The organism is Pseudomonas sp. RIT357, from assembly GCF_000632245.1.
GTDB classification, from domain to species: Bacteria; Pseudomonadota; Gammaproteobacteria; order Pseudomonadales; family Pseudomonadaceae; genus Aquipseudomonas; species Aquipseudomonas sivasensis.
Genome location: NZ_JFYX01000049.1, coordinates 171,619 through 228,427 on the forward strand (window position 1 = coordinate 171,619; position 56,809 = coordinate 228,427).

The 56,809-nt window shown below is 57.8% G+C and carries 55 protein-coding genes and 1 pseudogene (1 of these 56 cut by a window edge); 35 read left to right on the plus strand and 21 right to left on the minus strand.

Translation table 11 applies throughout. The features are described 5' to 3' along the window. Nucleotides 1-49: 49 nt before the first annotated feature. A pseudogene (locus tag BW43_RS29720) lies at nt 50-169 on the plus strand (hypothetical protein); the annotation flags it as partial. Nucleotides 170-872: 703 nt separating this feature from the next. Next, nucleotides 873-2,498, plus strand: coding sequence for a glucan biosynthesis protein D (locus BW43_RS00485; protein WP_032891741.1), 1,626 nt, complete (start codon nt 873-875; stop codon nt 2,496-2,498). A 51-nt stretch (nt 2,499-2,549) separates the two neighbouring features. Here the strand turns inward: BW43_RS00485 and BW43_RS00480 are convergent, their stop codons facing one another. The 3 genes from BW43_RS00480 to BW43_RS00470 form a co-directional block, all read right to left on the minus strand. After that, a complete protein-coding gene (locus BW43_RS00480; RefSeq protein ID WP_032891743.1) occupies nt 2,550-2,735 on the minus strand; it encodes a hypothetical protein in 186 nt (61 codons plus the stop codon). A 271-nt stretch (nt 2,736-3,006) separates the two neighbouring features. Then, the gene (locus BW43_RS00475) at nt 3,007-4,113 is read right to left on the minus strand and encodes an NADH:flavin oxidoreductase/NADH oxidase (RefSeq protein ID WP_032891746.1); all 1,107 of its coding nucleotides are present in this window, start codon (nt 4,111-4,113) and stop codon (nt 3,007-3,009) included. Nucleotides 4,114-4,238: 125 nt separating this feature from the next. Next, complete coding sequence (locus BW43_RS00470; RefSeq protein ID WP_032891749.1) at nt 4,239-6,140, minus strand: potassium transporter Kup; 1,902 nt, start codon at nt 6,138-6,140, stop codon at nt 4,239-4,241. A 356-nt stretch (nt 6,141-6,496) separates the two neighbouring features. Here BW43_RS00470 and BW43_RS28675 point away from each other — a divergent pair, with 356 nt between their 5' ends. The 6 genes from BW43_RS28675 to tsaA all read left to right on the plus strand — a co-directional run bounded on the left by BW43_RS28675 (nt 6,497) and on the right by tsaA (nt 10,997). Further along, on the plus strand, nt 6,497-6,874 hold the full coding sequence (locus BW43_RS28675; protein ID WP_081797909.1) for a cytochrome c: 378 nt from the start codon (nt 6,497-6,499) through the stop codon (nt 6,872-6,874). A gap of 195 nt (nt 6,875-7,069) precedes the next feature. Next, on the plus strand, nt 7,070-8,410 hold the full coding sequence (gene rimO / locus BW43_RS00465; RefSeq protein ID WP_032891752.1) for a 30S ribosomal protein S12 methylthiotransferase RimO: 1,341 nt from the start codon (nt 7,070-7,072) through the stop codon (nt 8,408-8,410). Between the two features lie 103 nt (nt 8,411-8,513). Beyond that, the gene (locus BW43_RS00460; protein WP_032891753.1) at nt 8,514-8,987 is read left to right on the plus strand and encodes a GNAT family N-acetyltransferase; all 474 of its coding nucleotides are present in this window, start codon (nt 8,514-8,516) and stop codon (nt 8,985-8,987) included. A 71-nt stretch (nt 8,988-9,058) separates the two neighbouring features. Then, nucleotides 9,059-9,769 carry an rRNA pseudouridine synthase gene (locus BW43_RS00455; protein ID WP_032891755.1) on the plus strand — a complete coding sequence of 237 codons (711 nt, stop codon included), beginning with the start codon at nt 9,059-9,061 and terminating at the stop codon, nt 9,767-9,769. A gap of 67 nt (nt 9,770-9,836) precedes the next feature. Continuing rightward, nucleotides 9,837-10,298 (plus strand): DUF1456 family protein, encoded by a 462-nt coding sequence (locus BW43_RS00450; protein ID WP_032891756.1) that lies wholly within the window; start codon nt 9,837-9,839, stop codon nt 10,296-10,298. Nucleotides 10,299-10,301: 3 nt separating this feature from the next. Next, nucleotides 10,302-10,997: a tRNA (N6-threonylcarbamoyladenosine(37)-N6)-methyltransferase TrmO gene (tsaA, locus tag BW43_RS00445; protein WP_032891757.1), complete on the plus strand. Its 696-nt coding sequence runs from the start codon at nt 10,302-10,304 to the stop codon at nt 10,995-10,997. Nucleotides 10,998-11,147: 150 nt separating this feature from the next. On the opposite strand, the gene fpr is transcribed toward tsaA, so the two are convergent. Next, nucleotides 11,148-11,927 carry a ferredoxin-NADP reductase gene (fpr, locus tag BW43_RS00440; protein WP_003189055.1) on the minus strand — a complete coding sequence of 260 codons (780 nt, stop codon included), beginning with the start codon at nt 11,925-11,927 and terminating at the stop codon, nt 11,148-11,150. Nucleotides 11,928-12,050: 123 nt separating this feature from the next. On the opposite strand from fpr, the gene BW43_RS00435 reads away from it, so the two are divergent. Continuing rightward, a complete protein-coding gene (locus BW43_RS00435; RefSeq protein ID WP_026013711.1) occupies nt 12,051-12,977 on the plus strand; it encodes a LysR family transcriptional regulator in 927 nt (308 codons plus the stop codon). Between the two features lie 3 nt (nt 12,978-12,980). On the opposite strand, the gene BW43_RS00430 is transcribed toward BW43_RS00435, so the two are convergent. The 3 genes from BW43_RS00430 to BW43_RS00420 all read right to left on the minus strand — a co-directional run bounded on the left by BW43_RS00430 (nt 12,981) and on the right by BW43_RS00420 (nt 15,041). After that, on the minus strand, nt 12,981-13,343 hold the full coding sequence (locus BW43_RS00430) for a diacylglycerol kinase (protein ID WP_032891758.1): 363 nt from the start codon (nt 13,341-13,343) through the stop codon (nt 12,981-12,983). A 75-nt stretch (nt 13,344-13,418) separates the two neighbouring features. After that, on the minus strand, nt 13,419-14,069 hold the full coding sequence (gene erdR, locus BW43_RS00425; protein ID WP_032891760.1) for a response regulator transcription factor ErdR: 651 nt from the start codon (nt 14,067-14,069) through the stop codon (nt 13,419-13,421). Nucleotides 14,070-14,321: 252 nt separating this feature from the next. After that, a complete protein-coding gene (locus BW43_RS00420) occupies nt 14,322-15,041 on the minus strand; it encodes a tRNA-uridine aminocarboxypropyltransferase (RefSeq protein ID WP_032891762.1) in 720 nt (239 codons plus the stop codon). Nucleotides 15,042-15,220: 179 nt separating this feature from the next. Between BW43_RS00420 and BW43_RS00415 the strand changes: the two genes are divergently transcribed. Beyond that, nucleotides 15,221-15,655 carry a PA3611 family quorum-sensing-regulated virulence factor gene (locus BW43_RS00415; RefSeq protein WP_032891764.1) on the plus strand — a complete coding sequence of 145 codons (435 nt, stop codon included), beginning with the start codon at nt 15,221-15,223 and terminating at the stop codon, nt 15,653-15,655. A gap of 291 nt (nt 15,656-15,946) precedes the next feature. Then, on the plus strand, nt 15,947-17,059 hold the full coding sequence (locus BW43_RS00410) for a TIGR00730 family Rossman fold protein (RefSeq protein WP_032891765.1): 1,113 nt from the start codon (nt 15,947-15,949) through the stop codon (nt 17,057-17,059). 210 nt (nt 17,060-17,269) lie between these two features. Here the strand turns inward: BW43_RS00410 and recX are convergent, their stop codons facing one another. From recX to BW43_RS00380, 6 genes are all read right to left on the minus strand, one after another. After that, nucleotides 17,270-17,737 carry a recombination regulator RecX gene (gene recX, locus BW43_RS00405; protein ID WP_032891766.1) on the minus strand — a complete coding sequence of 156 codons (468 nt, stop codon included), beginning with the start codon at nt 17,735-17,737 and terminating at the stop codon, nt 17,270-17,272. Between the two features lie 8 nt (nt 17,738-17,745). After that, on the minus strand, nt 17,746-18,804 hold the full coding sequence (gene recA, locus BW43_RS00400; RefSeq protein ID WP_032891767.1) for a recombinase RecA: 1,059 nt from the start codon (nt 18,802-18,804) through the stop codon (nt 17,746-17,748). A gap of 84 nt (nt 18,805-18,888) precedes the next feature. After that, nucleotides 18,889-19,389: a CinA family protein gene (locus BW43_RS00395; RefSeq protein WP_032891768.1), complete on the minus strand. Its 501-nt coding sequence runs from the start codon at nt 19,387-19,389 to the stop codon at nt 18,889-18,891. 188 nt (nt 19,390-19,577) lie between these two features. Further along, a complete protein-coding gene (locus tag BW43_RS00390) occupies nt 19,578-20,024 on the minus strand; it encodes a hypothetical protein (protein WP_241089441.1) in 447 nt (148 codons plus the stop codon). 21 nt (nt 20,025-20,045) lie between these two features. Beyond that, a complete protein-coding gene (locus BW43_RS00385) occupies nt 20,046-20,390 on the minus strand; it encodes a phage holin family protein (RefSeq protein WP_032891769.1) in 345 nt (114 codons plus the stop codon). 593 nt (nt 20,391-20,983) lie between these two features. Next, nucleotides 20,984-21,718, minus strand: coding sequence for an XRE family transcriptional regulator (locus tag BW43_RS00380; protein WP_081797916.1), 735 nt, complete (start codon nt 21,716-21,718; stop codon nt 20,984-20,986). Between the two features lie 239 nt (nt 21,719-21,957). On the opposite strand from BW43_RS00380, the gene BW43_RS0127885 reads away from it, so the two are divergent. From BW43_RS0127885 to fdxA, 4 genes are all read left to right on the plus strand, one after another. Then, nucleotides 21,958-22,872, plus strand: coding sequence for an FkbM family methyltransferase (locus tag BW43_RS0127885; protein ID WP_081797911.1), 915 nt, complete (start codon nt 21,958-21,960; stop codon nt 22,870-22,872). 466 nt (nt 22,873-23,338) lie between these two features. Next, nucleotides 23,339-23,665, plus strand: coding sequence for a DUF2388 domain-containing protein (locus BW43_RS00375; protein WP_032891774.1), 327 nt, complete (start codon nt 23,339-23,341; stop codon nt 23,663-23,665). A 207-nt stretch (nt 23,666-23,872) separates the two neighbouring features. Beyond that, nucleotides 23,873-26,464: a DNA mismatch repair protein MutS gene (mutS, locus tag BW43_RS00370; RefSeq protein ID WP_032891775.1), complete on the plus strand. Its 2,592-nt coding sequence runs from the start codon at nt 23,873-23,875 to the stop codon at nt 26,462-26,464. Nucleotides 26,465-26,606: 142 nt separating this feature from the next. After that, the gene (gene fdxA, locus BW43_RS00365; RefSeq protein WP_032891777.1) at nt 26,607-26,930 is read left to right on the plus strand and encodes a ferredoxin FdxA; all 324 of its coding nucleotides are present in this window, start codon (nt 26,607-26,609) and stop codon (nt 26,928-26,930) included. A gap of 497 nt (nt 26,931-27,427) precedes the next feature. On the opposite strand, the gene apbC is transcribed toward fdxA, so the two are convergent. Next, nucleotides 27,428-28,522: an iron-sulfur cluster carrier protein ApbC gene (gene apbC / locus BW43_RS00360; protein ID WP_032891778.1), complete on the minus strand. Its 1,095-nt coding sequence runs from the start codon at nt 28,520-28,522 to the stop codon at nt 27,428-27,430. A gap of 172 nt (nt 28,523-28,694) precedes the next feature. Between apbC and metG the strand changes: the two genes are divergently transcribed. From metG to BW43_RS00340, 5 genes are all read left to right on the plus strand, one after another. Continuing rightward, on the plus strand, nt 28,695-30,746 hold the full coding sequence (gene metG / locus BW43_RS00355; protein ID WP_032891779.1) for a methionine--tRNA ligase: 2,052 nt from the start codon (nt 28,695-28,697) through the stop codon (nt 30,744-30,746). Between the two features lie 117 nt (nt 30,747-30,863). After that, a complete protein-coding gene (locus tag BW43_RS28680) occupies nt 30,864-31,034 on the plus strand; it encodes a hypothetical protein (protein WP_178075180.1) in 171 nt (56 codons plus the stop codon). Then, a complete protein-coding gene (gene rsxB, locus BW43_RS00350) occupies nt 31,031-31,987 on the plus strand; it encodes an electron transport complex subunit RsxB (protein ID WP_032891780.1) in 957 nt (318 codons plus the stop codon). The genes BW43_RS28680 and rsxB overlap by 4 nt, the downstream gene beginning before the upstream one ends. Nucleotides 31,988-32,137: 150 nt before the next feature. Further along, complete coding sequence (nth, locus tag BW43_RS00345) at nt 32,138-32,776, plus strand: endonuclease III (RefSeq protein WP_032891781.1); 639 nt, start codon at nt 32,138-32,140, stop codon at nt 32,774-32,776. Between the two features lie 107 nt (nt 32,777-32,883). Beyond that, the gene (locus BW43_RS00340; protein ID WP_032891782.1) at nt 32,884-33,066 is read left to right on the plus strand and encodes a PA3496 family putative envelope integrity protein; all 183 of its coding nucleotides are present in this window, start codon (nt 32,884-32,886) and stop codon (nt 33,064-33,066) included. An 83-nt stretch (nt 33,067-33,149) separates the two neighbouring features. Here BW43_RS00340 and BW43_RS00335 read toward each other — a convergent pair whose 3' ends face one another. From BW43_RS00335 to BW43_RS00325, 3 genes are all read right to left on the minus strand, one after another. Further along, nucleotides 33,150-33,782 carry a response regulator transcription factor gene (locus BW43_RS00335; RefSeq protein ID WP_032891784.1) on the minus strand — a complete coding sequence of 211 codons (633 nt, stop codon included), beginning with the start codon at nt 33,780-33,782 and terminating at the stop codon, nt 33,150-33,152. A 626-nt stretch (nt 33,783-34,408) separates the two neighbouring features. After that, nucleotides 34,409-35,626: an argininosuccinate synthase gene (locus BW43_RS00330; RefSeq protein WP_012722490.1), complete on the minus strand. Its 1,218-nt coding sequence runs from the start codon at nt 35,624-35,626 to the stop codon at nt 34,409-34,411. 129 nt (nt 35,627-35,755) lie between these two features. Beyond that, nucleotides 35,756-36,664, minus strand: coding sequence for an OmpA family protein (locus BW43_RS00325; RefSeq protein WP_032891785.1), 909 nt, complete (start codon nt 36,662-36,664; stop codon nt 35,756-35,758). Between the two features lie 156 nt (nt 36,665-36,820). On the opposite strand from BW43_RS00325, the gene pyrC reads away from it, so the two are divergent. After that, on the plus strand, nt 36,821-37,867 hold the full coding sequence (gene pyrC, locus BW43_RS00320; protein ID WP_032891786.1) for a dihydroorotase: 1,047 nt from the start codon (nt 36,821-36,823) through the stop codon (nt 37,865-37,867). Beyond that, nucleotides 37,864-38,535: a ribonuclease T gene (rnt, locus tag BW43_RS00315; RefSeq protein ID WP_032891788.1), complete on the plus strand. Its 672-nt coding sequence runs from the start codon at nt 37,864-37,866 to the stop codon at nt 38,533-38,535. The genes pyrC and rnt overlap by 4 nt, the downstream gene beginning before the upstream one ends. Before the next feature lie 66 nt (nt 38,536-38,601). Here rnt and BW43_RS00310 read toward each other — a convergent pair whose 3' ends face one another. Next, entirely contained in the window at nt 38,602-39,204 is a 603-nt protein-coding gene (locus tag BW43_RS00310; protein ID WP_003172097.1) for a peroxiredoxin, read from the minus strand. 243 nt (nt 39,205-39,447) lie between these two features. Here BW43_RS00310 and BW43_RS28685 point away from each other — a divergent pair, with 243 nt between their 5' ends. After that, the gene (locus tag BW43_RS28685; protein WP_010564137.1) at nt 39,448-39,666 is read left to right on the plus strand and encodes a bacterioferritin-associated ferredoxin; all 219 of its coding nucleotides are present in this window, start codon (nt 39,448-39,450) and stop codon (nt 39,664-39,666) included. A gap of 201 nt (nt 39,667-39,867) precedes the next feature. Then, on the plus strand, nt 39,868-40,338 hold the full coding sequence (gene bfr, locus BW43_RS00305; RefSeq protein ID WP_017526353.1) for a bacterioferritin: 471 nt from the start codon (nt 39,868-39,870) through the stop codon (nt 40,336-40,338). Between the two features lie 79 nt (nt 40,339-40,417). Here bfr and grxD read toward each other — a convergent pair whose 3' ends face one another. Both grxD and BW43_RS00295 read right to left on the minus strand, forming a co-directional pair. Beyond that, nucleotides 40,418-40,756 (minus strand): Grx4 family monothiol glutaredoxin, encoded by a 339-nt coding sequence (gene grxD, locus BW43_RS00300; protein ID WP_032891789.1) that lies wholly within the window; start codon nt 40,754-40,756, stop codon nt 40,418-40,420. A gap of 77 nt (nt 40,757-40,833) precedes the next feature. Continuing rightward, on the minus strand, nt 40,834-42,942 hold the full coding sequence (locus BW43_RS00295; RefSeq protein ID WP_032891791.1) for a molybdopterin oxidoreductase family protein: 2,109 nt from the start codon (nt 42,940-42,942) through the stop codon (nt 40,834-40,836). Nucleotides 42,943-43,375: 433 nt separating this feature from the next. Here BW43_RS00295 and argF point away from each other — a divergent pair, with 433 nt between their 5' ends. Further along, nucleotides 43,376-44,296, plus strand: a complete 921-nt coding sequence (argF, locus tag BW43_RS00290) for an ornithine carbamoyltransferase (protein WP_032891794.1) — start codon at nt 43,376-43,378, stop codon at nt 44,294-44,296. After that, on the plus strand, nt 44,293-45,402 hold the full coding sequence (locus tag BW43_RS00285) for an ABC transporter ATP-binding protein (RefSeq protein WP_032891797.1): 1,110 nt from the start codon (nt 44,293-44,295) through the stop codon (nt 45,400-45,402). The genes argF and BW43_RS00285 overlap by 4 nt, the downstream gene beginning before the upstream one ends. A 135-nt stretch (nt 45,403-45,537) precedes the next feature. Here the strand turns inward: BW43_RS00285 and ybaK are convergent, their stop codons facing one another. Beyond that, complete coding sequence (ybaK, locus tag BW43_RS00280) at nt 45,538-46,008, minus strand: Cys-tRNA(Pro) deacylase (protein ID WP_032891799.1); 471 nt, start codon at nt 46,006-46,008, stop codon at nt 45,538-45,540. A gap of 327 nt (nt 46,009-46,335) precedes the next feature. Here ybaK and BW43_RS00275 point away from each other — a divergent pair, with 327 nt between their 5' ends. The 9 genes from BW43_RS00275 to BW43_RS00235 form a co-directional block, all read left to right on the plus strand. Continuing rightward, nucleotides 46,336-47,190: an MIP/aquaporin family protein gene (locus BW43_RS00275; RefSeq protein WP_032891800.1), complete on the plus strand. Its 855-nt coding sequence runs from the start codon at nt 46,336-46,338 to the stop codon at nt 47,188-47,190. A gap of 81 nt (nt 47,191-47,271) precedes the next feature. Continuing rightward, nucleotides 47,272-48,777: a glycerol kinase GlpK gene (gene glpK / locus BW43_RS00270; RefSeq protein ID WP_032891801.1), complete on the plus strand. Its 1,506-nt coding sequence runs from the start codon at nt 47,272-47,274 to the stop codon at nt 48,775-48,777. A gap of 83 nt (nt 48,778-48,860) precedes the next feature. Then, nucleotides 48,861-49,616 carry a DeoR/GlpR family transcriptional regulator gene (locus tag BW43_RS00265; RefSeq protein ID WP_032891803.1) on the plus strand — a complete coding sequence of 252 codons (756 nt, stop codon included), beginning with the start codon at nt 48,861-48,863 and terminating at the stop codon, nt 49,614-49,616. Nucleotides 49,617-49,893: 277 nt separating this feature from the next. Further along, nucleotides 49,894-51,432: a glycerol-3-phosphate dehydrogenase gene (gene glpD / locus BW43_RS00260; RefSeq protein ID WP_032891805.1), complete on the plus strand. Its 1,539-nt coding sequence runs from the start codon at nt 49,894-49,896 to the stop codon at nt 51,430-51,432. Nucleotides 51,433-51,746: 314 nt separating this feature from the next. Beyond that, nucleotides 51,747-52,673 (plus strand): glutamate/aspartate ABC transporter substrate-binding protein, encoded by a 927-nt coding sequence (locus BW43_RS00255; RefSeq protein WP_032891807.1) that lies wholly within the window; start codon nt 51,747-51,749, stop codon nt 52,671-52,673. Nucleotides 52,674-52,866: 193 nt separating this feature from the next. After that, nucleotides 52,867-53,613 carry an amino acid ABC transporter permease gene (locus tag BW43_RS00250; RefSeq protein ID WP_032891809.1) on the plus strand — a complete coding sequence of 249 codons (747 nt, stop codon included), beginning with the start codon at nt 52,867-52,869 and terminating at the stop codon, nt 53,611-53,613. Further along, complete coding sequence (locus BW43_RS00245; protein ID WP_032891811.1) at nt 53,613-54,284, plus strand: amino acid ABC transporter permease; 672 nt, start codon at nt 53,613-53,615, stop codon at nt 54,282-54,284. The genes BW43_RS00250 and BW43_RS00245 overlap by 1 nt, the downstream gene beginning before the upstream one ends. Further along, nucleotides 54,281-55,015 (plus strand): amino acid ABC transporter ATP-binding protein, encoded by a 735-nt coding sequence (locus BW43_RS00240; protein WP_032891813.1) that lies wholly within the window; start codon nt 54,281-54,283, stop codon nt 55,013-55,015. Before BW43_RS00245 ends, BW43_RS00240 begins: the two co-directional genes overlap by 4 nt. A gap of 168 nt (nt 55,016-55,183) precedes the next feature. After that, nucleotides 55,184-56,809: the 5' portion of an ATP-binding protein gene (locus tag BW43_RS00235; RefSeq protein ID WP_032891816.1), read on the plus strand. The gene runs 276 nt beyond the window's last position; 1,626 of the gene's 1,902 nt are visible here — the first part of the coding sequence; it begins with the start codon at nt 55,184-55,186; the stop codon falls past the right edge of the window.

Sequence of the window (56,809 nt, forward strand, 5' to 3'; positions counted from 1 at the left end):
AACAGCGTGCAACTCACTGACGACACAACTTGCTTCATATGAAGCGTTGATGAATCTGGCGCGCAAACCTGTAGGGCCTGTGAGCATCGCCAACTCGGATGCGGCGTGGAGTGCGTACGCCCATGCGGCGATTGATGAGGCTTTTCGGGCAGTGAAAGAGGTGGGCTAAGTCGAAATAGTCTGGCTAAACGAAGTCTTGTGGTGAGCGGGCTTGCCCCGCGCTGGGCTGCGAAGCGGCCCTGAAGCCAAACGCCGCACGTTTTCAGACGGCCTGTGTGGTTTTCATGGGGGCCGCTTCGCGCCCCAGCGCGGGGCAAGCCCGCTCACTACAACAGCGTGCAACTCACTGACGACACAACTTGCTTCATATGAAACGTTGATGAATCTGGCGCGCAAATCTGTAGGGCCTGTGAGCATCGCCAACTCGGATGCGGCATGGAGTGCGTACGCCCATGCGGCGATTGATGAGGCTTTTCGGGCAGTGAGAGAGGTGGGCTAAGTCGAAATAGTGTGGCTAAACGAAGTCTTGTGGTGAGCGGGCTTGCCCCGCGCTGGGCTGCAAAGCGGCCCTGAAGCCAAATGCCGCACGTTTTCAGACGGCCTGTGTGGTTTTCATGGGGGCCGCTTCGCGCCCCGGCGCGGGGCAAGCCCGCTCACTACAAAAGTACGCAACTCACCTGACGACACAACTTGTTTCATATGCAACGCCATCACACAGCCATCAATCATTTTTCCTACACCATCGAACCGCTTAAGCTATCCGGCGTCTGTTTAATGTCCGTTGCGTTTGGCCGAAGGCATGTCCGAACCGTTATTTCTGATCCAGCACGTGCCAGGAACGGCGCGGGATTTGCTCACGACAGGTTGTCTCTATGCACCGCAGGAATTTGCTCAAAGCGTCCATGGCCATTGCGGCTTACACCGGTTTGTCGGCCAGCGGCCTACTGGCCGCGCAGGCCTGGGCCGGGAACCGTGCCGCCGACGGCAAGGCCGTGGCGTTCGATTTCGACGCACTGAAAGCCCAGGCCAAGCAACTCGCCGGAACCGCGTATAAAGACACCAAACAGGTGCTGCCGCCGACCCTGGCGACCATGACCCCACAGAATTTCAACGCCATTGGCTACGACGGCAAGCATTCGCTGTGGAAAGAGTTGAACGGCCAGTTGGACGTGCAGTTTTTCCACGTCGGCATGGGTTTCAAGACACCGGTGCGCATGCACAGCGTTGATCCGAAAACCCGTGAAGCCCGTGAAGTGCACTTCCGCCCTTCGCTGTTCAACTATGAAAAAACCACCGTCGACACCAAACAGCTGACCGGCGACCTTGGTTTCTCCGGCTTCAAGCTGTTCAAGGCACCGGAGCTGGACCGCCATGACGTGCTGTCGTTTCTCGGCGCCAGCTACTTCCGCGCGGTGGATTCCACCGGCCAATACGGCCTGTCGGCCCGAGGCCTGGCCATCGACACCTACGCCAAAAAACGCGAAGAATTCCCTGATTTCACCCAGTTCTGGTTCGAAACTCCAGACAAGGACGCCACGCGTTTTGTGGTCTACGCCCTGCTTGACTCGCCAAGCGCCACCGGCGCCTACCGCTTCGATATCGACTGCCAGGCCAACCAGGTGGTGATGGCGATCGACGCCCATATCAATGCGCGTACTGCCATCGAACAACTGGGCATTGCCCCTATGACCAGCATGTTCAGCTGCGGCACCCACGAGCGCCGGATGTGCGACACCATCCACCCGCAAATCCACGACTCGGACCGCCTGGCGATGTGGCGCGGCAACGGCGAGTGGATCTGCCGCCCGCTGAACAACCCCGCCAAGTTGCAATTCAATGCATTCGCCGACAAAGACCCGAAAGGCTTTGGCCTGGTGCAGACCGACCATGAGTTCGCCAGCTATCAGGACACTGTGGACTGGTACAGCAAGCGCCCAAGCCTGTGGGTCGAACCGACCACCGCCTGGGGCGAAGGCTCAATCGACCTGTTGGAGATCCCCACCACCGGCGAGACCCTGGACAACATCGTGGCCTTCTGGACCCCGAAGAAGCCGGTGGCGGCGGGTGAATCGCTGAACTATGGCTACAAACTGTACTGGAGCGCCTTGCCACCGGTGAGCACACCATTGGCCCAGGTCGACGCGACCCGTTCCGGCATGGGCGGTTTTACTGAAGGTTGGGCGCCGGGTGAACATTACCCGGACGTGTGGGCGCGCCGTTTTGCCGTGGACTTCAAGGGCGGTGGCTTGGACCGTTTACCGCCAGGCACAGGGATTGAGCCCGTGGTGACTTGCTCCCATGGTGAAGTGAAAGACTTCAGCGTGCTGGTGCTCGATAACATCAAGGGCTACCGCATCCTGTTCGACTGGTACCCGACCAGCGACAGCGTGGAACCGGTGGAGCTGCGCCTGTTTATCCGAACCCAGGACCGCACCTTGAGTGAAACCTGGCTGTATCAGTACTTCCCGCCGGCACCGGACCAGCGCAAGTACACCTGATTCAACTGTGGGAGGGGGCTTGCTCCCTCCCACACGCGTTCCACGTCGACTCTAAAACCGCGACACGCTCTTCATCGCCCCAATCAGATAACGCATCGCCACCTGATCGCTCTCGTTCAGAGCGCGATACTGCGCCAGCAACTCGACCTCATCCAAACTCAACCGGCGGCTACGCAAGGACACCCTGCGGGTCAAAAAAGACGCCACCAAACCTGCTACTCCATAGGACTTGGCCATGGACTGTTTCTCCTGATATCAATCAAATACTCCCGGCGCCCATCAACCATCTCCCGTGAAGCGCAATGCCTCCGTGGACAAACAGACTGACTCCCTGGGCCAGAAATCGGTCTTACCCTAAGCGTAGAAACAATCTCGTTACGTGTGGGATTTTTTTAGAGTATTCACTTAAAAAATTACTTCGGTAACAAATACCTACAGCGCCATCCCACAGCAACAGGCAAAAAAAACCCACCGGCTCAGGGTGGGTTTAGATGGAGCCAGCGAAGGATCAATCCCTCAAGTCAGACTCATGAATCGGTTGATCCCGATGGGTCGCGCGTTGGTACTGAGCCGGCCAGATTGCTTTGCGCCCGCCCAAGTCATCGTCGGCGTGCAACGGCCAGTACGGATCGCGCAGCAGTTCACGAGCCAGGAAGATGATATCGGCCTGGCAAGTGCGCAGGATGTGCTCGGCCTGAGCCGGTTCGGTGATCATGCCCACGGTCCCCGTGGCGATGCCCGACTCCTTGCGCACGCGTTCGGCGAAGCGCGTCTGGTAGCCCGGCCCGGTGGGGATCTCGGCATTGGCGGCGGTGCCACCGGAGGATACGTCGATCAGGTCCACGCCCAGGTCTTTGAGGCGGCGTGCCAGTTCCACGGTTTCATCGGGGTTCCAGCCGTCCTCCACCCAGTCGGTGGCCGACACCCGTACGAACAGCGGCAACTCCTGGGGCCAGACTTCACGCACGGCCTTGGTCACCTGAAGCACCAGCCGGATACGGTTTTCAAAGGAGCCGCCGTATTGGTCCTGCCGCTGATTGCTGATGGGTGACAGGAATTGGTGCAACAGATAACCGTGAGCCGCGTGAATTTCCACCACCTCGAAACCCGCGGTGAGCGCACGTTTGGCAGCGGCGACGAAGTCAGCGATCACTTGCTGGATCTGCGCTTCGTCCAGTTGTCGCGGTTGGGTGTGTTGAGGGTCAAAGGCAATCGGCGATGGACCTACCGGTACCCAACCACCGTCCTCCGGCTTGACGCTGCCATGCTTGCCGATCCACGGCCGATGGGTGCTGGCCTTGCGCCCGGCATGGGCCAGTTGGATGCCAGCCACCGCGCCCTGGGCGGCGATAAAACGGGTGATGCGTTGCAGCGGTTCGATCTGTTGGTCGTTCCACAAGCCCAAGTCCTGTGCCGTGATGCGGCCATCGGCAGTCACGGCGGTGGCCTCGGTAAAAATCAGCCCGGCGCCGCCGACGGCACGACTGCCGAGGTGCACCAGATGCCAGTCATTGGCCAGTCCATCGTCACTGGAGTATTGGCACATCGGCGAGACGGCAATGCGGTTCAGGAGGGTCAATTGGCGCAGGGTATAGGGTTCGAGCAGCTGACTCATGGCGCACCTCTTCTGGGTTCTATGGGCACTGTTCAACAGTGCTTAGAGCCTAGTCGACAACGATCGATTGCACAGGGTTCAGACGGAAAGCGGGAGCCGATTGCCGGCTCCCGTGCTGCAGATACTTACATCTCGACCTGGGTGCCCAGCTCGATCACCCGGTTTACCGGAAGTTTGAAGAAGCGCAGGTTGCCGTTGGCATTCTTCAACATGAATGCAAACAAGGCTTCGCGCCAGCGCGCCATGCCTTCGATTTTCGAGGCAATCACCGTCTCGCGGCTGAGGAAGTAGGTGGTGCGCATTGGGCTGAAATCCAGATCATCCAAGTGGCACAACTTCAGCGCTTCGGGCACATCCGGCTCGTCGGTGAAGCCGAAGTGCAGGATCACGCGGAAGAACCCTTCCCCGTAGGAATCCACCTCGAAACGCCGCGATGCCGGGACGCGCGGGATGTCTTCATAGACCACCGTCAGCAGCACCACTTGCTCGTGCAATACCTGGTTATGCAGCAGGTTGTGCAACAGCGCATGGGGCACGGCATCGGGCCGCGCGGTCAGGAACACCGCCGTGCCTTGAACCCGATGGGGCGGCTGCACGCGAATACTGCTGATAAAGATCGGCAGCGGCAGGCCGCCTTCGTCGAGACGTTCCACCAGTAATTGCTTGCCGCGCTTCCAGGTGGTCATCAACACGAACAGCACGATCCCCGCGATCACCGGGAAGGCGCCGCCCTGGATGATTTTCGGTACGTTGGCCGCGAAATACAGCCCATCCACCAACAGGCAGCAGAGCAGTACCGGCACGGCCAGCACTGGGGGCCATTTCCACAGCAGCAACATCACCGCCGAGACGAGGATGGTGGTCATCAACATGGTGCCCGTCACCGCCACGCCGTAGGCCGAGGCCAGTGCGTTTGAGGACTCGAAGCCCAGCACCAGCAGAATCACGCCGACCATCAGCGACCAGTTCACCGCGCCGATATAGATCTGGCCCTGTTCGGCACTGGAGGTGTGTTGAATGTGCATGCGCGGGATGTAACCCAGTTGGATCGCCTGGCGAGTCAAGGAGAACGCGCCGGAAATCACCGCCTGGGAAGCAATCACCGTCGCCAGGGTCGACAGAACCACCAGCGGGATCAGCGCCCAGCTCGGCGCCAGCAGATAGAACGGGTTGCGCGCGGCTTCAGGATCGCCCAGCAGCATGGCGCCCTGGCCGAAATAGTTGAGCACCAGCGCCGGCAACACCAGGATGAACCAGGCGCGGGCAATGGGCTTGCGGCCGAAATGGCCCATGTCGGCGTACAGCGCTTCGGCGCCCGTCAGTGCCAGCACCACGGCACCCAGGATGGCCACGCCAATGCCTGGATGAGCCTCGAAGAAACGCACGGCCCACATCGGGTTCAATGCCTTGAGCACTTCGGGATGCTGGCTGATGCCATAGATACCCAGTCCGCCCAGCACCAGGAACCAGGTCACCATCACCGGCCCGAACAGCTTGCCGATGCGATCGGTACCGTGTTTCTGGATCAGAAACAGCGCCACCAGCACCACCAACGCAATCGGCACAACCCATTTTTCCAGGCCGTCGAACGCCAGCTCCAGGCCTTCTACTGCTGACAACACCGAAATCGCCGGGGTGATCATGCTGTCACCGTAGAACAGCGCCGCCCCGCACAGGCCACACACGACCAGGAAACTGCGCAGCTTTTTACGTTCCCCCGCTGCCCGACGTGCCAGTGCGGTCAGGGCCATGATGCCGCCTTCGCCCTGGTTGTCGGCGCGCAGCACGAACAGCATGTATTTGATCGAAACGACCCAGATCAGCGACCAGAAGATCAGCGCCAGGATCCCCAAGACACCGTCATGGTTGACCTGAACCCCATACCCCCCGGTGAACACCTCTTTGAGGGTGTAGAGCGGACTGGTCCCGATATCGCCGTAAACCACCCCGACCGCCGCCACCAGCATGCCGATCGGCTTGGTGTTTGAATGCTCGGCACTTGCTGCCTGACTACTCGCGTGACCCATCAACCACTCCTGCCCTTTGACCTGAGGTCTCTTATAAACAACGCGCCTAAGCTGACCCTAGCATGCGCTGTTTTACTTCTCGTAACAGACGTTTTATTGACCCAAGGTTTTTACCCGTGCGCAACGGCGCGAAGCATAGCGCAGCACTCGTCACATTTCCCTGCATAAAGCTGGTCAAGTGAATTGCCCGTGGCTAGCATCGCGCTCTTTTCGATCACAGAGGCCTACAGCACTGGTTCGCTGCCTGGCCGTGCGCGACCGGCCACATACAGAGGTCGGACGTGCCCTGCCCGTCACCAACGCCAGGCCCTGAACTTGCCCTCGATTCAGATCCAGCTGATACAACAAGGACGTCTATGAGAAGAGTATTTATTGCTTCGCTGGCAGTGTTATCGCTGGCTCAAACATCACTGTCCTTCGCGGATAACCTCAACGGAAAAAATATCTACCTACAGCGATGCGCCATGTGCCACGGAGCGGACATCAAAGGCACGGGCCCCTTGGCCAGTAAGAGCAACCCTCCGACACCAAACCTCACCACACCCGCGTTCAAGAAACGACTTAAGGATTATCCGGGCGTAATTGTGTCGTCGATAATACTTCGACCCAATGGAGACCTGATTCCAAAAACCTTGCGAGAGAACGGTGTGAAGCTGCCACCGTTCGCTTGGCGGATTAATGATCTGCGCGATTTGAATCAGTACATGACGGGTGTGCTTTCAATGAGTCGGTGAGCTTGAGGTAAGCGTTGGGCACTTATAGAACACGCCGGCCAGCAAAAGAGCACTCGTCGCATTTCCCCGCATAAAGCTGGTCAAGTGCGCTGCCCATCGCTAGAATTGCGCACTTTTTGATCAGAGGCACACCAAGTGCCCGTCCACCGCCTTGTCGTGCCCGACTGGCGGCGTCATTCAATACCGAGGTTAGACATGTCCACCACCATCGCAAAAGCCAACCCTAAGGTTGGCTTTGTTTCCCTGGGTTGCCCGAAGGCTCTGGTCGACTCCGAGCGCATCCTCACGCAACTGCGTATGGAAGGCTATGACGTTGTGTCCACTTACCAGGACGCCGACGTGGTGGTGGTCAACACCTGCGGCTTTATCGACTCGGCCAAGGCAGAGTCCCTGGAAGTGATCGGCGAAGCCATCAAGGAAAACGGCAAGGTCATCGTGACCGGCTGCATGGGTGTGGAAGAAGGCAATATCCGCAACGTGCACCCGAGCGTGCTGGCCGTGACCGGTCCGCAGCAGTACGAGCAGGTGGTCAATGCCGTGCACCAAGTAGTGCCGCCGCGCCAGGATCACAACCCGCTGATCGACCTGGTGCCGCCGCAAGGCATCAAGTTGACCCCGCGCCACTATGCGTACCTGAAGATTTCCGAAGGCTGCAACCACAGCTGCAGCTTCTGCATCATCCCGTCGATGCGGGGCAAGCTGGTCAGCCGCCCGGTCGGTGACGTGCTCGACGAAGCCCAACGCCTGGTCAAATCCGGCGTGAAAGAGCTGTTGGTGATCTCTCAGGACACCAGCGCCTACGGCGTCGACGTGAAATACCGTACCGGTTTCTGGAACGGCGCGCCGGTGAAAACCCGTATGACCGAACTCTGCGAAGCCCTCAGCAGCCTGGGCGTGTGGGTGCGCCTGCATTACGTTTACCCGTACCCGCACGTAGACGAACTGATCCCGTTGATGGCTGCCGGCAAGATCCTGCCGTACCTGGACATCCCGTTCCAGCACGCCAGCCCGAAAGTCCTGAAGGCGATGAAACGCCCAGCCTTCGAAGACAAGACCCTGGCGCGCATCAAGAACTGGCGCGAGATCTGCCCGGAGCTGATCATCCGTTCCACCTTCATCGTCGGCTTCCCCGGCGAAACCGAAGAAGACTTCCAGTACCTGTTGGACTGGCTGACCGAAGCCCAACTGGATCGCGTCGGCTGCTTCCAGTACTCCCCGGTGGAAGGTGCTCCAGCCAACCTGCTGGACCTGGCCGTGGTGCCGGACGACGTCAAGCAAGACCGTTGGGAGCGTTTCATGACGCACCAACAGGCGATCAGCTCGGCGCGCCTGCAATTGCGTATCGGCAAGGAAATCGAAGTGCTGATCGACGAAGTCGACGAGCAAGGCGCGGTTGGCCGCTGCTTCTTCGACGCGCCGGAAATCGACGGTAACGTGTTTATCGACGATGCCAGCGGTTTAAAGCCGGGCGACAAGGTCTGGTGCACCGTGACCGACGCCGACGAATACGACCTGTGGGCCGAAAAGCGCGACTAACGCTGTAAAAATTTAAAAAAGCCCTGCTTCTGGACAAGATGCGGGGCTTTTTTACGTCTATCGTTTTGCCCATCAGCACCGATCACAGCAAGGGGCAGCGGGCATGCGTCAGCATTCGATTATCCATACACCTAAAATCAGCGACTACGCGGAGTTGGCGCGGATCTGGGAGGATTCGGTGCGGGCCACTCATGACTTTTTACCCGAGAGTTACATCGTACTGCTCAAGGGGCTGGTGCTGACCCGCTACCTGGACTCGGTGATGCTGATCTGCACCAAAGACTCACGCCAGCGCATCACCGGGTTTGCCGGGGTTGCGGCGGGCAAGGTGGAGATGCTGTTTATCGACCCGCAGCACCGTGGTCAGGGTCTTGGCCGACAGCTGCTGTGGTATGCGATCGAGCACATGAATGCCCAAGCGCTGGACGTCAACGAACAGAACCCACAGGCCCTGGGGTTTTACTTGAAACTCGGGTTCGAGGTGATCGGACGCACGGAGCATGATGGCTTGGGCCAACCTTATCCGTTGCTCCATATGCGTTTGCACCAGCTACAACAGCAGGAGCGTCAGGGCTAAATGAAATGGGGCCGGGATTAACCGCGCCCACACAGGTACAATAGCCGCCCCCTTTTGTTACGGCCCTTGTCATGACTGACCCCATACGCCTCTCCAAACGCCTTATCGAACTGGTCGGTTGCTCCCGTCGGGAGGCTGAGCTGTTTATCGAAGGCGGCTGGGTCTCGGTGGACGGTGAAGTGATCGACGAGCCACAGTTCAAGGTCACGACCCAGAAAGTCGAACTCGACCCGGACGCCAAGGCGACAGTGCCTGAACCGGTGACCATTCTGCTGCACGCCCCTGCTGGCGTGGATGCCGAGACAGCCATGGCCTCGATCAGCGCCGAAACGCTCTCCGAAGAACACCGTTTCAGCAAGCGCCCGCTCAAAGGTCACTTCCTGCGCCTGACCGCCAGCGCCGACCTGCAAGCCAAGGCCAGCGGCCTGTTGGTGTTTACCCAGGACTGGAAGATTCTGCGCAAGTTGACCGCCGATGCCACCAAGATCGAGCAGGAATACGTGGTAGAGGTCGAGGGCGACATGGTTGCTCACGGCCTCAACCGCCTCAATCACGGCCTGACCTACAAGGGCAAGGAGCTGCCAGCAGTTAAAGCCAGCTGGCAGAACGAAAACCGCCTGCGTTTCGCGATGAAAAACCCGCAGCCAGGCGTGATCGCGCTGTTCTGTGAAGCCGTTGGCCTGAAGGTCGTGGCGATCCGCCGCATCCGTATCGGCGGCGTGTCCATCGGCAAGGTGCCGGTCGGTCAATGGCGTTACTTGTCCGGCAAAGAGAAGTTCTAAGCCGCTCCCCTTTTCTCGACACCGCCTGATGGGCGGTGTCCTCAGTTGAATACCAGGACTGCCCACCATGATTCACAACGACGTACTGCGCAGCGTGCGCTACATGCTCGACATCAGCGACAACAAGATGGTCGAGATCATCAAGCTCGGCGGCATGGACGTAACCAAGGAAGACCTGCTGACCTACCTCAAGAAAGATGAGGAAGAAGGCTTCGTGTTCTGCCCGGATGAAGTCATGGCGTACTTCCTCGATGGTCTGGTGATCTTCAAGCGTGGCAAGGACGAAAGCCGTCCGCCGCAGCCGATCGAAACCCCGGTGACCAACAACATCATCCTGAAAAAGCTGCGTGTAGCCTTCGAACTGAAGGAAGACGATATGCACGCCATCCTCAAGGCTGCCGAGTTTCCGGTGTCCAAGCCGGAGCTGAGCGCGCTGTTCCGCAAGTTCGGCCACACCAACTACCGTACCTGTGGCGACCAGTTGCTGCGCAACTTCCTCAAGGGCCTGACCCTGCGGGTTCGTGCGTAAGCCATGAGCTATCAGGTCTCACCCGTCGGTTTCGTACGCTCCTGCTTTAAGGAGAAGTTCGCCATTCCGCGCCAACCACAACTGGCGCCAGCGGCCCGAGGCGTGCTGGAACTGGTGGCGCCGTTTGACCAGGGTGAGGCCGTGCAGGGCCTGGAGCAGGTCAGCCACGTGTGGCTGTTGTTCCTGTTTCACCAGGCCCTGGAAGACAAACCACGCCTCAAAGTGCGCCCGCCACGCCTGGGCGGCAACACGTCCATGGGCGTGTTTGCCACCCGTGCGACCCATCGGCCCAACGGCATCGGCCAGTCGGTGGTGAAGCTGGACAAAGTGGAACCGGGCCGACTGTGGATTTCCGGGATTGATTTGCTCGATGGCACGCCGGTGTTGGATATCAAGCCGTATGTGCCATATGCCGATAGTGTCGCGGACGCCACCAATGGCATCGCCAGTGATGCGCCGAACCTGATTGGCGTGCAATGGCTGAAGACCGCCCTGCTGCAAGCACAAGACCACGCTCAACGCCTGGGAGAGCCTCTGGTGGAGTTGATTGATCAGTGCTTGGCGCAGGATCCACGGCCGGCGTACCAAAAGCCTGGGCCTGAGCGCGAATATGGCGCGCAGTTCTGGGACGTGGATGTGCGCTGGCACTATCCCGAGGCGGGGATGATTTGTGTGCTGGAAGTACTCCCAGCCAACTGAATAAACCGGAAGCAAAATGTGAGAGGGGGCTTGCCCCCGATAGCGGTGTGTCAGTCAGAGATGTATCAACTGACACTCGCTCATCGGGGGCAAGCCCCCTCCCACATTTGGATCTTCTTTGTTGCTTGGTCAGCACATGGGCTGACGGGATTACTTCTCGACGAACGCACGCTCGATCAAGTAATCACCCGGCTCACGCATGCGCGGAGAAACTTTCAGGCCGAAGCTGTTCAACACTTCGCTGGTTTCATCCAACATGCTCGGGCTGCCGCACAGCATGGCGCGGTCATCCTCGGGGTTGATCGGCGGCAGACCGATGTCGCTGAACAGCTTGCCGCTGCGCATCAGATCGGTCAGGCGGCCTTCGTTTTCGAATGGCTCGCGGGTCACGGTAGGGTAGTAGATCAACTTGTCACGCAGGGCCTCGCCGAAGAATTCGTTCTGCGGCAGGTGCTCGGTGATGAACTCGCGGTAGGCGACTTCGTTGACGTAACGCACGCCGTGGCACAGGATCACTTTTTCGAAACGCTCGTAGGTTTCCGGGTCCTGGATCACGCTCATGAACGGAGCAAGGCCAGTACCGGTGCTGAGCAGGTACAGGTGTTTGCCTGGCTTCAAATCGTCAAGCACCAAGGTACCTGTCGGTTTTTTGCTGATGATGATCTCGTCGCCTTCCTTCAAGTGCTGCAATTGGGAAGTCAGCGGGCCATCCGGCACCTTGATGCTGAAGAACTCCAGATGCTCTTCCCAGTTCGGGCTGGCGATGGAGTAAGCGCGCATGAGCGGGCGGCCGTTGGGCTGTTGCAGGCCGATCATCACGAACTGACCGTTCTCGAAGCGCAGGCCCGGATCGCGGGTGCACTTGAAGCTGAACAGAGTGTCGTTCCAGTGATGAACACTGAGGACACGCTCGTGGTTCATGTTGCTCATGTACGGGTAACTCCTGGAAATGGGTCTGCGCCAAATGTAGCTGTGCAATTGCACAGCATTCTAATGGCGGCGACAATATCTGTTAACTGGATTATTAAGATAAGGGTTATCGGTTATATAGATATGCGATTTACTCTCCGTCAACTGCAAGTCTTCGTCGCCGTCGCCCAGCAGGAAAGCGTCTCGCGCGCTGCTGGCCTTCTGGCCTTATCTCAATCGGCAGCCAGCACCTCGATTACGGAGCTGGAGCGTCAATCCAGCTGCCAATTATTCGACCGCGCCGGTAAACGCCTGAGCCTCAACGCCCTGGGCCATCAGCTTCTGCCCCAGGCAGTAGCGCTGCTGGACCAAGCCAAGGAGATCGAAGACCTGCTCAACGGCAAGTCCGGCTTCGGCTCTCTAGCCGTCGGCGCGACCCTGACCATCGGTAACTACCTGGCCACCCTGCTCATCGGCAGCTTCATGCAGCAGCACCCCGAGAGCCAGGTAAAGCTGCATGTGCAGAACACTGCCAATATCGTGCATCAGGTTGCGCACTACGAAATTGACCTAGGTCTAATCGAAGGCGACTGCAGCCACCCGGATATCGAGGTGCAAACCTGGGTGGAGGATGAGCTGGTGGTGTTTTGCGCGCCTCAGCATCACCTAGCCAAGCGCGGAGTGGCCACCATGGAGGAGCTGACCCACGAGGCGTGGATTCTGCGCGAACAGGGCTCAGGCACACGCCTGACCTTCGACCAGGCCATGCGTCATCACCGCAGCGCGCTGAACATCCGCTTGGAGCTTGAGCACACCGAGGCAATCAAGCGCGCCGTGGAGTCGGGATTGGGGATTGGCTGCATCTCGCGCTTGGCACTGCGCGACGCGTTCCGCCGTGGCAGCCTGGTGCCGGTTGAAACCCCTGACCTGGACCTTGCGCGGCAGTTTTACTTCATCTGGCATAAACAGAAATACCAGACCTCGGCGATGCGCGAGTTTCTGGAGCTGTGCCGCGCATTCACCGCTGGGGTTCAGCGCAGCGACGAGATCGTGCTGCCGAACATCGCTTGATCGTTAGATCAGGATCACGGCCCACACCAGGGTAATCATGGTCAGTGCCACAAATTGCGCGGCGCTGCCCATGTCCTTGGCGTTTTTCGACAGTGGATGGCGGTCCAGGGAAATGCGGTCGATGGCTGCTTCTACGGCCGAGTTGAGCAATTCGACGATCAAGGCCAGCAGGCACACTGCAATCAGCAGCGCCCGTTCGACACGACTGACGTTCAGGAAAAAGCTTAGCGGGACAAGGATGACATTCAGCAACACCAACTGCCGGAACGCGGCCTCGCCAGTGAACGCTGCGCGCAGGCCATCCAGGGAATATCCCCCAGCATTGAAGATACGTTTGATACCGGTTTGACCCTTGAAAGGCGACATAGACGTAGGCAACTGAACCAAAGAAGTGGGGAAACTAGATCACGCAAAGTCAAAAAAGCGTGAATCGATAACAGCTCAATGCTGCGAAATTGACTCAAGTTGTTGCAAGAGCAGCGCCGCCTGGGTCCGCGTGCGCACCCCCAGCTTCCGGAAGATCGCGGTCACATGGGCCTTGATGGTCGCTTCTGACACGCTCAGCTCATAGGCAATCTGCTTGTTCAACAGGCCTTCACAGACCATGGTCAACACTCGGAACTGCTGGGGCGTAAGACTCGCCAAGCCATCACGGGCGGCCTTGGCTTCGTCAGACACGTTAATTTCTTCAAACGCTTGCGGCGGCCAGGACACATCACCGTCCAGCACCTTACGTACGGCGCTCTGGATATCTTCCATGGCGCTGGACTTGGGGATAAAGCCACTGGCGCCAAACTCCTTGGAGCGAACCACCACGTCAGCGTCTTCCTGCGCCGAGACCATCACCACGGGAATTTGCGGGTATTGCCCACGCAGCAGCACCAGCCCCGAGAAACCGTAGGCGCCAGGCATGTTCAGGTCGAGCAGCACCAAGTCCCAGTCGGATTTTTCGGTGAGGCGGACTTCCAGCTCGGCAATGCTGGCCACTTCAACCAGACGCACATCCGGGCCAAGGCCCAGCGTTACGGCCTGATGCAGCGCACTGCGAAACAGCGGGTGGTCATCGGCTATCAGGATTTCGTATGTGGCCATTGATTAAATGATCCTGTTTTTTATGGCTGCCTTGATGGGTTCAAGGTTCGCCAGTACACAAGGCAACGGCCAGGCAGCCATCGCCACAGGGCACGTTCAACGTCAAAAGCACGTGACACGACGTCGAAAATTCACGGTTGCGCCCCAATCGGCGCCCAGCATGCCCAGCGTAGCCTAGGGGGTCAAGCACTACGCCCGAGGGCATTTTAGCGGGGTGCAGGCTTACAGTGCCATCATGCCAACGTCGCCTGGCTATACCGCGGGTATATAGGGCGCAAGACGGGTATGGACGGCATCGGTCGCATCCAGAGGCATCTGGAACTTGGCGGCCAAGTAATGGGTGCTGAACACATCGAGGTAGGCATCCAGCACTTCGCTGGCAACCCCATCGCCAGCCAACTCCAGGCAGAGCGCTGCGACTTCGGCGGTACAGAAATGATCATCACGTTTGGAGCGGCGCAGTTTGTAGCGTGAGAGCTGCTCGGGCGCCAGGCTCAGGACCGGTAAGTGCTCCAGATACGGGCTTTTGCGGAACATCTTGCGCGCCTCACTCCAGGTGCCATCGAGCAGGATGAACAATGGGCGCTTGCCCTGCGTCACGATGACTTCGTTGACCACCCGTTCCGGCGCCACAAATTCACCGGGAAATACGATATACGGCTGCCATTGCGGGTCAGCGAGCAGGGTGAGCAAATCCGGCTCGACTTCGGTGCGAGCCCAAGCGAAGGCAGTGGTGTCGTCAATGACGTCGGCGATCAGCCAGCCGGTGTTGCTGGGTTTCATCGGTTCAACATCGTGCATCAGCAGGCACATCGCGGACCGGGCCTCGACTTTCGGGCGCCAGGCACAGAGACAGTACTCGGGAATCACCCGGCAGCCGGGGCAGCGTTCGGCACGGGAGCCTCGGTTGACGAAGGGCTTAATGGCGCGCGCCAGACGCTGGGTACGTAGACGGGAAACGGCATGGCTCATCGGATGCGCCGCAGGAACGGGTAAATCGACACGGATAGAACTCGTGAAAGGCTGAGATGGCCGCAGTTTACCAGCGATACGCCTGGCTGTAGTGGCAAGGGGTCACCTATAATTGCGCGCCACTGAACGCACAGCGCAGTGGCTGGTCTATGCACCAGTAACCGAATCAGGAGAGTTTCATGCTGCGTTCCATGCTGCGCCTTGTCGTCCCATCCATCGCACTTGCGCTGGTATTGCCTGTGGGCGCACATGCGGCCTCGCTGCTGGAGGCCCAGATGAACAGGAAACTGCAAAGCGTCGCGGCAGAAAGCAACAAGGATCTGCCCCGGGAAATCGATGAAAAAACCCTGGAAGTGGCCTACACCGTTGAAGGCATGCAGTTGATCGATCACCTGAGCGTCATGTCCGACCGTGCCGAGCAAATGCGCGCCAACCCCAAGGCTGTGTATTTCCAACTGGGGCAAAGCGTGTGCCTGAACAAAGGCTACCGCGAGCTGATGGCCAAAGGCGCCGTGATGCGCTATGAAATCACCGAGAACAAAACCAACCGCCCTGTGGCTTCGGTAAAGTTCGTGGAAACGGATTGCCCGGCTCCGGCGAAGAAGAAGAAGTAATTCAACCTGACCTTCGCGCGCTGCTATTCAGTGGCGCGCACTCCCCCGCTGCAACGCCCCTCAGACGGCTAGACTCACTCTTGAGCGACCAATAAGCGGTTGCCAGCCAAGGGTTTTTCGGCCCATGATCAAGCCATCCCGACCGCTCGCTCACAGCATTTCTGATGCTGTTCTGTAACATTTTCAGGGCAAAAGAAGGTTGCCCCCTGCGGCAAGCAGCGACACATGCAGTGTCGTAGCCTCCGGCGAACATCTCGTCGGTTACCCGGCCCTGCAAGAAGGAGAAGTTGAATGCCTTACGAACCGAATGACAGCCTGCTCCAGCATTTTGAAAAAAATGGGGCCGACCTCACGCAGCAGGTCGAAGCCCAACTCCAACTGATCGCCCCCGACAGCCCGAATATCCCTCTGTATCGCGACATGATCCTCACCGTGCTGCGCATGGCACAGGACGACCGCAATCGCTGGAATGCCAAGATCACCTTGCAAGCCATACGTGAACTGGACAACGCCTTCCGTGTGCTCGAACAGTTCAAGGGCCGACGCAAGGTCACCGTATTCGGCTCGGCACGTACCCCTGTGGAAAGCCCCCTGTATGCATTAGCCCGGGAAGTAGGCGCAGCACTGGCGCGCTCGGACTTGATGGTGATTACCGGCGGAGGTGGCGGCATCATGGCCGCGGCACACGAAGGCGCCGGCCTGGAGCACAGCCTGGGGTTCAATATCACCTTACCGTTCGAACAGCACGCCAACCCGACCATTGATGGGACCGAGAACCTGCTGTCCTTTCACTTCTTTTTTACCCGCAAACTGTTCTTCGTCAAGGAAGCCGATGGACTGGTGCTATGCCCAGGCGGCTTCGGCACCCTCGATGAAGCACTGGAAGTGCTGACACTGATCCAGACCGGCAAGAGCCCACTGGTACCGGTGGTGTTACTGGATGCACCCGGTGGAGGATTTTGGCAAGGCGCCCTGGATTTTATCCGCAGCCAGTTGGAAGCCAATCGCTATATCTTGCCTACCGATCTCAAGCTGGTGCGGCTGGTGTACAACGCTGAAGAAGCAGTGGAGGAGATCAATCAGTTTTATGCCAATTTCCATTCCACGCGCTGGTTAAAGCGCGAGTTTGTGGTGCGTATGAATCACCCGCTCAGTGATCGGGCGCTGGCCCACTTGCAAAGTGAGTTTGCCAGCCTGCGGCTAAGCGGCGAGTTTCAGCAACTCGCGTATACCGGTGAGGAGCATGATGAAGCGAGGTTCAGCCATTTGACGCGACTGGTGTTCAACTTTAATGGACGAGACCAAGGCAGACTGCGGGAGTTGGTGGATTACATCAATTTGCCGGAGAACTGGGCGCAGGCTCAGGGGAAGACGCAGCAGCGAGTGGCGCCAGAGCCGGCTTGATTTTTTAGAGCAAAAAAAGGCCCACTATTTTCATAGTGAGCCTTTTTTGGTGGTGTTTCAGTGGAAATGAGAGGCGAGCGATTGCGGTGATTGGGGCTGATGCGCAGCCCAGCGCAGGGCAAGCCCGCTCACCACAACATGCTTGCTCTACACAAAAAACCTGCTCACCAATACAAACCCGCAAAAATGACAAGCACGCTCAACACAGTTTCAGTCGTCCATATCTCGGCCGCTGAACAAACGGTTGATCATTTCCATCGAAAACCCGCGGTAACTCAAGAAGCGGCCTTGCTTCGCACGCTCCCGGGCATCAATAGGCAGATGGCCGGAGAACTTGCGACGCCAAGTATCTTCCAACTGCGACTGCCAACTAATCCCGCACTCACGCAACGCAAGGTCGATATCGGCACGCTGCAGGCCACGCTGGCTCAGCTCTTCGCGAATACGCGCAGGGCCATAGCCGGAACGGGCTCGGTAGGAGACAAAACTTTCGAGGTAACGGGATTCCGACAGCAGCCCTTCTTCCGTTAACCGGTCAAGGGCCGTATCAATCATCTCAGGATCTGCGCCGCGCTGACGCAGTTTGCGCGTCAGCTCGACTCGACCATGCTCGCGTCGAGCGAGCAGGTCCATAGCAGTGCGCCGAACGGCGACGAGTGTATCCAGCACAACAGTCATCGTTTGCTTCAGACGTCAGTGTCGGCTTCTTCCACTTCTGCAACCGGCTCGCGGTTGGCAGCAGCTTTCACGTCGGGAGCTGCAGTCAGCAACTTGTCGCGGATCTGCTTCTCAAGTGTGGCGGCGATATCCGGGTTATCTGCCAGGAACTTGGCCGAGTTAGCCTTGCCTTGACCAATCTTGCTGCCGTTGTAGGCATACCATGCACCGGACTTCTCGACGAAACCGTGCAGCACGCCCAGGTCGATCATTTCGCCGTTCAGGTAAATACCCTTACCGTACAAAATCTGGAATTCAGCCTGACGGAAAGGCGGGGCCACTTTGTTCTTAACGACTTTAACGCGGGTTTCGCTACCGACAACCTCGTCGCCTTCCTTCACCGCACCAGTACGGCGGATGTCCAGACGGACCGAAGCGTAGAACTTCAACGCGTTACCACCGGTGGTGGTTTCCGGGCTACCGAACATCACGCCGATCTTCATACGGATCTGGTTGATGAAGATCACCAGGCAGTTGGCATTCTTGATGTTACCGGTGATTTTACGCAGCGCCTGAGACATCAGACGGGCTTGCAGGCCCACGTGCATGTCACCCATTTCGCCTTCGATTTCAGCCTTGGGTACCAAGGCAGCCACGGAGTCGACCACGATCACGTCGATGGCGTTGGAGCGCACCAGCATGTCGGTGATTTCCAGGGCTTGCTCACCGGTGTCCGGCTGGGATACCAGCAGGTCATCAACATTGACACCCAACTTGCCGGCGTATTCAGGGTCCAGGGCGTGCTCGGCGTCGACGAACGCGCAGGTGGCGCCCATTTTTTGCGCTTGAGCAATCACCGACAGGGTCAGGGTAGTTTTACCGGAAGATTCAGGACCGTAGATTTCAACGATACGGCCTTTTGGCAGGCCGCCAATGCCGAGTGCGATGTCCAGACCCAGAGAGCCAGTGGAGATAGCCGGGATCGCCTGACGGTCGTGATCGCCCATACGCATTACGGCACCCTTGCCGAATTGACGTTCGATCTGACCCAGGGCCGCAGCCAAGGCTTTCTTCTTGTTGTCGTCCATTAAAGTCCTCACGTAATCAATAAGGCCGGGGCGGCCAACACCTGTATAAGTAGACAGTATTGTTCCACAAAGATTGGAGATCGCCTACCCCTGATTTTCTATTTCTGCTGCAGCTCGTCGCAACAAGCCCTCAAGCGCGGCCTTTACCGTTTGTCGGCGGACCTCATCGCGGTTGCCCGGGAAGTGCGCGAGCTCGGCCGTGACCTCATCACCCACACCAAAGGCCAGCCAGACAGTGCCTACCGGTTTGTCCGGCGAACCGCCGTCAGGCCCCGCCACGCCGCTGACTGCAACAGCGAATCGCGACAGGCTTTTTTCCTGCGCACCGCGCACCATGGCCTCCACCACTTCCTGGCTGACGGCGCCCACTTTCGGAAACAATGTTTCCGGCACATTCAACTGCCGGGTCTTCTGACGATTAGAGTAAGTGACGTATCCGGCCTCGAACCATGCCGAACTCCCGGGGATCCGCGTAATAGCTTCCGCAATCCCGCCACCGGTGCAGGACTCCGCCGTGGTGACGTGAGCATTGAGCACCTGTAAACGGCGACCCAGTTCGGCGGCCAATTGAGTGATTTCCTTCACGGTCGTCTCCAGAAGTTAGCGGGCATTGGCCTACCCTACAGGAGCAAATACCCCGTGCAAGCGACAGACTGAATCGAGAGACTAGCGGGCGACGGCGCGCATACTTAAAACGGGCAAAGAAATGCCTGCTCCAAGGCGGGCTCCCGGCACGATTTGAGCGGGTTGGGGCAGCGTGATCACCATCAGTTTCATCCTGAAAAAGACGCGATGTCGACACCAGGGCCGAGGTAGAGGGTTTGAGTGAAGGATACGGTCCAACTGATGTAGTCCGTTTCGGCACCACTGAGTGGGGACGGCGCGGCGACGATCGACGTAGGCAAGTCGCACTGATCAGGCGCAAAGCCCCAGCGGTTATCCAAGGCCAGATCCATCAGTTGGCTGGCCAAATCACAGGCCTCAAAGGGCGACGACACGCTCGCAACCGTGGCCCTGAGTGAGACCGACAAGGCCTGTGCCTTGCGCCCTTCAAGGGAACGTTCACCGGGGCCATTACGTTCCACGCTGATCAACACGCGCGTCCTATTCTCGGCATCGGTCAAGGTATGGCGATTGCCTACACGCAACCGTGGAAAGGCGCCCTTCAGCGCGTCCCCGATCGCCACAGGCAGTTGAGGCGTATTTTTGAGAAGTGTCATTACATTGCGTCCTTGCAACAGTTAATGCTGATCAGGCCCAGAGGGCGGCACTTCGTTGACCCCGATGCGCTTTGCCGCCCAACGTTCATAAAGCCCGATTGCCACGTCAGCCCCCGCCATGGCGGTAAGGCAACCAATGGCGCCGGCGGTCCAGATCGACATGCCGGCGGCGTAGCACAGCATCAGTGCCGAAACCCCGCAGACCATGCACGCGCCGGACCGCAGCGCCAGGCGCCGCATCAGGGACCAACCGCGGGCGCCCTCCTTATCGGCACGCCACATTTCGCCGGATACACCTCCGATCAGGGCCAGTACGATCACCAGCCAGATAGGCATTTCCGCCAACACTTGCAGCTCGTTTGTCATTTCACGCCTCCTGGCTGATCAATGCCGGCAACGTGCCGGCGTTCGGGTAACTCCATGTGTCGGTAGGCATTCCAAAAAGCCCGATTGCCCAGGCTTTTCAGTAATAACCTCCTCAACCCTTCGGCGCTGCTTGCGCGGTACGGATTTTTCCTCGATGTTTTTCCGACCATGATCCATGTCTGCGGGAGAACTGCTTCGGGCTTTACGCTGCACACCCGGACCAGTTGCCAACTCTCTGAACCTTTAAGGCCGGCCTATCTCTGCTTGTCTTGTTGAAGCGATGTCACTAAAAAGCGTCGGCGTCCTTGCCGGTGTTGCCTGGCATCCCTGCCATCGCTTTTGTGGCGTCCTTGCCAATATTGCATGCCTTCCTTGTCTTCCTCAGCAGCATCCTTGCCGCCTCCACCAGACCTCGTTGGCTGGCTTGAGATGAAGAGTATGACTGGATGGATATCCAGTCAATGCATTAATGCATTTATTTTCAAAATATGAATGCGCTAATGCATTTATAGCCCCATGGGCAAAGGGCTTGACGACTTTTGGCAGGCGGAAAAAAACCCGCACATCGGCGGGTTTTGTCTTACTTAAGGGAGTTAACGAGCGTACATGCCCCACCAGAACACGTGGCCAAGGATTCTGATCTGCTCATCCTGGATCTCCTGGAAACTGTAGTCCTCATCAGGATGCTCATCACGATTAAAGCTGCGCAGACGAATCCCGGAAGGCAAGCGGTAGAGCTGTTTAACCCGCAGTTGCCCGTTGTGATTGATGGCATACAGGTCGCCATCCACGATATCGCCAATGCCACTCTTACCGGCATTCACCCCGACCGTCGCGCCATCGCGCAATACCGGCAACATACTGTTGCCACGCACCGTTACGCATTTGGCCTGGTCGAACTGCACGCCGTTATGCCGCAAGCTGCGCTTTCCAAAACGCAGGCTGGCTTTCTCGCTTTCCTCGATGACGAATCTTCCTGATCCAGCGGCCAATTCAACCTCGCGCAGAAAGGGGATCGACACCTCGTCCTCATTAACGGGGGTGTCGTCGTCCCAAAGGCTAATGTCCTTGAGTTCCGAATGCATTGGATCTCGCTCGTCATCTCGCGAAACGCCCACCGCCACGCGCCCGCGCAGCTGGTCGGTGCTGATGCGGAAGTATTCGGCAATACGGGAAATGTGCTTGTCCGACGGGTCAGCGATCTTCCCGCTGAGGATCCGGGACAACGTGGATTGAGGCACACCGGTGCGCCGGTGAAGCTCCGTGGGAGAGATCCGGTCGCGGTCCAGCAGCTCTCTTAAAACGATAGAAACATTGCGTTTTTGCATGACGCGGATAGTGACGGGAGACTTGGAGAATGGCAAATGCTTAATCGCATAAATGATGCATTTTTATGCATTTGAAACCCTTTTTACCGCCTAAGCGGACTCATCCCAGTGGCAAGACTCCCGTCATCATCGTTCCGCCTCGAAAGCGGATTCCCTTAGGCTATTTCTAAACGTAAGATCCTTGATACCAAGTCGTGCATAACAGATACAAAAGGAAGAATCTGTCAATGGATACCTAAATGCACGCTAGGAAAATAAAAACTACTCAAGGAAATTTAAGTTTGATCTCAAAATTAACATCAAGAATCATCAGAAAACTTCGAAAATACTCAAAGTTACCTATAAGCTATAAATACAGAAGCTTTTCAATAAACTTGCCAGCGCACCACCTATTACCTGAATTTCAAAAACAACACCCAAAATATGATAGGTTCTTGCCACACCTAACACGCTACATCAATGACTCAGAAACCATCATAGATATAGGTGCCAATATCGGAGATTCATTAGCGGGCATGGCTGAACAGAATACCACTGCTAATTATATCTGCATTGAAGCTGATGATTCTTTTTACAGGCACTTAGAAGACAATGTCAAAAAAATAAAAACTTCAATAAACCACTTAAAAGTCACTACAATAAAAGCCCTGGTAGGAAAAAACATCTCCAACGTCTCACTTGACGGACAAAACGGGACAAAACACGCGATATTACAAAATGAGGGCGGCCTAAAATCGTCGCCACTCGATGAGCTGATCCCCAATGAATCTAGCATACGCATCTTGAAAAGTGACGTTGACGGGTTCGATTACGATGTACTTGATTCTTCCATGGTAGTTATAAAAAAATACAAACCAATTCTTTTCTTTGAATGCCAATACGATCACGATTACCAAAAAGCAGGCTATTTAAAAACGCTCAGCGCGCTTCAGCAGGCAGGCTATTGTGATTGGGTGATTTTTGACAACTTTGGCGAAATCGTCATTCGCACAGGCGAGATGAGCATTATCGTCCAGCTCATAAACTACATCTGGCAGCAAAACACTGGACGCTCTACACGAACAATTTACTACTACGACATTTTGGCAGTCCACAAAGAGGACTCTTCGCTCATAAACAAGGTTCTTGAAGAATACACTTCCCCTTTAACCTGACCATTTGTGGATATCCCCAAGCATGAGCGCCTACAATCCAACTCCGGCTGTCTGCGACCATAGATGCCAACCTTATAAATCTGCGATCACCTGCTTGGCGAACAGGCCTCCAGCCTTCAGCTCAGCGCGCAGTAGTAAACCGAAGATTGGCTAGGCAATGTGCGATATGGAATAACACGGATGACTTCATGGCGAGATCAGAGCTTCTGGAGCAAGGTGCAGACATGCACCCTACTGGCGCTCATTGGGATGTTCACAAGCTACACCGACGCGCACTGGATAGAAGGAGCCTCATCCAATCGTAAGCGGGTCTTCAGCCGAGGCTTCGTTGTGCTCTGCGCAATAGTGGCTGGGATTGAGCTGGCAGTGCTCAACCACTTCTATGCTTCGCCCGGATGAGGTGACCGCGGGGAATGGCCGGCCCTGATATCGTCCCGCCCTTAAATCAAAATGGAAACATCGACGAATGGACTCATGGAAAACGCTGACAATCGCTGTCATGGTGCTGATGGGCAATCAGGCAGTGGCGGCAGAAAATGCCAACCCCTTCGATAAAGCGCTGATGTACTCCACGTTCGTGCCAACCATCTTGGTTGCAGGCACTACTTCTCTCACGACCGAAGCGCCAAAGCTTTTTACATCATCGAAAACCGACGCCCTTGCGTTTATCGGTTCGGACGGCGAAATCCGCGGGGCCGAGTTTGAACGGGCATCTCGGTACTATCATTCGACCTACCCCGCGCCGCTTATGTCCGACATGCAACTGGCCAAGGCTATCGCCGTTTCGTACTGAGAGAGGCGTCCATATTCAGCACAGGCCGAAAGGCAAAAGGGGCGGTGCATTTAAATAAATGCGCCGCCCCTTTTTTACGTTTTACCTGGCCGTTTGCGACCTGCGAAGGGCCGACCTCGCGTGTTAACCTTGCGGCCATTGCAAAATCAGCAGGGCCGAGCGCCCCACCTTTGCCCCACTCCTTTCAACGAATTTGCTAACTATCTGATGAGTAAACACACTTCCGATCTGTCCTCCCATACGCCAATGATGCAGCAATACTGGCGCCTGAAAAACCAGCACCCTGATCAGTTGATGTTCTATCGCATGGGCGACTTCTACGAGATCTTCTACGAAGACGCGAAGAAGGCCGCCAAGTTGCTGGACATTACCTTGACCGCGCGCGGGCAGTCGGCAGGACAGTCAATTCCAATGTGTGGGATTCCTTACCATTCGTTGGAAGGCTATCTGGTCAAGCTGGTGAAGCTGGGCGAGTCGGTGGTGATCTGTGAGCAGATCGGCGACCCGGCGACCAGCAAGGGGCCGGTAGAGCGTCAGGTGGTGCGCATCATTACACCGGGCACGGTGAGTGATGAGGCGCTGCTGGATGAGCGTCGCGATAACCTGATCGCTGCGGTGTTGGGCGATGAACGGCTGTTCGGCCTTTCCGTGCTGGACATCACCAGCGGCAATTTCAGCGTGCTGGAGATCAAGGGCTGGGAGAACTTGCTGGCGGAGCTGGAGCGCATCAATCCTGTGGAATTGCTGATCCCGGACGATTGGCCGAAGGACCTGCCGGCGGAAAAACGCCGTGGGACCAAGCGCCGTGCGCCGTGGGATTTCGAGCGTGATTCGGCGCTCAAAAGCCTGTGCCAGCAGTTCTCGGTACAAGACCTGAAAGGCTTCGGCTGCGAAACCCTGACCCTGGCCATCGGCGCCGCCGGTTGCCTGCTCAGCTACGCCAAGGAAACCCAGCGCACTGCCCTGCCGCATTTGCGCAGCCTGCGCCATGAGCGCCTGGACGATACCGTGGTGCTCGATGGTGCCAGCCGTCGCAATCTGGAACTGGACACCAACCTGTCCGGCGGGCGTGACAACACGCTGCAATCGGTGGTCGACCGTTGCCAGACTGCCATGGGCAGCCGCCTTCTGACACGCTGGCTGAATCGTCCGCTGCGGGACCTGAGCGTGCTGCAAGCGCGTCAAACCTCTATTACATGCCTGCTGGATGGCTATCGCTTTGAAAAGCTCCAGCCACAGCTGAAAGAAATCGGTGACATTGAGCGGATCCTGGCACGGATTGGACTGCGAAATGCGCGCCCTCGTGACTTGGCACGCCTGCGCGACGCCCTTGGCGCCCTGCCGCAGTTGCAAATGGCGATGACAGAGCTGGACACGCCGCACCTGCAACAGCTCGCAATCACGGCGGGCACCTACCCGGAACTGGCCGCGTTGCTGGAAAAAGCCATCATCGATAACCCGCCGGCGATCATCCGTGACGGTGGTGTATTGAAGACCGGTTACGACAGTGAGCTGGATGAACTGCAAGCCCTGAGCGAAAACGCCGGGCAGTTCCTGATTGACCTGGAAGCCCGCGAAAAAGCCCGCACCGGCCTCGCCAACCTGAAAGTCGGCTACAACCGCGTGCACGGCTACTTTATTGAGTTACCAAGCAAGCAGGCCGAGTCGGCACCGATCGATTATCAACGTCGCCAGACCCTCAAAGGCGCCGAGCGCTTTATCACACCGGAACTCAAAGAGTTCGAAGACAAGGCGCTGTCAGCCAAGAGCCGTGCCCTGGCCCGCGAGAAAATGCTCTATGAGACCTTGCTCGAAGACTTGATCAGCCAACTGGCGCCGCTGCAGGACACTGCCGCCGCCCTGGCGGAGCTGGATGTATTGAGCAACCTTGCCGAACGTGCGTTGAACCTTGATCTCAACTGCCCACGCTTTGTCAGCGAACCGTGCATGCGCATCGTGCAGGGCCGCCATCCGGTGGTGGAACAGGTCTTGACCACGCCATTCGTCGCCAACGACCTGTCCTTGGACGACGATACACGCATGCTGGTGATCACCGGTCCTAACATGGGTGGTAAATCGACCTACATGCGCCAGACCGCTTTAATCGTGTTGCTGGCGCATATCGGCAGCTTTGTGCCGGCGGCCAGTTGCGAACTGTCCCTGGTAGACCGGATTTTCACCCGGATCGGCTCCAGCGATGACCTGGCCGGTGGCCGCTCGACCTTTATGGTGGAAATGAGCGAAACCGCCAACATCCTGCACAACGCCACCGAACGCAGCCTGGTGCTGATGGACGAAGTGGGTCGCGGTACCAGCACCTTCGACGGTTTGTCCCTGGCATGGGCAGCCGCCGAGCGATTGGCGCATCTGCGGGCTTACACACTGTTTGCCACCCACTACTTCGAACTGACGGTGCTGCCGGAAAGCGAGCCACTGGTGGCCAACGTGCACCTCAATGCCACTGAGCACAACGAACGCATCGTGTTCCTGCATCATGTGTTGCCTGGGCCCGCCAGCCAAAGTTACGGACTGGCGGTGGCGCAATTGGCCGGAGTGCCGAACGACGTGATCGTGCGTGCCCGTGAACACCTCAGTCGCCTGGAAACCACGGCTCTGCCCCATGAAACCGTGGTTACCAGCCCAGCCAAGACCGCCAACAAACCTTCCGCGCCTCACCAAAGCGATATGTTCGCCAGCCTGCCACACCCCGTGCTGGATGAGCTGGCCAAGCTTGACCTGGACGGCTTAACACCGCGTAAAGCGCTCGAAATGTTATATGCACTGCAAGTTCGGATATAACGCAGACGCTTGCAAGCTGGTAGACTCTCGCGCGGTTTGGGATGCTGCGGGCTCTTAGCCTGGCCTGCAGACTATCGCTCCCGAACCTCGCGAGCCCTGCCACACAGGGTTTCGCTGCCGCCGCCTGAGGAGAAAATTAGAAATGACCTTCGTCGTTACCGACAACTGCATCAAGTGCAAGTACACCGACTGCGTCGAAGTGTGTCCGGTGGACTGCTTCTACGAAGGCCCGAATTTCCTGGTCATCCACCCGGATGAGTGCATTGATTGCGCCCTGTGTGAACCAGAATGCCCGGCCGTCGCTATCTTCTCCGAGGATGAAGTCCCGGCGGATATGCAGGAATTTATTCAGTTGAACGTCGAGCTGGCGGAGATCTGGCCGAACATCACTGAGAAGAAAGACTCGCTGCCTGACGCAGCAGATTGGGATGGTAAAAAAGGCAAGATCAAACACCTGGAGCGCTAATAGCGCCGCCGCCCAACTGAAAAAGCCCCTTTCCGGGGCTTTTTTGCATTCTGGAGCAGGCATTTACTTTTTTGCAGGCAAAAAAAAGGGGCGGTATGACCCGCCCACATTTTTTCCCTAGTCCCTTTATTCCTTTTCATCATCCTGATGAATCGCATCCTGCGACGTTCCCTGAGCCATCGATCCTTAATGGCTGTGTCAATCCGTGGACACAGGACTGATGTTAGAGAGTTCCAAGGGAAGTTCAATGGGATCCAAATCGCCGACCGACACGTGATCGCTCTCTGGCGACGATAAATAATCTTTATATTTCATACAGATAGAAAATGCCTTCATCGATTTTAGCCGCACACGCCAGGTAAAAAACCCAAACACTTACGCAAAAGTAGGCGATTGCTTACACGCCTGATTGCGTAAATGCGCAACATATATTCGTGGGCGGTTTTGCGGGCAAGAAAAAGCCCCGACAACGCGAGGCTTTTTTCGCTGCAACCTTTTCAGTCTTCGCTCACCGTAATCGTCGGCATTGCCGGTGCTGATGCTTCCTGCAGTACGATCCGCGCACCCACGTGACGGGCCAGCTCCTGATACACCATGGCGATCTGACCATCAGGCTCGGCCGCAACAGTAGGTTTACCGCCGTCGGCCTGTTCTCGAATCGCCATCGACAACGGCAACGAAGCCAGCAATTCAACCCCGTACTGGGTCGCCAGCTTTTCAGCGCCGCCTTCACCAAACAGATGCTCAGCGTGGCCGCAGTTGGAGCAAATGTGCACGGCCATGTTCTCCACGACACCCAGCACCGGGATGTTGACCTTACGGAACATCTCCACACCTTTTTTGGCATCGAGCAGTGCCAAGTCCTGGGGCGTGGTCACGATCACCGAGCCGGCCACAGGGACTTTCTGCGCGAGGGTCAGTTGGATATCGCCGGTGCCTGGCGGCATGTCGATGACCAGGTAATCCAAATCGCCCCAGGCGGTCTGCGTAACCAATTGCAGTAAGGCGCCGGAGACCATCGGGCCACGCCATACCATCGGCGTGTTGTCATCGGTCAGGAACGCCATGGACATGACTTCCACGCCAAGAGATTCGATAGGCACGAACCACTTCTGATCCTTGACCTTCGGCCGCGTGCCTTCTGCAATTCCGAACATCACGCCTTGGCTTGGACCATAGATATCAGCGTCTAGAATGCCCACACGCGCCCCTTCACGGGCCAAGGCCAGGGCAAGGTTGGCAGCCGTGGTGGATTTCCCCACGCCGCCCTTGCCGGACGCCACGGCAATTACATTCTTGACGTTAGCCAGGCCCGGGATCTGCGCCTGAGCCTTGTGCGGCGCGATTACGCACTGGATGTCGACCTTGGCAGATGCCACACCATCCAGACCTTCAATGGCGATTTGCAGCATCTGCGCCCAGCCACTCTTGAACAGACCGGCGGCATAGCCCAGCTCCAGGTGGACCGACACCTGATCGCCCTGGACCTCAATGGCGCGTACACAACCGGCACTGACCGGGTCCTGATTCAAATAGGGATCGGTGTACTGGCGAAGAACGGCTTCCACCGCTGCGCGATTCACGGCGCTCATGGGCTACTCCCGAAAAAAGACTGACTGAAACAGGCGGCTATCCTAACCGTTCCGGCCGCTTAACGGCATGCTTTCGAAGATGGGGAAGATGCTGAAACAGCGCCACGGGGTGAAATAAATTTCCTGGCGCTTTATAGTGGCCGACCTCCGTTTCATCAAGTAGCCGAGCCCCATGTCCGAGCCACGCAAGATCCTCGTCACCAGCGCCCTGCCCTATGCCAATGGTTCTATCCATCTTGGCCATATGCTTGAGTACATCCAGACCGATATGTGGGTGCGCTTCCAGAAGCATCGCGGCAACCAATGCATTTATGTCTGCGCGGACGACGCCCACGGTTCGGCCATCATGCTGCGCGCCGAAAAGGAAGGCATCACCCCGGAACAACTGATCGCCAATGTGCAGGCTGAACACAGCGCCGACTTTGCCGAGTTCCTGGTGGATTTCGATAACTTCCACTCGACTCACGCTGAAGAAAACCGCGAACTGTCGAACCAGATCTACCTGCGGCTGCGCGACGCCGGGCACATTGCCCAGCGTTCGATCACACAGTATTTCGACCCGGAAAAGAAAATGTTCCTGGCCGATCGCTTCATCAAGGGCACCTGCCCGAAATGCGGCACCGAAGACCAGTACGGCGACAACTGCGAAAAATGTGGTGCGACCTATGCGCCCACCGATCTGAAGGATCCGAAGTCGGCCATCTCCGGCGCCACACCGGTGCTCAAGGATTCCCAACACTTCTTCTTCAAGCTCCCGGATTTCCAGCAGATGCTGCAAACCTGGACCCGTAGCGGCACCCTTCAGGATGCCGTGGCCAACAAGATCGCCGAATGGCTGGATGCGGGCCTGCAACAGTGGGACATCTCGCGCGACGCGCCGTACTTCGGCTTCGAGATCCCAGACGAGCCAGGCAAGTACTTCTATGTCTGGCTGGACGCACCGATCGGCTACATGGCCAGTTTCAAGAACCTCTGCGACCGTACGCCGGAGCTGGACTTCGACGCGTTCTGGGGCAAGGACTCCACCGCCGAGCTGTACCACTTCATCGGCAAGGACATCGTCAATTTCCACGCACTGTTCTGGCCAGCGATGCTCGAAGGTTCGGGCTACCGCAAGCCTACTGGCATTGCCGTGCACGGCTACCTGACGGTCAATGGGCAGAAGATGTCCAAGTCCCGTGGCACATTCATCAAGGCGCGCACCTACCTGGACCACCTGTCCCCGGAATACCTGCGCTACTACTACGCATCCAAATTGGGCCGTGGCGTCGACGACCTCGACCTGAACCTGGAAGACTTCGTACAGAAGGTCAACTCGGACCTTGTGGGCAAAGTCGTGAACATCGCTAGCCGTTGCGCCGGATTTATCCACAAGGGCAACGCCGGCTTACTGGTGGCAGAAAATGCCGCACCGGAACTGACCGATGCGTTCCGGGCCGCCGCGCCAAGCATCGCCGACGCCTATGAAGCCCGCGACTTTGCCCGCGCGATGCGCGAGATCATGGGCCTGGCCGACCGCGCCAACGCCTGGATCGCCGATAAGGCCCCGTGGTCGTTGAACAAGCAGGAAGGCAAGCAGGCGGAAGTGCAGGCGATCTGCGCCACAGGTGTCAATCTGTTCCGCCAGTTGGTGATCTTCCTCAAACCGGTTCTGCCGTTGCTGGCAGCCGACGCGGAGGCGTTCCTCAATGTTGCGCCACTGACCTGGAACGACCACACCACCTTGCTCAGCAACCACCAGTTGAACGAGTTCAAGCCGCTGATGACCCGCATCGATCCGGTAAAAGTCCAAGCCATGACCGACGCTTCGAAAGAAGACCTCGTTGCTAGCCAGACCGACACTGGTTCGACTGCACCAAAAGGCAATGGTGAATTGGCCAAAGACCCACTTTCTCCGGAAATCGAGTTTGACGCCTTTGCCGCCGTTGACCTCCGTGTTGCGCTGATCATCAAGGCGGAAGCCGTAGAAGGTGCCGACAAACTGCTGCGCCTGACGCTGGATATCGGTGACGAGCAACGCAATGTGTTTTCCGGGATCAAAAGCGCTTATCCGGATCCGTCCAAGCTCGATGGTCGCCTGACCATGATGATCGCCAACCTCAAGCCTCGAAAAATGAAGTTCGGTATCTCCGAAGGCATGGTGATGGCGGCCGGCCCTGGGGGCGAAGAGATCTACCTGCTGAGCCCTGATAGCGGCGCCAAGCCGGGTCAGCGCATCAAGTAACGCTGCAATACAGCCCTGTCGTCTCGGCGACAGGGCTATAGATAGCTTATGGCTGGATAACGCGGGCGTGTTGGGCCTGGTATTGCTGTGGACTCACACGCAAAGGTCCTACCTCACATGTTCGCGATGAGCCTGGACGCCGGTCTCGGTTTTTGGCCGTTGCTGAGACTGTTCAGCGACTTACGCCAGCAGATCGCGGGCAACGACATTTTCCTACCTTTTCGCGGCCTACCGGTCGAGCTGATGGCGCTGGCATTCCGGGGCTTCAATGCAATGATCAAAACATGAGCCTGATTCAACGTATCGACGCACTGCTGCCGCAGACCCAATGCGGCAAGTGCGGACACCCAGGGTGCAAGCCTTACGCCGAGGGCATCGCCCAGGGCGAGGCCATCAATAAGTGCCCGCCGGGTGGGTATGAAACGATTGCGGGCCTGGCGCAGTTGCTGAGCCTGCCGCTGCTGGAACTGGACACCACCCGTGGCGAGGCGCCTGCGCAGGTTGCGTATATCCGCGAGGCCGAGTGCATCGGGTGCACCAAGTGCATCCAGGCCTGCCCGGTGGATGCCATCGTCGGCGCTGCCAAGTTTATGCACACAGTGATTATCGACGAGTGCACGGGCTGTGACCTCTGCGTCGCGCCCTGCCCGGTAGACTGCATCGAGATGCGTCCTCCGATCACCGTACTGCCTATCGTAGGCGGCTTGGCGGCCAACGACGAAGAACGGCATGAGCGCGATATCAAGCGCAATCGCGCACGTTGGCGCTTCGAGCAACGTAACGCGCGCCTGCAACGGGAAGAGGACCACAAGCTCGCCGAACGTCTGGCGCGGGCCAAACGTCCAGCGCAGGTGACGCCTGTGCCGCTGGATAGAGCACAGGCCGCACAGGACGCGGCGGTGAAAAAAGCCAAAGTCAATGTCGCGATGAGCCGCGCTCAGTTGCATAAATCATTGAAAGCCTTCGGGCATCCGCCGACGTTTGAGCAGCAATCCCAGTTGATCGTCCTACAACAACAGTTTGAGGCAGCTGAGCAGGCACTGGCCAAGCTTGAACCCGCTAACACTCCCGCAGCACCTGTGAGCAACACCGCTGGCCTCAAGCGCGCCAAAATCCAACTGGCGATGCGCCGCGCCGAATTGAAGAAAGCCCAGGATCAACAGGCCGATGCACAACAATTGGCCGATGCGCAAAACAAGCTCGAAGAAGCCCAGCGTCAGGTAGATGCCCATGGTGCTTGACGTGTGGCTGGGCACGCCGCCAAGTATGGTTGTACTCACGCTATCGATGGGCGCTCGGAATTCAGACTTCACGGTGACTGGTAGCAGGGTTCCAGGCTTGGGCCCACTATTCGAAACCACGTTGCTCGCCAACAAGGAATCTTCTGCCTCATGAACGCCGCAAAACGCCTGGAAATTTTCCGCAGACTTCACGAAGACAATCCGGAACCCAAGACCGAACTGGCATACTCCTCGCCGTTCGAGTTGCTGATTGCGGTGATCCTGTCGGCCCAATCCACGGACGTTGGCGTCAACAAGGCCACGGCCAAGCTGTATCCCGTGGCAAACACGCCAGAGGCGATTTATGCGTTAGGCGTGGATGGGTTGTCGGAATACATCAAGACCATTGGCCTCTACAACAGTAAGGCCAAAAACGTCATTGAGACCTGCCGCCTGCTGGTAGAGCTGCATGGAAGCGAAGTGCCGCAAACCCGTGAAGCATTGGAAGCCTTGCCGGGTGTGGGCCGCAAAACCGCCAACGTTGTGCTCAACACTGCATTCCGGCAACTGACCATGGCCGTGGACACTCATATCTTCCGGGTCAGCAACCGAACGGGCATTGCACGTGGCAAGAACGTGGTTGAGGTAGAAAAGCAGTTGATGAAGTTCGTGCCAAAGCCCTACTTGCTCGACTCACACCATTGGCTGATCCTGCACGGGCGCTATGTTTGCCAGGCTCGCAAGCCACGCTGCGGCAGCTGCCGCATCGAAGACCTGTGCGAATACAAGGACAAAACGTCGGACGATTGAGGCGGCATTAGTTTTCTCGATCAGTCGATTGAAAAAATCTTTTTTACCCGTTCATGGATTATCGTTATAAGGAGCGCCAACGGCAGTCTTACTCCGGAGCTAACGTTATGAGCACTGACAAAGAACAGTTGGATGTGGAAGACGACCTCGTTGAGTCGGATGATGATGGTGCAGAGGCTCCCGTGATAGAGGTCGCCAAGACCAATCTGAGCAAACGCCGTACTATCGACAATCTTCTGGAAGAACGACGCTTGCAAAAACAATTGGCCGACTACGACTTCGATCTCTAAGCCAGCGGTCGAGGGCCGGAAGCCTCCCTTACGGAGGCTTTTTTCTGCGGACTATGCTGGGCTAGGTGCAGCCTGCAAGCCTTCTATACCAAGCCGTTGCGCTGGGCCAGTTCGATCAAATCCACCAGGGAACGAGCATTGAGCTTAAGCAACAAGCGAGTCTTGTAGGTGCTGACAGTCTTGTTGCTGAGGAACATACCGTCGGCGATTTCCTTGTTCGTCCGGCCCCGAGCCAGTTGCTGCAACACCATCATTTCCCTGCCTGACAACCGCTCGACCATATCAGCCTCACTGGCGTTGCCCATGGTGGAGCGTACCGAGTTGAGTGCCTGGTTTGGAAAGTAGCTGTAACCCGACAAAACCGCTTTGATCGCACTCAGCAATTCAGTCAAGTCCTGCTGTTTGCACACATAACCCGCAGCGCCCGCCTGCATACAACGCATGGAAAAGTGACCTGGGGCTTGGGATGTGAGCACCAGCACCTTAAAGGGTATAGGTTGTTTGGCAGACGACAACCTGCAAATAACTTCCAGGCCATCGAGTTTGGGAATCCCTATATCCAATATGACAATGTCCGGCATATGCTCCCGCGCAAGTTGCAACGCATCGACACCGTTATTGGTCTCGGCAACGACCTCATAACCATGACGCTCCATTAGCATACGCACAGCAAGACGAATGACGGGATGATCATCCACGATCAGCACTTTATTCATGAGAAAGTCCAATTTCGCTGTTCGAATTATTTAGAGCAAGCACAATAGCCTAGTCGTTTCATAGTTGGCATAGCGTCCCCCCCCGAGCAACAGCAAGCAGAGACCCAACCCACAGCGATAAAGGAAACGCCCTACAAAAAAACACCGATTCGAATGTTTCCGGTTTTATGGAGCCTTTCAGACCTTTCCGTCCCATCACACATTTTGAGTAAAATTTCCAGGTTACCAAGGGCAGAACGTGAACGAGCCCCACACAACTATCAGGAAATGCCCCTTGTCTTTCGACTACGGATACTGGAGCTGGTGGAGAAAAGTCGGTAGTTTCAGTTCCATTTAACATATTTTTTTACATCCCTATTTACTACAGAGTCTTAGGTCTCTCACATGTTCTCCCGCACCCACATGAGTGAATTATCTGTAAGACTAGTTCCTATGCAGATGTAAAAATTTCATTCCTCCCTACAAAAAAATCGCAGACAGCACACAGCAATCGAGAAAAAACACATTATTCGAATAAGTTTGAACACTGATTAAACAACGTTAAACAATACCGATCTATTTAGAATACTCAGGCAAAAAAAATGGCCCCTTGAACAAGGGGCCATTCTTCAAAACAAGCTAAACACTCAGAATAACGAGCGGCCTTTATTAGCGGCAATGCGCATGCGCAATGCGTTCAACTTGATAAAGCCTGCTGCGTCAGCCTGGTTGTAAGCGCCGCCATCTTCTTCGAAGGTGGCGATGTTGGCGTCGAACAACGAATCATCAGACTTGCGACCGGTAACGATCACATTACCCTTGTACAGTTTCAGGCGCACAACACCGTTCACGTGAGCCTGGGAGGCGTCGATCATCTGTTGCAGCATCAGACGCTCTGGGCTCCACCAGTAGCCGGTGTAGATCAGGCTGGCGTACTTGGGCATCAGCTCGTCTTTGAGGTGAGCCACTTCGCGGTCCAGGGTAATGGACTCGATGGCGCGGTGAGCGCGCAGCATGATGGTGCCGCCTGGGGTTTCGTAGCAGCCACGGGACTTCATGCCCACATAGCGGTTCTCTACGATGTCGAGACGGCCGATACCGTGTTCGCCACCGATACGGTTCAGGGTCGCCAGCACAGTGGCCGGGGTCATTTCGACGCCGTCCAGTGCGACGATGTCGCCGTTGCGGTAGGTGAGCTCCAGGTACTGCGGCTTGTCTGGAGCGTTCTCCGGGGAGACGGTCCATTTCCACATGTCTTCTTCGTGCTCGGTCCAGGTGTCTTCCAGCACGCCGCCTTCATAGGAGATGTGCAGCAGGTTGGCGTCCATCGAGTACGGGGATTTCTTCTTGCCATGACGCTCGATCGGGATTGCATGCTTTTCAGCGTAATCCATCAGCTTTTCACGGGACAGCAGGTCCCATTCGCGCCAAGGGGCAATCACTTTCACGCCGGGCTTGAGCGCGTAGGCACCCAGCTCGAAACGTACCTGGTCGTTGCCCTTGCCGGTAGCGCCATGGGAAATGGCGTCAGCGCCGGTTTCGTTGGCGATTTCGATCAGGCGCTTGGCGATCAGCGGACGTGCGATGGAGGTACCCAGCAGGTACTCGCCTTCATAGACGGTGTTGGCGCGAAACATCGGGAAGACGAAATCGCGGACGAATTCTTCGCGCAGGTCGTCAATGTAGATCTCTTTCACGCCCATGGCTTGCGCCTTGGCACGTGCAGGTTCGACCTCTTCGCCCTGACCCAGGTCAGCGGTGAAGGTCACCACTTCACAGTTATAAGTATCCTGCAGCCACTTGAGGATCACCGAAGTGTCCAGGCCGCCGGAATACGCGAGAACGACCTTGTTTACGTCGGCCATGCCATCACTCCACGGGGTTGTACGGAAAGGCGTCGATTCTACCGATCAAAACCGTGGATTTACAGGGGCGCGACAGCAAATGAAGATAAAGCGACAGATTATGTCGAGTGAGCGACCGATGGTCGCACGTCAGGAGGTGTGTGCTGGGTTGCTCGGCCCCGCCGCCTGGGGCGCCGGTTTCTCGGGGACAGCCACACGTTCGAGCTGAATATTCACACGGCGGTTGCGGGCCCGGTTGGCGGCATTGGTATTGGGCGCCAAGGGGTAACTTTCGCCATGGAAACGCAGGGTAATTTGGGACTCCTGGATACCATTGGCCTTGAAGTAGTCCATCACCGCCAGCGCGCGGCGGCGTGAAACATCGCGATTGCTCAGGCGATTGCCACTGTTGTCCGAATGGCCATTCAATTCGACATGGTTGACGGTAGGATCCGCTTTCATGAATTCGAGAATCACTGCCAGCTTCTGCTTGGCCGCGGCGTCGAGCTCGATGCCCCCCCCAGGGAAGCCGACTTCAGTCTGCTTGACCTGATCGTAATTCATCGGCAACAACTTGGCCGTGCACAGCTGATAGTCGCTGTAGGCCTTGTTGAATTTCACCGGCAGCAAGCGAATTTCTGAATAGCCGCCCTCACGCCCATAGTGCCGCACGGTGGGCGAGCGGCCATCGAGCAAACCGTTGAACAGACGCCCAGCCTGGGCTTGAGAGCTGTTGAACAGCACATCACCGCTGCCAGCACGTACGGCACCGAGGTTGATGTCACCCCGACCGGGCTGCCAAGGGGCAGCGGCAGCCAACAAGGTGGCCGATCCTGCGCCCAGCGAGCCGTTATAGGCTTTCAGACGGAACGTCGCCTGCTCACCCGCCCGGCGCACGAACTCACCCGAACCGAAATCGGTGATCGGTTGGGTCAGGCGGCACTCGAACTTGTCGCCCTCTACTTTCCACTCAATATTCTCCAGACGTGTCTGGAACGTGAGGGCCATCGCAGGCAGGCTGGCGAACACACTGAGCAGGGCTAGATAATGCTGGCGCACGGGAGGCTCCACTGGTTTCTACAACACTTCAAAGCGTCATACATCGATAAGGCATACGAAAGGCTATCGGATGCATCCTGCAAAACTTGATAGCGAGTGCCTGCAAGAGTCTTTTCCGGTAGCATTCCCACCAGATTGACCCGCCTGGAATCCCCAATGTCCGACCGCCTGACCCTGCTGCGTCCCGACGACTGGCATATTCATCTTCGCGATGGTGCTGCGTTGCCCCAAACCGTGGCCGATGTAGCGCGTACGTTTGGCCGCGCCATCATCATGCCTAACCTGGTACCACCGGTGCGTAACGCCGCTGAAGCCGATGCCTATCGCCAGCGTATCCTCGCTGCACGACCGGCCGGCAGCCGCTTCGAACCGTTGATGGTGCTCTACCTCACCGACCGCACCCAGCCCGAAGAAATTCGCGAGGCCAAAGCCAGCGGTTATGTGCACGCCGCCAAGCTGTACCCGGCTGGCGCGACCACCAACTCCGACTCCGGCGTGACCAGTATCGACAAGATCCTGCCCGCCATCGAAGCCATGGCCGAAGTGGGCATGCCGCTGCTGATCCACGGTGAAGTCACCCGTGGCGACGTGGACGTGTTCGATCGCGAGAAGATCTTCATCGACGAGCACATGCGCCGCGTGGTCGAGCTATTCCCGACCCTCAAGGTGGTGTTCGAGCACATCACCACGGCCGATGCCGTGCAGTTCGTCACCGAGGCCTCGGCCAACGTCGGCGCAACCATCACCGCCCATCACCTGCTGTACAACCGCAACCACATGCTGGTGGGCGGGATTCGGCCGCACTTCTATTGCCTGCCAATCCTCAAGCGCAATACCCACCAGGTGGCCTTGCTGGATGCCGCGACCAGCGGTAATCCGAAGTTTTTCCTCGGCACCGACTCCGCGCCTCACGCCCAGCACGCCAAGGAAGCCGCGTGCGGCTGTGCCGGTTGCTACACCGCTTATGCCGCTATCGAGCTGTACGCAGAAGCGTTCGAACAACGCAACGCCTTGGACAAACTCGAGGGTTTCGCCAGCCTCAACGGCCCACGTTTCTATGGCCTGCCGGCGAATACCGACCGCATTACCCTGGTCCGTGAAGACTGGACCGCCCCTGCCAGCCTGCCATTTGGCGAGCTGACCGTTATCCCGCTGCGCGCCGGTGAAACACTGCGCTGGCGCCTGCTGGAGGAAAGCAAGTGAGTGAAGACCATTACGATGACGACCAGGAACACGGCGGTGGCGGTTCGCGCCACCCGATGGCCGAACGTTTCCGTGGCTATCTGCCTGTCGTTATCGACGTAGAAACCGGCGGTTTCAATTGCGCCACCGACGCGCTGCTGGAAATTGCCGCGACGACCATCGGCATGGACGAACAGGGCTTTGTGTATCCAGAACACACCCACTTCTTCCGCGTCGAGCCGTTTGAAGGTGCCAACATTGAAGCGGCAGCCCTGGAGTTCACAGGGATCAAGCTTGATCACCCACTGCGCATGGCGGTGAGTGAAGAAGCAGCGCTGACCGATATCTTCCGTGGAGTGCGCAAGGCGTTGAAGGCCAATGGCTGCAAACGCGCGATCCTGGTCGGGCATAACAGCAGCTTCGACCTGGGTTTCCTGAACGCAGCCGTGGCGCGGTTGGACATGAAGCGCAACCCGTTTCACCCGTTCTCCAGCTTCGACACCGCAACCCTTGCCGGCCTCGCCTACGGTCAGACCGTATTGGCCAAAGCCTGCCAGGCCGCCGGTATCGATTTCGACGGTCGCGAAGCCCACTCGGCCCGATACGACACAGAAAAGACAGCTGATCTGTTCTGCGGCATCGTCAACCGCTGGAAGCAGATGGGCGGCTGGGAAGACTTCGGCGACTGAGTTCAAATCCCGCCTATAAAAAAACCGGCCTGTCACAGGCCGGTTTTTTTGTACCTCGATTCTGGCTTACAGCTTGCCAGCGTTCTCGGTCAGGTAAGCCGCAACGCCTTCTGGCGAAGCGTTCATGCCTTTGTCGCCCTTCTTCCAGTTGGCAGGGCACACTTCGCCGTGCTCTTCGTGGAATTGCAGAGCGTCGACCAGGCGAATCAGCTCTTCCATGTTACGGCCCAGCGGCAGGTCGTTGATGATCTGCGAGCGGACAACGCCTTTGTCATCGATCAGGAACGCGCCACGGAAAGCCACGCCGCCTTCGGACTCAACGTCGTAAGCCTTGGCAATGTCGTGCTTCATGTCGGCAGCCATGGTGTATTTGACTTTGCCGATGCCGCCATCGTTGATGGCAGTGTTGCGCCAGGCGTTGTGGGTGAAATGGGAGTCGATGGAAACGGCGACCACTTCAACGTTACGCGCCTTGAAATCGTCCATGCGGTGGTCCAGAGCGATCAGCTCCGAAGGGCAGACGAAAGTGAAGTCCAGCGGGTAGAAGAACACCAGGCCGTATTTGCCTTTAATGGCTTCAGACAGTTTGAAGCTGTCAACGATTTCGCCATTGCCGAGCACGGCAGGTACGTCGAAATCCGGGGCTTGTTTGCCGACGAGTACGCTCATTAGGTATCTCCTGATGTAAGGGTGAAGATTGAAGTAAAAGGACCGGCCCTGAGTCTGCCGCATTCAAGCGACAGCCCTGTGACGCAGTCACGCTTCGTGAAGACCGACCATCATACACTGAAAAAACCGTTCGTCAGCGTGAGGGCGGTGCGGGCAAATACCCTACGAATCTACTTTGACAATCATTCTCGTTAACATTAAGATCCATCGCACTTAAGCCTTAACCCCGCGACGGTTCTCCCTATGTATGTGTGCCTCTGTACTGGCGTCACCGACGGACAAATCCGCGAAGCAATCTATGAAGGTTGCTGCAGCTATAAGGAAGTACGTGAAACCACCGGCGTTGCCAGCCAATGTGGCAAATGTGCCTGCCTCGCCAAGCAAGTGGTACGGGAAACCCTGACGCAGCTGCAGACAGCCCAGGCAGCACTCCCCTACTCAGCAGAATTTACACACGCTTAAATAGGCGTGTTTTAAAGAGCCGGACTTAGTGTCCGGTTTTTTTATGCCTGTAATTCAATTAGTTAGCCCCAAGACGCGGAACACAAACATTCTTATTCCGATTAATTTTCATTTATTATTCAATAACTTAGGTTTGACACTGAGGTTTTCGCCGCTCAAACTCCGCCCTATACACAGCTATTACAGGGCAGGACCCCAGTCATGAAAGGCGACATCTCAGTCATCCAGCAACTCAACAAAATCCTTGCCAATGAACTGGTCGCGATCAATCAGTACTTTCTGCATGCACGCATGTACGACGATTGGGGCCTGGAAAAGCTTGGCAAGCGCGAATACAAAGAATCCATCAAAGCCATGAAGGATGCAGACGCGCTGATCAAGCGCATTTTGTTCCTGGAAGGCCTACCGAACGTCCAGGACCTGGGCAAGCTGAACATCGGCGAGCACACCCAGGAAATGATCGGCAGCGACCTGGGCTTTGAACGCAAGAGCCACAGCGACCTCAAGGCGGCCATCGCTCACTGCGAAGCCCAAGGCGATTTCGGCAGCCGTGAATTGCTGGAAGATATCCTGGAAGATCAGGAAGAACACATCGACTGGCTGGAAACCCAATTGGGCCTGATCGACAAGGTCACCCTGGAAAATTACCTGCAATCGCAGATGGGCGAATAAGCCTTATTGGCTTGCCGGTAAAACCCCACAAAAAAGCCCCGCTCTCTCACGAGAAGCGGGGCTTTTTATTGCAGGCGAATCAAGCGTCAGTCTTGGCCGCCGCATTTGCCGCTGCGTCTTTGATCAGCGTCTGCAACGAACCATCAGCTGCCATTTCAGTGATGATATCGCTACCGCCAACCAGCTCACCGGCTACCCACAGCTGTGGGAAAGTCGGCCAGTTGGCGTACTTCGGCAGGTTGGCGCGGATTTCCGGGTTTTGCAGGATATCCACGTAAGCGAACTTCTCGCCACACTGCATAACAGCCTGGGAAGCCTTCGCGGAGAAACCGCACTGAGGAGCGTTAGGGGCGCCCTTCATGTAAAGCAGAATGGTGTTATTGGCAATCTGCTCTTTGATCGTTTCGATGATATCCATGGAACACCTCGGCTGGAACTTTGCGACTCACAGGTCGGCACGGTGGCGCATTGTAACGCAAAATTCCAGCCGGGTGCTCAGGCCGCTGCTACCTGGACCGGAACGCCATTGAGCGCAGCGTTCCCCGATAACTCATCCAACTGCCGCTCGTCGGTCAAGTCATTCGCGCTCGCCCCCGGTTGCCCGCTGGCGATGGTCATCTGGACGCCCGGGCGCCCGTGGCCCCAGCCATGGGGCAGGCTGACGACCCCGGGCATCATCTCCAGACTGGCCAGCACCTCTACCTCGATCATGCCAATGCGCGAACTCACGCGAACCCGCTGACCATCACTCAGTTGCCGACTGACAAGGTCATCGGGATGCATCAGCAATTGATGTCGGGGCTTGCCCTTCACCAAGCGATGATAATTATGCATCCAGGAATTATTGCTGCGCACATGCCGACGGCCGATCAGCAGCAGTTCGTCAGCCATGGGCAGCGGCTGCGCGGCGAAGCGCGCCAGGTCGGCAAGAATCACAGCGGGCGCGGCCTGAACCTTACCGTCAGCCGTTTTCAAGCGCGCAGAAAGATTGGGCTGCAACGGCCCCAAATCCACGCCATGGGGGTGATCGGCCAGCATCGCAACCGACAGTTTATGACTCGACGCATCACCATACGCCCCGGCACGCAGTCCGAAGTCGATCATCTTGGCCGGCGGCATCGTCGGTTTAAGCACAACACCGGTCTGCGCCGCAAAGGCGGTGGCCAGACCGACGAAAATTTCCCAGTCATGCAAGGCCCCTTCGGGCTTGGGCAAGATCGCGCGGTTGAAACGGGTGACGTTACGCACCGCAAACATGTTGAAGGTGGTGTCGTAGTGATCGTTTTCCAGGGCCGAGGTGGACGGCAAGATCAGATCGGCGTACCGAGTGGTCTCGTTGATGTAAAGATCGATACTGACCATGAACTCCAACCCATCCAGCGCCTGCTCCAACTGGCGACCGTTAGGGGTCGACAGCACAGGATTGCCCGCTACCGTGACCAATGCGCGAATCTGCCCTTCGCCGTCAGTAAGCATTTCTTCAGCCAGGACCGACACCGGCAACTCGCCGCCGTACTCCGGACGCCCGGAAACCCGGCTTTGCCAGCGGTTGAAATGCCCCCCGCCGGTCGACGCCACCAGGTCCACCGCGGGCGTAGTGCACAAGGCGCCGCCAACCCGGTCCAGGTTGCCGGTAACCAGGTTGATCAACTGCACCAACCAATGGCAGAGCGTGCCAAACGCCTGGGTCGACACACCCATACGCCCATAACACACGGCCTTGTCCGCTGCGGCAAAGTTCCGCGCTAATTGGCGGATCTGTTCGGCAGGCACCGCACACTGGCGGCTCATGGCCTCGGCAGTAAAGCCTGCGATAGCACGGCGAACGTCCTCAAGACCGTCTACCGGTAAATGACTGACGCGTGTCAGGTTTTCGGTAAACAAGGTGTTGAGCACACCGAACAACAGTGCCGCATCCCCACCCGGCCGCACGAATAGGTGTTGATCAGCAATCGCCGCCGTTTCACTGCGCCGAGGGTCTACCACCACCACTTTGCCGCCCCGGGACTGAATGGCTTTAAGGCGCTTCTCCACATCTGGCACGGTCATAATGCTGCCGTTGGAAGCCAGCGGGTTGCCACCCAGGATCAGCATAAAGTCGGTGTGATCGATGTCCGGGATCGGCAGCAGCAGACCATGGCCGTACATCAAGTGGCTGGTGAGGTGATGAGGCAACTGATCCACAGAGGTCGCGGAATACCGATTGCGCGTCTTGAGCAGGCCGAGGAAGTAGTTGCTGTGAGTCATCAGCCCATAGTTGTGCACACTGGGGTTGCCCTGATACACCCCCACCGCATTCTGCCCGTGCCGGGCCTGGATACCCGACAGCCGCTCGGCGACCAAGGAAAACGCTTCGTCCCACGGGATCGCTCGCCATTCGCTGCCCGTTCGCAACATCGGCTGGTGGAGGCGGTCCGGGTCATTCTGGATATCCTGCAACGCCACCGCCTTTGGGCAGATATGACCACGGCTGAAGGTGTCCAACGCGTCGCCCTTGATAGAGGTAATCGCCAGGCTGCCGTCTTCGGCTTGGGTAGTTTCCAGGGTCAAGCCACAGATGGCTTCACATAGATGGCACGCACGGTGATGGAGAGTCTTGGTCATGGCCAGTCTCTTTATGGGGGCTTTGGTCTGACTATGGGCCGCGACCATGACAGACGCCAGTATCGTTCGTCCTGTGAATCGGCAAGCATTAGGCCAGGCCATGACCAAGCATGAGCAAATGTTACAAAACCCTATATACAGCCCCGGAAACCGACGCGGCCTGATCCGAGCCCGCCCCCGCGCATTGCAAAAGGTTGCGACGCCAGTGTACAAATGGCCCGCTGCCGTCAGGAAATCGTCTTCAAAAGCGCTCTCGCGCCCTTCTTGAACACCCCTAAAAACGTAGCCCTATTGGTAAGACGCGACATTTAATGTCAATATCGCGCCTTCCCCTATTTCGTCGCCCCGTGCGGCTTTCGCCGCAGGTCTCGCCCGTTGTCACAATAAACAAGGCTTTGAGTATCTGCGGTCTGTTGCAAAAAGGTAGTTAATGATGAGCGCAAGGCACTTTCTCTCCCTGATGGATTGCACGCCCGAAGAGCTGGTCAGCGTGATCCGTCGAGGCATTGAGCTTAAAGACCTGCGTAACCGCGGCGTACTGTTCGAGCCTTTGAAAAACCGCGTCCTCGGCATGATTTTCGAGAAGTCGTCGACCCGCACCCGTGTGTCTTTTGAAGCCGGCATGATCCAACTAGGTGGCCAAGCCATCTTCCTGTCGTCGCGCGACACTCAACTGGGTCGTGGCGAGCCTGTCGCCGACAGCGCCCGCGTCATGTCGCGCATGCTGGATGCGGTGATGATCCGTACCTTTGCCCACAGCACCGTCACCGAATTTTCCGCCAACTCACGAGTTCCGGTGATCAACGGCCTGTCCGATGACCTGCACCCGTGCCAGTTGCTGGCTGACATGCAAACCTTCCTTGAGCACCGTGGCTCCATCCAAGGCAAGACCGTGGCCTGGATCGGTGACGGCAACAACATGTGCAACAGCTATATAGAAGCGGCGATCCAATTCGACTTCCAACTGCGCATTGCTTGCCCGCAAGGCTACGAGCCTGACGCGCGCTTCCTGGCACAGGCCGGCGATCGCGTCACCCTGGTGCGTGACCCACGTGACGCCGTGCTGGGCGCGCACCTCGTCAGCACCGACGTCTGGACCTCCATGGGCCAGGAAGACGAAACCGCCCAGCGCCTGGCCCTGTTCGCGCCGTACCAGGTAAATCGGGCCCTGCTCGACCTGGCTGCACCGGATGTGCTGTTCATGCACTGCCTGCCCGCTCACCGCGGCGAAGAAATTAGCCTCGACCTGCTTGACGATGAGCGCTCGGTCGCCTGGGACCAGGCCGAAAACCGCCTGCACGCTCAGAAGGCTCTGCTCGAATTCCTCGTCCCGCCTTCGTACCACCACGCATGAGCCAGCCACTTCTGCTGAACCTGCGCAATCTGGCATGCGGCTATCAAGATCAACGGGTGGTGCAGAACCTCAACCTGCACCTGAACGCGGGCGATATCGGTTGCCTGCTCGGCTCATCAGGCTGCGGTAAAACCACCACTCTGCGCGCAATTGCCGGTTTTGAGCCGGTGCATGAAGGCGAAATCAGCCTGGCGGGAGAAGTGATCTCCAGTGCCGGTTTCACCCTGGCACCGGAGAAGCGTCGCATCGGCATGGTGTTCCAGGACTACGCGCTGTTTCCCCACCTAAGCGTGGCCGACAACATCGCGTTCGGCATCCGCAAGCATCCACAAAAGGATCGCGTGGTTACCGAGTTGCTGGAACTGGTCAACCTGAAGAATCTGGGCAAGCGCTTCCCTCACGAACTGTCCGGCGGCCAGCAGCAACGTGTCGCCCTCGCCCGCGCCCTGGCGCCGGAGCCGCAACTGTTGCTGCTGGACGAACCCTTCTCCAACCTTGATGGCGAACTGCGGCGCAAGCTCAGCCATGAGGTACGCGACATTCTCAAGGCGCGCGGCACCAGTGCGATCCTGGTCACCCATGACCAGGAAGAAGCGTTTGCCGTGAGTGATCAGGTCGGCGTCTTCAAGGAGGGCTGTCTGGAGCAGTGGGACACGCCCTACAACCTCTATCACGAACCTCAGACACCCTACGTCGCCAGCTTTATCGGCCAGGGTTATTTCATTCGTGGTCAATTGAGCTCGCCCGAGTCCGTCAGCACCGAACTGGGTGACCTGCGCGGCAATCGCGCCTACACCTGGCCGACCGGTGGTGCGGTGGATGTGTTGCTACGCCCGGATGACATCGTCTACGCGCCGGACAGTGCATTGAAAGCCCGGATCGTCGGTAAGACGTTCCTCGGTGCATCCACCTTGTACCGTCTGCAGTTGCCGACCGGCGCGCAATTGGAATCGATTTTCCCCAGTCATGCCGACCATCAGGTGGGGGCGGATGTGGGGATTCGTGTAGCCGCTGAGCATCTGGTGCTGTTTCAGGCTTCGGGCAGCACCGCGGCGCAGATCCCTCGATCCGAGTCGGGCGTACGGCGCTACAACCCGGCACACTGAGTATTTGAAGAATACTGGTCATCATGTGGGAGGGAGCTTGCTCCCGATGGCAGTGGGTCAGCTGTAGATACACCGGCTGACCTACAGCGATAGTGAGCAAGCGCCCTCCCACATGGGTTCTCCAGGAGCCTGGGATTACGCCCGACCAATTTCTGCGAATATGGCCTGGGTGTGCTCCGCCAGCACCGCTGCCGACAACTCCACTTCCAAACCCCGTCTCCCCGCACTGACAAAAATCGTCGTGAACGGCTGCGCCGTCACATCGATAAACGTGCGCAAACGCTTCTTCTGCCCCAACGGACTGATGCCACCTAACAGATAACCGGTAGAACGCTGCGCCGCGGCGGGGTCGGCCATTTCTACTTTTTTCACCCCCGCCGCGTGCGCCAGGGCTTTCAAGTCCAGACTTCCGACGACCGGCACCACAGCCACCAACAATTCGCCTTTTTCGCTGCTGGCCAACAAGGTCTTGAACACCTGCGCCGGGTCGAGGCTCAACTTTTCTGCGGCCTCCAGGCCATATGAGGCGGCCTTGGGATCGTGTTCATAACTGTGGATGCGATGTTCGGCGCGAACTTTTTTCAACAAATCCAATGCGGGGGTCATGGCGTCTCCGGCGGTGGCAAACAGGTGGCCAATTCTAGGCCAAGCCCGCGTAAAACGCTCTAATGCGCACCTCTCTTCAAACGATACTCCGTAGGGCAAGCATGATCATTCATCAAACCCATAGTTCGAAAGTGACTGACCGTTCACTTTCGACCTTTGACAGCGGTCATTCTTGTCTATATTTTTTCGCTTACGAACACTGTAGTAATACACCTACAGTATTCCAGCAGTAAGCCGTGCCTTGGATGGGGATCCTCGTCACGGTGAAAATCGCGCCACCGCCCGTTGAGGCAGTGCGCCAGACAAGAACAACAATTGAGGTTTTCCATGACAACTGCTCTTCAACAGCCTTCACTTTCGAGCCAATGCATGGCCGAGTTCCTGGGGACTGCGCTTCTGATCTTCTTCGGTACAGGATGTGTCGCTGCCCTCAAGGTCGCGGGTGCCAGCTTTGGGTTATGGGAAATCAGCATCATTTGGGGTATCGGCGTCAGCATGGCGATCTACCTGAGCGCCGGTATTTCCGGGGCTCACCTCAACCCAGCAGTCAGCATCGCTCTATGCCTTTTCGCCGATTTCGAAAAGCGCAAACTGCCCTTCTACATCCTCGCCCAAGTGGCCGGCGCATTCTGCTCAGCGGCGCTGGTGTACACGCTCTATAGCAATCTGTTTTTCGATTACGAACAAACCCATCATCTGGTACGCGGCACTCAAGCCAGCCTGGAATTGGCGTCGGTGTTCTCCACCTACCCTCATGCCCTGCTGAGCACTGCACAGGCTTTCCTGGTGGAAATGGTCATTACGGCGATTCTGATGGGCGTGATCATGGCCCTGACCGATGACAATAACGGCCTGCCACGCGGCCCGTTGGCGCCACTGCTGATCGGCCTGCTGATTGCGGTAATTGGCAGCGCCATGGGCCCGTTGACCGGCTTTGCGATGAACCCGGCGCGGGATTTCGGGCCCAAGCTGATGACGTTTTTCGCTGGTTGGGGTGAAATGGCCTTCACTGGCGGCCGCGATATTCCTTACTTCCTGGTGCCGATTTTCGCGCCGATTGTCGGCGCATGCCTGGGTGCTGCGGCCTATCGCGGGCTGATTGCCCGTCATCTGCCGAGCGCCGCACCTGCTGTAGCCGAAACCCAAGACACCGCCGTCACTGGCGAAACCCGTATTTCCTGATAATACCGCCTGGTCCCTACTGCCCTTTTAGTGGCCCAGGCTGTTGATCCACTCCCTTATTTCTCGTCCAAGGCAATCGACATGACCGACATTCAGAATAAGAACTACATCATTGCCCTTGATCAGGGCACCACCAGTTCCCGGGCAATCATCTTCGATCGTGACGCCAACGTGGTCTGCACCGCCCAGCGTGAGTTCACTCAGCACTACCCACAGCCTGGGTGGGTTGAACATGACCCGATGGAAATCTTCGCTACCCAGAGCGCGGTGATGGTCGAAGCCCTGGCACAAGCCGGCCTGCACCACGACCAGGTCGCCGCCATCGGTATCACCAACCAGCGTGAAACCACCGTAGTGTGGGACAAAATCACCGGCCGCCCGATCTACAACGCCATCGTATGGCAGTGCCGCCGCAGCACCGAGATCTGCCAGCAGCTCAAGCGTGATGGCCACGAGCAATACATCAACGACACCACCGGCCTGGTCACCGACCCGTACTTTTCCGGTACCAAGCTCAAGTGGATCCTCGATAACGTCGAAGGCAGCCGTGAGCGCGCGCGCAACGGCGAACTGCTGTTCGGCACCGTGGACAGCTGGCTGATCTGGAAATTTACCGGCGGCAAAACCCACGTCACCGATTACACCAACGCCTCGCGCACCATGCTCTTCAACATCCACACCTTGGAGTGGGATGCGAAGATGCTGGAGATCCTCGACGTTCCTCGCGAAATGCTGCCGGAAGTGAAGTCCTCTTCGGAGATCTACGGCCGCACCAAGAGCGGCATCGCCATCGGCGGTATCGCCGGTGACCAGCAAGCGGCGCTGTTCGGCCAGATGTGCGTGGAAGCCGGCCAGGCCAAGAACACCTACGGCACCGGCTGCTTCCTGCTGATGAACACCGGCGACAAAGCGGTGAAATCCAAGCACGGCATGCTCACCACCATCGCCTGCGGCCCGCGTGGCGAAGTGGCCTACGCACTCGAAGGCGCGGTCTTCAACGGCGGCTCCACTGTGCAGTGGCTGCGTGACGAGTTGAAGATCATCGCCGACGCCACCGACACCGAATACTTCGCCGGCAAGGTCAAGGACAGCAATGGCGTGTACCTGGTCCCGGCCTTCACCGGCCTGGGTGCTCCGTACTGGGACCCCTACGCCCGTGGCGCACTGTTCGGCCTGACCCGTGGCGTACGCGTCGATCACATTATTCGTGCAGCCCTGGAGTCGATTGCCTACCAGACCCGTGACGTTCTCGATGCCATGCAGCAGGACTCGGGTGAACGCCTCAAGGCCCTGCGAGTAGACGGCGGCGCCGTAGCCAACAACTTCCTGATGCAGTTCCAGGCCGATATCCTCGGCACCCAGGTCGAGCGCCCGCAAATGCGCGAGACCACGGCATTGGGCGCCGCCTATCTGGCCGGCCTGGCCTGTGGCTTCTGGGGCAGCCTGGACGAGTTGCGAGGCAAGGCAGTGATCGAGCGCGAATTCGAACCACAGCTCGATGAAGCAGCCAAAGAAAAACTCTACGCTGGCTGGCAAAAAGCTGTCAGCCGCACCCGCGACTGGGAACCGCACGAAGGCGCCGAATAAGCCAAGCTCCGGTTGTAACTGGCCGGGAGCGGATTCCTGCGTCATCATGGGCCACTTTTGTATGGCAGCCCAAAGGACGCCCCATGAATCTGCCTCCCCGCCAACAACAAATCCTCGAACTGGTCCGCGAGCGCGGCTACGTCAGTATCGAGGAAATGGCGCAGCTATTTGTTGTCACCCCGCAGACCATCCGCCGCGATATCAATCAGCTGGCGGACGCCAATTTGCTGCGCCGCTACCACGGCGGCGCGGCCTATGACTCCAGTGTCGAAAACACCGCGTACGCCATGCGTGCCGACCAGATGCGCGACGAGAAACAGCGCATCGGCGAGGCCATTGCCGCGCAAATCCCCGACCACGCCTCGCTGTTCATCAATATCGGCACCACCACCGAGTCAATCGCCCGTGCGCTGCTGAATCACAACCACCTGAAAATCATCACCAACAACCTCAACGTCGCCACCATGCTCAGTGCCAAGGATGACTTTGACGTGCTGCTGACTGGCGGCAACGTGCGGCGTGACGGCGGTGTGGTGGGCCAGGCCAGCGTGGACTTCATCAACCAGTTCAAGGTCGACTTTGCCTTGGTGGGTATCAGCGGCATTGATGAAGATGGCAGCTTGTTGGATTTCGATTACCAGGAAGTCAGGGTTTCCCAGGCGATCATCGCCAATGCCCGCAAAGTGATCCTGGCGGCGGACTCGAGCAAATTTGGGCGCAATGCCATGATTCGTTTAGGGCCGATCAGCCTGGTGGACTGCCTGGTGACGGATCAGCAGCCGGTGCCGGCACTGGTGCAGTTGCTGAATGACCATAAGGTTCGCCTGGAAGTCGTATAGCGTCTGCACTGACGTCATCGGGGGTAAGCCCCTCCCACCCTTCGAGCTGTGAATACGCTCGAATGTGGGAAGGGGCTTACTCCCACAATGGCGCGCCATCACACACCCTTTTCCTCAAGCCTTTCCAAGGCTCATGTTCACAATTCTTCCTTTTCCCGCCCTTTGATGAGTTTTTTCAATCAAAGTCGAGTGGCTGTGCGCGCGTTTATCAGCTACCATTTTCGCAAATGAACATTAATGTTCGAATTCCAAGACGAAAAAATCGCGAGGCCAGCCGATGAACCCTTCCACCTTGCCTGCATCACCGCTTGCCGAAGTCTATGACGTTGCCGTAATCGGTGGCGGGATCAACGGCGTCGGCATTGCAGCAGACGCAGCCGGTCGCGGTTTGTCAGTATTCCTTTGCGAAAAGGACGACCTGGCCAGCCACACCTCCTCCGCCAGCAGCAAGCTGATCCACGGCGGCCTGCGCTACCTCGAACATTACGAGTTCCGCTTGGTGCGTGAAGCATTGGCCGAACGCGAAGTGCTGCTGGCCAAGGCCCCGCACATCGTCAAGCAGATGCGCTTTGTATTGCCGCACCGCCCGCACCTACGCCCGGCGTGGATGATCCGCGCAGGTCTGTTCCTGTATGACCACTTGGGCAAACGCGAAAAGCTCGCCGGCTCGAAAAGCCTCAAGTTTGGCGCTGACAGCCCGCTGAAAAGCGAAATCACCAAGGGTTTCGAATACTCCGACTGCTGGGTCGATGACGCCCGCCTGGTGGTGCTCAACGCCATGGCCGCCCGCGAAAAAGGCGCGCACATTCACACCCAGACCCGCTGCATCAGCGCGCACCGCAGCAACGGTATGTGGGATATGAACATGGAACGCGCCGACGGCAGCCTGTTCTCGATCCGCGCCCGCGCTTTGGTGAATGCCGCCGGCCCGTGGGTCGCCAAGTTCATCAAGGACGACCTGAAGCTGGATTCGCCCTACGGCATCCGCTTAATCCAGGGCAGCCACCTGATCGTGCCGAAACTGTACGAAGGCGCCCACGCGCACATCCTGCAGAACGAAGATCAGCGCATCGTCTTCACTATTCCGTACCTGAACCACCTGACCATCATCGGCACCACCGACCGCGAATACACCGGCGATCCGGCGAAAGTGGCGATCACCGAAGGTGAAACCGACTACATGCTCAACGTGGTAAACGCGCACTTCAAGAAACAACTGAGCCGCGATGACATCGTCCACACCTACTCCGGCGTACGACCGCTGTGCAACGACGAGTCGGATAACCCATCGGCGATCACCCGCGATTACACCTTGTCGGTGTCGGGCGGCGCAGGCGAGGCACCGATTCTGTCGGTGTTCGGCGGCAAGCTGACCACCTATCGCAAGCTCGCCGAGTCGGCGATGGCGCAATTGGCCCCGTATTTCACCCAAATGCGCCCAAGCTGGACCGCCAAGGCCAGCCTGCCGGGTGGCGAAGACATGACCTCACCAGAAGCCCTGGCCGAAGCCATTCGCCACAAATTCGACTGGGTGCCGAGCGAGATCGCACGCCGTTGGTCCACCACCTATGGCAGCCGCACATGGCGCCTGCTGGAAGGCGTGCAATCGCTGGCCGACCTGGGCGACCACTTGGGTGGCGGCCTGTATACCCGAGAAGTCGACTACCTGTGCGCCGAAGAATGGGTGACCCAACCTCAGGACGTGCTGTGGCGCCGTACCAAGCTTGGCCTGTTCACCACACCGGAAGAACAGGACAACCTGCAACGTTACCTGTCCCAAGTTGAGCAGAACCGCAGCAAGACTCAGGCGGCCTGACAGACTCTTCATACAAATGCCCCTGCGCCGCGAGGCCCAGGGGCTTTTTTATGCGCACCAAGTCATTCGGTTTTCCGAACGCGACACTCCAAGCTATTCGGTTTGCCGGACCGTACAGTTACATATTTACCGTCACACAAAGTTAATCATCATATAAATCATACGGTTAGCCATTTAGCCCTGGCCTGGCACGACTCATGCTCTACACTCTTGGACGATTGCCTGGGACGCCTCAGGAGCCGTCACGGGCATTCGCTGTACAAGAGAGCCGTCTAACTGGCTTCATAAAAAAAACAAATGTCGAGGAAGTATTGATGCGCATCGTTCCCCATATCCTGGGCGCAGCTATCGCTGCTGCTCTGATCAGCACTCCAGTTTTTGCCGCCGAACTCACCGGCACACTGAAGAAAATCAACGACTCCGGCACCATCACCCTCGCGCACCGCGACAGCTCCATTCCGTTTTCCTACATCGCGGATGGTTCGGGCAAACCGGTTGGCTACTCCCACGACATCCAAGTAGCTGTCGTCGAGCAACTGAAAAAAGACCTGAACAAGCCCGACCTGAAGACCAAGTACAACCTGGTCACCTCGCAAACTCGTATTCCGCTGATCCAGAACGGCACTGCGGACCTTGAGTGCGGCTCCACCACCAACAATGCCGAGCGCGCTCAGCAAGTCGACTTCACCGTCAACATCTTCGAAATCGGCACCCGCCTACTGGTCAAGAAAGACAAGGACGGCAAGCCGTCTTACGCCGACTTTGCCGACCTGAAAGGCAAGAACGTCGTGACCACCGCTGGCACCACGTCCGAGCGCATCATCAAAGCGATGAACGCCGACAAGCAGATGGGCATGAACGTCATCTCCGCCAAAGACCACGGCGAATCCTTCCAAATGCTCGAAAGCGGCCGCGCCGTTGCGTTCATGATGGATGACGCCCTGCTGGCCGGCGAAGAAGCCAAGGCCAAGAAGCCGGATGATTGGGTAATCACCGGTACTCCACAGTCCTTCGAAGCCTACGCCTGCATGGTTCGCAAAGGCGATCCAGACTTCAAGAAAGCCGTAGATGGCGCCATCACCGCCCTGTACAAATCCGGTGAAATCAACAAGATCTACAGCAAATGGTTCGAGAGCCCGATTCCACCTAAAGGCCTGAACCTGAACTTCCCAATGAGTGACAAGGTTAAAGAGCTGATCGCCAACCCAAGCGACAAGCCAGCGCCTGACGTAAAAATCTGACACTGATCTAACCTTATCTCCTGAGGGAGCAACCCTCCCTCAGGCGTCTGTAATTACCTGCTGGATTTAACTTGGAACACTCGACCTGGCGGTTTTCGAGCCGATCGTGTGTGCCTGGCGTTCATCGCCAGGAGGGAATGGATTTTCCCCAAGCGGGTGCTTGTACATCGATCGATCTCGAGGGGAGACCCTAATGAATTACAACTGGGACTGGGGCGTGTTCTTCAAGTCCACCGGCGTGGGCAGCGAGACTTATCTCGACTGGTACATCGCCGGCTTGGGCTGGACCATTGCCATCGCTGTCGTGGCATGGATTATCGCCTTGCTGCTGGGCTCCATTCTGGGGGTCATGCGCACTGTGCCAAACCGCCTCGTATCGGGCATCGCGACCTGCTACGTGGAACTGTTTCGTAACGTGCCGCTGCTGGTTCAGCTGTTCATCTGGTATTTCCTGATACCCGACCTGCTGCCGCAAAACCTGCAGGACTGGTACAAACAAGACCTGAACCCGACCACCTCGGCCTACCTGAGCGTCGTCGTGTGCCTTGGCCTGTTCACTGCCGCCCGCGTGTGTGAGCAAGTGCGCACCGGCATCCAGGCTTTACCACGTGGCCAGGAATCCGCTGCGCGCGCCATGGGCTTCAAGCTGCCGCAGATCTACTGGAACGTGCTGCTGCCGCAGGCCTACCGCATCATCATTCCGCCGCTTACCTCGGAATTCCTCAACGTGTTCAAGAACTCCTCCGTGGCGTCCTTGATCGGCTTGATGGAACTGCTGGCACAGACCAAGCAGACCGCCGAGTTCTCGGCCAACCTGTTTGAAGCCTTCACCCTGGCCACGCTGATCTACTTCACCCTGAACATGAGCCTGATGCTGCTGATGCGCGTGGTCGAGAAGAAAGTCGCAGTGCCCGGCCTGATCTCCGTGGGGGGTAAATAATGGAACTCGATTTCAGCGGCATCATCCCCGCGATCCCAGGCCTGTGGAACGGCATGGTCATGACCTTGCAATTGATGGTCATGGGCGTGATCGGCGGTATCGCCCTGGGCACGATCCTGGCGCTGATGCGCCTGTCGTCCAGCAAACTGCTGTCGCGCCTGGCCGGCGCCTATGTGAACTATTTCCGTTCGATCCCGTTGCTGTTGGTGATCACCTGGTTCTACTTGGCCGTACCGTTCGTACTGCGCTGGATCACCGGCGAAGACACACCCATCGGAGCGTTCACCTCCTGCGTCGTGGCCTTCATGATGTTCGAAGCCGCGTACTTCTGTGAGATCGTGCGGGCCGGCGTGCAGTCGATTCCCAAGGGCCAGATGGGCGCAGCGCAAGCGATGGGCATGACCTATGGCCAGACCATGCGTCTGATCATCCTGCCCCAGGCATTCCGCAAGATGACCCCGTTGCTGCTGCAACAGAGCATCATCCTGTTCCAGGACACCTCGCTGGTCTACACCGTGGGCCTGGTGGACTTCCTCAACTCCGCCCGCTCCAACGGCGACATCATCGGCCGCTCCAATGAGTTCCTGATCTTTGCCGGTGTCGTCTACTTCATCATCAGCTTTTCCGCCTCGCTGCTGGTCAAGCGTCTGCAAAAAAGGTTTGCCGTATGATCTCTATCAAGAACATCAACAAGTGGTATGGCGACTTCCAGGTGCTGACCGATTGCAGCACTGAGGTCAAAAAAGGCGAAGTGATCGTGGTGTGCGGGCCTTCGGGCTCGGGTAAATCCACCCTGATCAAATGCGTCAACGCGCTGGAACCGTTCCAGAAAGGCGATATCGAGGTCGACGGCACCTCCATCGCCGACCCGAAGACCAACCTGCCGAAACTGCGCTCGCGCGTGGGCATGGTGTTCCAGCACTTCGAACTGTTCCCGCACCTGACCATCACCGAAAACCTGACCATCGCACAGATCAAAGTGCTCGGCCGCAGCAAGGAAGAGGCGACCAAGAAAGGCCTGCAACTGCTGGAGCGCGTCGGCCTATCGGCGCACGCCCACAAGCACCCTGGCCAACTCTCTGGCGGCCAACAACAACGTGTAGCGATTGCCCGCGCCCTGGCCATGGACCCGATCGTCATGCTGTTCGACGAACCGACCTCGGCTCTGGACCCGGAAATGGTCAACGAAGTGCTGGACGTGATGGTGCAATTGGCCCAGGAAGGCATGACCATGATGTGCGTAACCCACGAAATGGGCTTTGCCCGTAAAGTGGCCGACCGCGTGATCTTCATGGACGCCGGCAAGATCATCGAAGACTGCCCGAAAGAAGAATTCTTCGGCGACATCAGCGCCCGCTCCGAGCGTGCGCAGCACTTCCTTGAGAAAATCCTGCAGCACTAAGCACTACATAGCTCCTGCTGTAGAAACCGGGCCAATGTGGGAGGGGGCGCCCCCGATAGAAGTGGATCAGCGATAGATATACCGACTGAAACACTGCAATCGGGGGCAAGCCCCCTCCCATGCTGGACCGCACAGGCTGGCAGCTCTGGTTGACCCAAGGCATCTGTGATGAAATGCGACCCCAACCAATTTCGCGCCGCACCGCCATCACTTGCCGTGAAGCCTCGTCTGATTCGCCAACTGTTCCTGCCGCCGTTGATCGTCGCCCTGATGATCGGCTTGGGTTATATCGGCTTTTGGATCAGCGAGTACTACGGCATCCGCACCCTCAGCGACACGGGCGAACGCCAGTTGGAGCTGCATGCCCGCACCGTCGAAAGTGAACTCAGCAAATACACTTACCTGCCCAGCCTGCTGGAGCTGGAGACCAGCGTCTCGCAGCTGCTCGCCGACCCGAGCCAGGAAACCCGCAAAAACGTCAACGATTACCTCGAAGGCCTGAACCGACGCAGTCGCAGTCGGGCCATCTACGTGATGGACACCACCGGTCGGGTGCTGGCCACCAGCAACTGGCGCGATGCCGACAGTTACCAGGGTGAAGACCTCTCCTTCCGCGCCTATTTCCAGAACGCCGTGCGCGGCCAGCCCGGGCGTTTCTACGGCATCGGCAGCACCAATGGCGAACCCGGTTATTACCTGGCCCACGGGTTGGAAGAGCACGGCAAGATCATCGGCGTCGCAGTGGTCAAGGTACGCCTTGAAGCGCTGGAAGAACGTTGGCAACGTGCGCGCCTGGAAGCCTTCGTCAGCGACGAGAACGGCATCATCATCCTCTCCAGCGACCCGGCCCGCCGCCTCAAGGCCGTGCGTCCGTTGAGCAATGAAACCAAGGATCGCCTGGCCCACAGCCTGCAATATTACTGGGCCACGCTGAACGAGCTGGAACCGCTGGCCCGTGAGCGCTTGAACGAAGGCACCGAAAAACTGACCTTTCCGGCCAACAGCGAAGTGGTCAACGACGAGCACGAAGTCAGCTACCTGGCGCAAACCCGACCGCTCAACGACACACCGTGGAATTTCACCCTCCTCACTCCCCTCAATGACCTGCGCCGCGCAGCGATCAACCAAGGCATTCTGGTGGCTGTCGCATTTGGTCTGGTGGCATTCCTGCTGATTGCCTGGAATGAGCGACGCAAAGTCATCGCCACCCGCCTCGCGGCACGGGAAGCCTTGCAGGAAGCCAACAGCCAGTTGGAGCGTCGGATTGCCGAACGCACCGCCGACCTGCGCGCCAGCAACGAACGGCTCAAAGGCCAGATCCGCGAACGACGCCAGGCCGAAGAAACCCTGCGTCGCGCCCAGGATGAGCTGGTGCAGGCCGGCAAACTGGCGGCCATCGGCCAGATGTCCACCAGCATTGCCCACGAATTGAACCAGCCGTTGGCCGCGCTGCGCACCTTGTCCGGCAACACCGTGCGCTTCCTGGAGCGCGGCGCCCTGGACACCGCCAGCGCCAACCTCAAGACCATCAACGAACTCATCGACCGCATGGGCCGCATCACTGCCAGCCTGCGCTCCTTTGCCCGGCGCGGTGACGACCAGGGCGAAGCCAACCTCGCCAAGGCGGTGGACGCTGCGTTCCAGGTACTGGGCGCGCGCCTGGACAGCCTTCCGCTGACCGTGCATCGCGACTTCGTTGCGGCCCATTTGCAGATCGACCAGACACGCCTGGAGCAGATCCTGGTCAACCTGATCGGCAACGCCCTTGACGCCATGCAGGCACAACCCGCTCCC

What these genes read in the sequence shown, in the direction of transcription:
- mutS (WP_032891775.1), top strand. Translation starts at nt 23,873, where the DNA reads ATGAGTAAACACACTTCCGATCTGTCCTCCCATACGCCAATGATGCAG.
- BW43_RS00410 (WP_032891765.1), top strand. Translation starts at nt 15,947, where the DNA reads ATGCCTTACGAACCGAATGACAGCCTGCTCCAGCATTTTGAAAAAAAT.
- tsaA (WP_032891757.1), top strand. Translation starts at nt 10,302, where the DNA reads ATGAGCTATCAGGTCTCACCCGTCGGTTTCGTACGCTCCTGCTTTAAG.
- pyrC (WP_032891786.1), top strand. Translation starts at nt 36,821, where the DNA reads ATGTCCGACCGCCTGACCCTGCTGCGTCCCGACGACTGGCATATTCAT.
- BW43_RS00245 (WP_032891811.1), top strand. Translation starts at nt 53,613, where the DNA reads ATGGAACTCGATTTCAGCGGCATCATCCCCGCGATCCCAGGCCTGTGG.
- BW43_RS00275 (WP_032891800.1), top strand. Translation starts at nt 46,336, where the DNA reads ATGACAACTGCTCTTCAACAGCCTTCACTTTCGAGCCAATGCATGGCC.
- BW43_RS00250 (WP_032891809.1), top strand. Translation starts at nt 52,867, where the DNA reads ATGAATTACAACTGGGACTGGGGCGTGTTCTTCAAGTCCACCGGCGTG.
- BW43_RS28675 (WP_081797909.1), top strand. Translation starts at nt 6,497, where the DNA reads ATGAGAAGAGTATTTATTGCTTCGCTGGCAGTGTTATCGCTGGCTCAA.
- BW43_RS00390 (WP_241089441.1), bottom strand. Translation starts at nt 20,024, where the DNA reads ATGACACTTCTCAAAAATACGCCTCAACTGCCTGTGGCGATCGGGGAC.
- glpK (WP_032891801.1), top strand. Translation starts at nt 47,272, where the DNA reads ATGACCGACATTCAGAATAAGAACTACATCATTGCCCTTGATCAGGGC.
- BW43_RS00485 (WP_032891741.1), top strand. Translation starts at nt 873, where the DNA reads ATGCACCGCAGGAATTTGCTCAAAGCGTCCATGGCCATTGCGGCTTAC.
- BW43_RS0127885 (WP_081797911.1), top strand. Translation starts at nt 21,958, where the DNA reads ATGCACGCTAGGAAAATAAAAACTACTCAAGGAAATTTAAGTTTGATC.
- erdR (WP_032891760.1), bottom strand. Translation starts at nt 14,069, where the DNA reads ATGGCCACATACGAAATCCTGATAGCCGATGACCACCCGCTGTTTCGC.
- recA (WP_032891767.1), bottom strand. Translation starts at nt 18,804, where the DNA reads ATGGACGACAACAAGAAGAAAGCCTTGGCTGCGGCCCTGGGTCAGATC.
- BW43_RS00340 (WP_032891782.1), top strand. Translation starts at nt 32,884, where the DNA reads ATGAGCACTGACAAAGAACAGTTGGATGTGGAAGACGACCTCGTTGAG.
- BW43_RS28685 (WP_010564137.1), top strand. Translation starts at nt 39,448, where the DNA reads ATGTATGTGTGCCTCTGTACTGGCGTCACCGACGGACAAATCCGCGAA.
- BW43_RS00285 (WP_032891797.1), top strand. Translation starts at nt 44,293, where the DNA reads ATGAGCCAGCCACTTCTGCTGAACCTGCGCAATCTGGCATGCGGCTAT.
- BW43_RS00475 (WP_032891746.1), bottom strand. Translation starts at nt 4,113, where the DNA reads ATGAGTCAGCTGCTCGAACCCTATACCCTGCGCCAATTGACCCTCCTG.
- apbC (WP_032891778.1), bottom strand. Translation starts at nt 28,522, where the DNA reads ATGAGCGCCGTGAATCGCGCAGCGGTGGAAGCCGTTCTTCGCCAGTAC.
- BW43_RS00460 (WP_032891753.1), top strand. Translation starts at nt 8,514, where the DNA reads ATGCGTCAGCATTCGATTATCCATACACCTAAAATCAGCGACTACGCG.
- BW43_RS00310 (WP_003172097.1), bottom strand. Translation starts at nt 39,204, where the DNA reads ATGAGCGTACTCGTCGGCAAACAAGCCCCGGATTTCGACGTACCTGCC.
- BW43_RS00430 (WP_032891758.1), bottom strand. Translation starts at nt 13,343, where the DNA reads ATGTCGCCTTTCAAGGGTCAAACCGGTATCAAACGTATCTTCAATGCT.
- BW43_RS28680 (WP_178075180.1), top strand. Translation starts at nt 30,864, where the DNA reads ATGTTCGCGATGAGCCTGGACGCCGGTCTCGGTTTTTGGCCGTTGCTG.
- BW43_RS00420 (WP_032891762.1), bottom strand. Translation starts at nt 15,041, where the DNA reads ATGAGCCATGCCGTTTCCCGTCTACGTACCCAGCGTCTGGCGCGCGCC.
- recX (WP_032891766.1), bottom strand. Translation starts at nt 17,737, where the DNA reads ATGACTGTTGTGCTGGATACACTCGTCGCCGTTCGGCGCACTGCTATG.
- glpD (WP_032891805.1), top strand. Translation starts at nt 49,894, where the DNA reads ATGAACCCTTCCACCTTGCCTGCATCACCGCTTGCCGAAGTCTATGAC.
- BW43_RS00435 (WP_026013711.1), top strand. Translation starts at nt 12,051, where the DNA reads ATGCGATTTACTCTCCGTCAACTGCAAGTCTTCGTCGCCGTCGCCCAG.
- metG (WP_032891779.1), top strand. Translation starts at nt 28,695, where the DNA reads ATGTCCGAGCCACGCAAGATCCTCGTCACCAGCGCCCTGCCCTATGCC.
- BW43_RS00455 (WP_032891755.1), top strand. Translation starts at nt 9,059, where the DNA reads ATGACTGACCCCATACGCCTCTCCAAACGCCTTATCGAACTGGTCGGT.
- rimO (WP_032891752.1), top strand. Translation starts at nt 7,070, where the DNA reads ATGTCCACCACCATCGCAAAAGCCAACCCTAAGGTTGGCTTTGTTTCC.
- BW43_RS00375 (WP_032891774.1), top strand. Translation starts at nt 23,339, where the DNA reads ATGGACTCATGGAAAACGCTGACAATCGCTGTCATGGTGCTGATGGGC.
- BW43_RS00385 (WP_032891769.1), bottom strand. Translation starts at nt 20,390, where the DNA reads ATGACAAACGAGCTGCAAGTGTTGGCGGAAATGCCTATCTGGCTGGTG.
- fdxA (WP_032891777.1), top strand. Translation starts at nt 26,607, where the DNA reads ATGACCTTCGTCGTTACCGACAACTGCATCAAGTGCAAGTACACCGAC.
- BW43_RS00255 (WP_032891807.1), top strand. Translation starts at nt 51,747, where the DNA reads ATGCGCATCGTTCCCCATATCCTGGGCGCAGCTATCGCTGCTGCTCTG.
- BW43_RS00480 (WP_032891743.1), bottom strand. Translation starts at nt 2,735, where the DNA reads ATGGCCAAGTCCTATGGAGTAGCAGGTTTGGTGGCGTCTTTTTTGACC.
- BW43_RS00470 (WP_032891749.1), bottom strand. Translation starts at nt 6,140, where the DNA reads ATGGGTCACGCGAGTAGTCAGGCAGCAAGTGCCGAGCATTCAAACACC.
- rsxB (WP_032891780.1), top strand. Translation starts at nt 31,031, where the DNA reads ATGAGCCTGATTCAACGTATCGACGCACTGCTGCCGCAGACCCAATGC.
- BW43_RS00380 (WP_081797916.1), bottom strand. Translation starts at nt 21,718, where the DNA reads ATGCAAAAACGCAATGTTTCTATCGTTTTAAGAGAGCTGCTGGACCGC.
- BW43_RS00240 (WP_032891813.1), top strand. Translation starts at nt 54,281, where the DNA reads ATGATCTCTATCAAGAACATCAACAAGTGGTATGGCGACTTCCAGGTG.
- BW43_RS00335 (WP_032891784.1), bottom strand. Translation starts at nt 33,782, where the DNA reads ATGAATAAAGTGCTGATCGTGGATGATCATCCCGTCATTCGTCTTGCT.
- grxD (WP_032891789.1), bottom strand. Translation starts at nt 40,756, where the DNA reads ATGGATATCATCGAAACGATCAAAGAGCAGATTGCCAATAACACCATT.
- bfr (WP_017526353.1), top strand. Translation starts at nt 39,868, where the DNA reads ATGAAAGGCGACATCTCAGTCATCCAGCAACTCAACAAAATCCTTGCC.
- fpr (WP_003189055.1), bottom strand. Translation starts at nt 11,927, where the DNA reads ATGAGCAACATGAACCACGAGCGTGTCCTCAGTGTTCATCACTGGAAC.
- BW43_RS00450 (WP_032891756.1), top strand. Translation starts at nt 9,837, where the DNA reads ATGATTCACAACGACGTACTGCGCAGCGTGCGCTACATGCTCGACATC.
- BW43_RS00265 (WP_032891803.1), top strand. Translation starts at nt 48,861, where the DNA reads ATGAATCTGCCTCCCCGCCAACAACAAATCCTCGAACTGGTCCGCGAG.
- argF (WP_032891794.1), top strand. Translation starts at nt 43,376, where the DNA reads ATGAGCGCAAGGCACTTTCTCTCCCTGATGGATTGCACGCCCGAAGAG.
- nth (WP_032891781.1), top strand. Translation starts at nt 32,138, where the DNA reads ATGAACGCCGCAAAACGCCTGGAAATTTTCCGCAGACTTCACGAAGAC.
- BW43_RS00415 (WP_032891764.1), top strand. Translation starts at nt 15,221, where the DNA reads ATGCTGCGTTCCATGCTGCGCCTTGTCGTCCCATCCATCGCACTTGCG.
- ybaK (WP_032891799.1), bottom strand. Translation starts at nt 46,008, where the DNA reads ATGACCCCCGCATTGGATTTGTTGAAAAAAGTTCGCGCCGAACATCGC.
- BW43_RS00330 (WP_012722490.1), bottom strand. Translation starts at nt 35,626, where the DNA reads ATGGCCGACGTAAACAAGGTCGTTCTCGCGTATTCCGGCGGCCTGGAC.
- BW43_RS00295 (WP_032891791.1), bottom strand. Translation starts at nt 42,942, where the DNA reads ATGACCAAGACTCTCCATCACCGTGCGTGCCATCTATGTGAAGCCATC.